At 72.3% G+C, this 48,995-nt stretch carries 44 protein-coding genes, 1 tRNA gene and 1 pseudogene (1 of these 46 cut by a window edge); 23 read left to right on the forward strand and 23 right to left on the reverse strand.

What is annotated here, in order from left to right:
• Together ACFYUZ_RS31420 and ACFYUZ_RS31425 are read right to left on the reverse strand one after the other, a co-directional pair.
• Window positions 1-557: the start of a penicillin-binding transpeptidase domain-containing protein gene (locus tag ACFYUZ_RS31420; protein ID WP_389314936.1), read on the reverse strand. 1,081 nt of this gene lie to the left of the window's left edge; 557 of the gene's 1,638 nt are visible here — the first part of the coding sequence; its start codon is at window positions 555-557; its stop codon lies off the left edge, out of view.
• Window positions 558-666: 109 nt separating this feature from the next.
• Window positions 667-2,421 (reverse strand): dolichyl-phosphate-mannose--protein mannosyltransferase, encoded by a 1,755-nt coding sequence (locus tag ACFYUZ_RS31425; protein ID WP_389314938.1) that lies wholly within the window; start codon window positions 2,419-2,421, stop codon window positions 667-669.
• A 52-nt stretch (window positions 2,422-2,473) separates the two neighbouring features.
• Here ACFYUZ_RS31425 and rsmI point away from each other — a divergent pair, with 52 nt between their 5' ends.
• The 6 genes from rsmI (at window position 2,474) to ACFYUZ_RS31455 (ending at window position 8,049) form a co-directional block, all read left to right on the forward strand.
• A complete protein-coding gene (gene rsmI / locus ACFYUZ_RS31430) occupies window positions 2,474-3,361 on the forward strand; it encodes a 16S rRNA (cytidine(1402)-2'-O)-methyltransferase (protein ID WP_185094944.1) in 888 nt (295 codons plus the stop codon).
• A 138-nt stretch (window positions 3,362-3,499) separates the two neighbouring features.
• Window positions 3,500-3,919, forward strand: a complete 420-nt coding sequence (locus ACFYUZ_RS31435; protein WP_030690263.1) for a hypothetical protein — start codon at window positions 3,500-3,502, stop codon at window positions 3,917-3,919.
• Window positions 3,920-3,959: 40 nt separating this feature from the next.
• Window positions 3,960-4,829 carry a TatD family hydrolase gene (locus tag ACFYUZ_RS31440; RefSeq protein ID WP_389314940.1) on the forward strand — a complete coding sequence of 290 codons (870 nt, stop codon included), beginning with the start codon at window positions 3,960-3,962 and terminating at the stop codon, window positions 4,827-4,829.
• A gap of 72 nt (window positions 4,830-4,901) precedes the next feature.
• Window positions 4,902-6,209, forward strand: a complete 1,308-nt coding sequence (locus ACFYUZ_RS31445) for a ubiquitin-like domain-containing protein (protein WP_389314942.1) — start codon at window positions 4,902-4,904, stop codon at window positions 6,207-6,209.
• 59 nt (window positions 6,210-6,268) lie between these two features.
• A complete protein-coding gene (gene rsmA / locus ACFYUZ_RS31450; RefSeq protein WP_389314944.1) occupies window positions 6,269-7,153 on the forward strand; it encodes a 16S rRNA (adenine(1518)-N(6)/adenine(1519)-N(6))-dimethyltransferase RsmA in 885 nt (294 codons plus the stop codon).
• On the forward strand, window positions 7,150-8,049 hold the full coding sequence (locus ACFYUZ_RS31455) for a 4-(cytidine 5'-diphospho)-2-C-methyl-D-erythritol kinase (protein WP_389314946.1): 900 nt from the start codon (window positions 7,150-7,152) through the stop codon (window positions 8,047-8,049). The genes rsmA and ACFYUZ_RS31455 overlap by 4 nt, the downstream gene beginning before the upstream one ends.
• Here the strand turns inward: ACFYUZ_RS31455 and ACFYUZ_RS31460 are convergent.
• Window positions 8,046-9,020, reverse strand: coding sequence for an SMP-30/gluconolactonase/LRE family protein (locus tag ACFYUZ_RS31460; protein WP_389314948.1), 975 nt, complete (start codon window positions 9,018-9,020; stop codon window positions 8,046-8,048). The two genes, ACFYUZ_RS31455 and ACFYUZ_RS31460, sit on opposite strands and share 4 nt — an antisense overlap.
• A 264-nt stretch (window positions 9,021-9,284) precedes the next feature.
• On the opposite strand from ACFYUZ_RS31460, the gene ACFYUZ_RS31465 reads away from it, so the two are divergent.
• On the forward strand, window positions 9,285-10,580 hold the full coding sequence (locus ACFYUZ_RS31465; protein ID WP_389314950.1) for an acyltransferase: 1,296 nt from the start codon (window positions 9,285-9,287) through the stop codon (window positions 10,578-10,580).
• A gap of 10 nt (window positions 10,581-10,590) precedes the next feature.
• Here the strand turns inward: ACFYUZ_RS31465 and ACFYUZ_RS31470 are convergent, their stop codons facing one another.
• The gene (locus tag ACFYUZ_RS31470) at window positions 10,591-10,983 is read right to left on the reverse strand and encodes a hypothetical protein (protein WP_389314952.1); all 393 of its coding nucleotides are present in this window, start codon (window positions 10,981-10,983) and stop codon (window positions 10,591-10,593) included.
• Window positions 10,980-11,267 (reverse strand): hypothetical protein, encoded by a 288-nt coding sequence (locus ACFYUZ_RS31475; protein ID WP_389314954.1) that lies wholly within the window; start codon window positions 11,265-11,267, stop codon window positions 10,980-10,982. Before ACFYUZ_RS31475 ends, ACFYUZ_RS31470 begins: the two co-directional genes overlap by 4 nt.
• 93 nt (window positions 11,268-11,360) lie before the next feature.
• On the opposite strand from ACFYUZ_RS31475, the gene ACFYUZ_RS31480 reads away from it, so the two are divergent.
• The 8 genes from ACFYUZ_RS31480 to ACFYUZ_RS31515 all read left to right on the forward strand — a co-directional run bounded on the left by ACFYUZ_RS31480 (window position 11,361) and on the right by ACFYUZ_RS31515 (window position 22,168).
• Window positions 11,361-13,166, forward strand: a complete 1,806-nt coding sequence (locus tag ACFYUZ_RS31480) for an ABC-F family ATP-binding cassette domain-containing protein (RefSeq protein ID WP_389314955.1) — start codon at window positions 11,361-11,363, stop codon at window positions 13,164-13,166.
• Window positions 13,167-13,304: 138 nt separating this feature from the next.
• A complete protein-coding gene (locus tag ACFYUZ_RS31485; RefSeq protein WP_389314957.1) occupies window positions 13,305-15,161 on the forward strand; it encodes a PQQ-binding-like beta-propeller repeat protein in 1,857 nt (618 codons plus the stop codon).
• 13 nt (window positions 15,162-15,174) lie between these two features.
• Complete coding sequence (locus tag ACFYUZ_RS31490; protein ID WP_389314959.1) at window positions 15,175-17,025, forward strand: PQQ-binding-like beta-propeller repeat protein; 1,851 nt, start codon at window positions 15,175-15,177, stop codon at window positions 17,023-17,025.
• A gap of 142 nt (window positions 17,026-17,167) precedes the next feature.
• Entirely contained in the window at window positions 17,168-17,851 is a 684-nt protein-coding gene (locus ACFYUZ_RS31495) for a LuxR C-terminal-related transcriptional regulator (RefSeq protein ID WP_389315188.1), read from the forward strand.
• A gap of 133 nt (window positions 17,852-17,984) precedes the next feature.
• The gene (galT, locus tag ACFYUZ_RS31500; protein WP_389314961.1) at window positions 17,985-19,028 is read left to right on the forward strand and encodes a galactose-1-phosphate uridylyltransferase; all 1,044 of its coding nucleotides are present in this window, start codon (window positions 17,985-17,987) and stop codon (window positions 19,026-19,028) included.
• Window positions 19,025-20,020, forward strand: a complete 996-nt coding sequence (gene galE, locus ACFYUZ_RS31505; protein WP_389314963.1) for a UDP-glucose 4-epimerase GalE — start codon at window positions 19,025-19,027, stop codon at window positions 20,018-20,020. Before galT ends, galE begins: the two co-directional genes overlap by 4 nt.
• Window positions 20,017-21,156, forward strand: a complete 1,140-nt coding sequence (gene galK, locus ACFYUZ_RS31510) for a galactokinase (RefSeq protein ID WP_389314965.1) — start codon at window positions 20,017-20,019, stop codon at window positions 21,154-21,156. The genes galE and galK overlap by 4 nt, the downstream gene beginning before the upstream one ends.
• A 229-nt stretch (window positions 21,157-21,385) precedes the next feature.
• A complete protein-coding gene (locus ACFYUZ_RS31515) occupies window positions 21,386-22,168 on the forward strand; it encodes a LuxR C-terminal-related transcriptional regulator (protein WP_389314967.1) in 783 nt (260 codons plus the stop codon).
• On the opposite strand, the gene ACFYUZ_RS31520 is transcribed toward ACFYUZ_RS31515, so the two are convergent.
• Complete coding sequence (locus tag ACFYUZ_RS31520; protein WP_389314969.1) at window positions 22,127-22,624, reverse strand: MarR family winged helix-turn-helix transcriptional regulator; 498 nt, start codon at window positions 22,622-22,624, stop codon at window positions 22,127-22,129. The genes ACFYUZ_RS31515 and ACFYUZ_RS31520 overlap by 42 nt on opposite strands.
• A gap of 163 nt (window positions 22,625-22,787) precedes the next feature.
• On the opposite strand from ACFYUZ_RS31520, the gene ACFYUZ_RS31525 reads away from it, so the two are divergent.
• Window positions 22,788-23,621 (forward strand): trans-aconitate 2-methyltransferase, encoded by an 834-nt coding sequence (locus ACFYUZ_RS31525; RefSeq protein WP_389314970.1) that lies wholly within the window; start codon window positions 22,788-22,790, stop codon window positions 23,619-23,621.
• A 237-nt stretch (window positions 23,622-23,858) separates the two neighbouring features.
• On the opposite strand, the pseudogene ACFYUZ_RS31530 reads toward ACFYUZ_RS31525, so the two are convergent.
• From ACFYUZ_RS31530 to ACFYUZ_RS31545, 4 genes and pseudogenes are all read right to left on the reverse strand, one after another.
• Window positions 23,859-25,388 (reverse strand): annotated as a pseudogene (locus tag ACFYUZ_RS31530) (FG-GAP repeat domain-containing protein); the annotation flags it as partial.
• A gap of 205 nt (window positions 25,389-25,593) precedes the next feature.
• On the reverse strand, window positions 25,594-27,324 hold the full coding sequence (locus ACFYUZ_RS31535) for an FG-GAP repeat domain-containing protein (RefSeq protein WP_389314972.1): 1,731 nt from the start codon (window positions 27,322-27,324) through the stop codon (window positions 25,594-25,596).
• A 202-nt stretch (window positions 27,325-27,526) separates the two neighbouring features.
• Window positions 27,527-28,216, reverse strand: coding sequence for a TetR/AcrR family transcriptional regulator (locus ACFYUZ_RS31540; protein WP_225801455.1), 690 nt, complete (start codon window positions 28,214-28,216; stop codon window positions 27,527-27,529).
• Window positions 28,216-29,199 (reverse strand): acyl-CoA desaturase, encoded by a 984-nt coding sequence (locus tag ACFYUZ_RS31545; RefSeq protein ID WP_389314974.1) that lies wholly within the window; start codon window positions 29,197-29,199, stop codon window positions 28,216-28,218. The genes ACFYUZ_RS31540 and ACFYUZ_RS31545 overlap by 1 nt, the downstream gene beginning before the upstream one ends.
• A gap of 238 nt (window positions 29,200-29,437) precedes the next feature.
• On the opposite strand from ACFYUZ_RS31545, the gene ppc reads away from it, so the two are divergent.
• Entirely contained in the window at window positions 29,438-32,167 is a 2,730-nt protein-coding gene (gene ppc, locus ACFYUZ_RS31550; RefSeq protein ID WP_389314976.1) for a phosphoenolpyruvate carboxylase, read from the forward strand.
• A gap of 69 nt (window positions 32,168-32,236) precedes the next feature.
• Here ppc and ACFYUZ_RS31555 read toward each other — a convergent pair whose 3' ends face one another.
• The 8 genes from ACFYUZ_RS31555 to ACFYUZ_RS31590 all read right to left on the reverse strand — a co-directional run bounded on the left by ACFYUZ_RS31555 (window position 32,237) and on the right by ACFYUZ_RS31590 (window position 38,964).
• Window positions 32,237-33,052 (reverse strand): LPXTG cell wall anchor domain-containing protein, encoded by an 816-nt coding sequence (locus tag ACFYUZ_RS31555; RefSeq protein ID WP_389314978.1) that lies wholly within the window; start codon window positions 33,050-33,052, stop codon window positions 32,237-32,239.
• Between the two features lie 218 nt (window positions 33,053-33,270).
• Window positions 33,271-33,714 carry a hypothetical protein gene (locus ACFYUZ_RS31560; protein ID WP_389314980.1) on the reverse strand — a complete coding sequence of 148 codons (444 nt, stop codon included), beginning with the start codon at window positions 33,712-33,714 and terminating at the stop codon, window positions 33,271-33,273.
• A 39-nt stretch (window positions 33,715-33,753) separates the two neighbouring features.
• The gene (gene pth, locus ACFYUZ_RS31565) at window positions 33,754-34,350 is read right to left on the reverse strand and encodes an aminoacyl-tRNA hydrolase (protein ID WP_389314982.1); all 597 of its coding nucleotides are present in this window, start codon (window positions 34,348-34,350) and stop codon (window positions 33,754-33,756) included.
• Between the two features lie 91 nt (window positions 34,351-34,441).
• Complete coding sequence (locus tag ACFYUZ_RS31570; protein WP_389314983.1) at window positions 34,442-35,029, reverse strand: 50S ribosomal protein L25/general stress protein Ctc; 588 nt, start codon at window positions 35,027-35,029, stop codon at window positions 34,442-34,444.
• Window positions 35,030-35,350: 321 nt separating this feature from the next.
• Window positions 35,351-36,325, reverse strand: a complete 975-nt coding sequence (locus tag ACFYUZ_RS31575) for a ribose-phosphate diphosphokinase (RefSeq protein WP_015034148.1) — start codon at window positions 36,323-36,325, stop codon at window positions 35,351-35,353.
• 121 nt (window positions 36,326-36,446) lie between these two features.
• Window positions 36,447-37,892 (reverse strand): bifunctional UDP-N-acetylglucosamine diphosphorylase/glucosamine-1-phosphate N-acetyltransferase GlmU, encoded by a 1,446-nt coding sequence (gene glmU, locus ACFYUZ_RS31580; protein WP_389314985.1) that lies wholly within the window; start codon window positions 37,890-37,892, stop codon window positions 36,447-36,449.
• Between the two features lie 113 nt (window positions 37,893-38,005).
• Window positions 38,006-38,077 (reverse strand) — tRNA-Gln (locus ACFYUZ_RS31585).
• Between the two features lie 29 nt (window positions 38,078-38,106).
• Complete coding sequence (locus ACFYUZ_RS31590) at window positions 38,107-38,964, reverse strand: hypothetical protein (protein WP_389314987.1); 858 nt, start codon at window positions 38,962-38,964, stop codon at window positions 38,107-38,109.
• Window positions 38,965-39,079: 115 nt separating this feature from the next.
• Between ACFYUZ_RS31590 and ACFYUZ_RS31595 the strand changes: the two genes are divergently transcribed.
• On the forward strand, window positions 39,080-40,378 hold the full coding sequence (locus tag ACFYUZ_RS31595) for a sensor histidine kinase (RefSeq protein ID WP_389314989.1): 1,299 nt from the start codon (window positions 39,080-39,082) through the stop codon (window positions 40,376-40,378).
• On the opposite strand, the gene ACFYUZ_RS31600 is transcribed toward ACFYUZ_RS31595, so the two are convergent.
• Window positions 40,375-40,866: an SUKH-3 domain-containing protein gene (locus ACFYUZ_RS31600; protein ID WP_389314991.1), complete on the reverse strand. Its 492-nt coding sequence runs from the start codon at window positions 40,864-40,866 to the stop codon at window positions 40,375-40,377. The genes ACFYUZ_RS31595 and ACFYUZ_RS31600 overlap by 4 nt on opposite strands.
• 9 nt (window positions 40,867-40,875) lie before the next feature.
• Window positions 40,876-41,388 carry a YwqJ-related putative deaminase gene (locus ACFYUZ_RS31605; RefSeq protein WP_389314993.1) on the reverse strand — a complete coding sequence of 171 codons (513 nt, stop codon included), beginning with the start codon at window positions 41,386-41,388 and terminating at the stop codon, window positions 40,876-40,878.
• A gap of 278 nt (window positions 41,389-41,666) precedes the next feature.
• Between ACFYUZ_RS31605 and ACFYUZ_RS31610 the strand changes: the two genes are divergently transcribed.
• The 4 genes from ACFYUZ_RS31610 (at window position 41,667) to ACFYUZ_RS31625 (ending at window position 46,755) form a co-directional block, all read left to right on the forward strand.
• On the forward strand, window positions 41,667-42,665 hold the full coding sequence (locus tag ACFYUZ_RS31610; protein ID WP_389314995.1) for an SMI1/KNR4 family protein: 999 nt from the start codon (window positions 41,667-41,669) through the stop codon (window positions 42,663-42,665).
• Window positions 42,666-42,672: 7 nt separating this feature from the next.
• Complete coding sequence (locus ACFYUZ_RS31615) at window positions 42,673-45,312, forward strand: SUKH-4 family immunity protein (RefSeq protein WP_389314997.1); 2,640 nt, start codon at window positions 42,673-42,675, stop codon at window positions 45,310-45,312.
• 131 nt (window positions 45,313-45,443) lie between these two features.
• Window positions 45,444-46,364 (forward strand): cellulose-binding protein, encoded by a 921-nt coding sequence (locus tag ACFYUZ_RS31620; protein WP_389314999.1) that lies wholly within the window; start codon window positions 45,444-45,446, stop codon window positions 46,362-46,364.
• Between the two features lie 10 nt (window positions 46,365-46,374).
• Window positions 46,375-46,755: a VOC family protein gene (locus ACFYUZ_RS31625; RefSeq protein WP_389315001.1), complete on the forward strand. Its 381-nt coding sequence runs from the start codon at window positions 46,375-46,377 to the stop codon at window positions 46,753-46,755.
• Between the two features lie 31 nt (window positions 46,756-46,786).
• Here the strand turns inward: ACFYUZ_RS31625 and ACFYUZ_RS31630 are convergent, their stop codons facing one another.
• From ACFYUZ_RS31630 to ACFYUZ_RS31640, 3 genes are all read right to left on the reverse strand, one after another.
• Complete coding sequence (locus ACFYUZ_RS31630) at window positions 46,787-47,161, reverse strand: hypothetical protein (protein WP_389315002.1); 375 nt, start codon at window positions 47,159-47,161, stop codon at window positions 46,787-46,789.
• 26 nt (window positions 47,162-47,187) lie between these two features.
• Window positions 47,188-47,583, reverse strand: a complete 396-nt coding sequence (locus ACFYUZ_RS31635; protein ID WP_389315004.1) for a copper chaperone PCu(A)C — start codon at window positions 47,581-47,583, stop codon at window positions 47,188-47,190.
• Between the two features lie 79 nt (window positions 47,584-47,662).
• Window positions 47,663-48,187: an ATP-binding protein gene (locus ACFYUZ_RS31640; protein ID WP_389315005.1), complete on the reverse strand. Its 525-nt coding sequence runs from the start codon at window positions 48,185-48,187 to the stop codon at window positions 47,663-47,665.
• A 103-nt stretch (window positions 48,188-48,290) separates the two neighbouring features.
• On the opposite strand from ACFYUZ_RS31640, the gene ACFYUZ_RS31645 reads away from it, so the two are divergent.
• Window positions 48,291-48,995, forward strand: a 705-nt coding sequence (locus ACFYUZ_RS31645; RefSeq protein WP_389315007.1) for a helix-turn-helix domain-containing protein, incomplete at its 3' end; no start/stop codon positions are given.

Genomic DNA, 48,995 nt, shown 5'->3' on the forward strand with positions numbered 1-48,995 from the left:
TCCACGCCCTCGCGGTCGACGGCCTTCACCTCGGCGGTCTTCGCGACGCCCGTCCGCAGGGTGCCGGCGGCGGTCAGCTTCGGGTGGAGGACGGCCGGCCGCCACTGCACGAGCGGGCGGCCGGTGGTCAGTCCGCGGACCACGGTCAGTTCGGAGGCGTACGACCAGTCCTCGGAGACGTCCTCGTACGTGACCGTCGCCCTCACGGTGAACGGCACCCTCGTCCCGACGGCCGCCCCCGGCGTGATGACCGCCTTCGAGACCTTCGCGTCCTCCCGGTAGGCGGCGATCGCGGGCCCGGCCGTGACCGGGTCGTTCGTCAGCTGGGCCGCCCGTTCCGGCTCCCCGGCGGCCCAGGCCGCCAGGAAGTCCTTCGCGGCCGTCGTGACCTCGTCGGCGGTGAGGGGCCCCGTCCTCGGCGCGTCACCGGCCTTGGCGTCCACGGAGGTCTCGCCGCCCGTGATCCCGTTCCAGAGGTTGTAGCCCCCGTACCCGACGCCGCTCGCCACGACGGCGAACACGCCCCCGACGATCGCGACCTTGGCCCCACTGCGCATGGCTGCGCCTCCCCTCCCCAGGTGGACCGACGAGTCAAACAGCCGCGACATCCGGATGTCGAGCAACTTTCGCCACATCCGTCAGAACCGCCCCACGGGGGAGGGGACGCTACACCCAGGTGTCCAGCCACATCCGGGCCCGCCAGCCGTCCATCGGAATGGGGGTGCCGGTGTAGATGGGCCAGAAGTAGATGAAATTCCAGACGATGAGCAGGACGAGACATCCCGCCGCCACCGCGCCGAATGTCCGGCGCCTTTCCGATGAACCGCGGGGGCCGATGAGCGCGCCCAGCATCATGGTCACCGCCAGGCACAGGAAAGGCACGAAGACGACCGCGTAGAAAAGGAAGATGGTGCGTTCCTGGTAAAGGAACCAGGGGAGCCAGCCGGCCGCGATGCCGCAGGCGATCGCGCCCGCGCGCCAGTCGCGGCGGAAGGCCCAGCGCCACAGGACGTACAGGATCGCGAAGCACGCCGCCCACCACAGGAGCGGGGTGCCCAGAGCCAGGACCTCCTGGGCGCACTTCTCGGTCGCGGTCGCCGGACAGCCGTTCGTGCCGGGGGCCGGGGACTCGTAGAAGTACGAGACGGGGCGGCCGAGGACGATCCAGGACCAGGGGTTCGACTGGTAGGTGTGCGGCGACGTGAGGCCGACGTGGAAGGTGTACACCTCGGACTCGTAGTGCCAGAGGCTGCGCAGCCAGTCCGGGAGCCAGCCCCACGTGCCGCCGCCGACCAGCTTGTCGTGGTCCTCGGCCCAGTGGCGGAAGTACCCCTTGTCGGTGACCAGCCAGCCGGTCCAGGTCGCCAGGTACGTCGCGATCGCCACCGGCACCACCGACACGAACGCCGGCAGCAGGTCCTTCTTGACCACCGCGAGGTACGGACGGACGGCGCCGGCCGTGCGGCGGCCGCCGACGTCCCACAGGACGGTCAGCAGACCGAAGCCGACCATGACGTACAGGCCGTTCCACTTGGTCGCCGCCGCGAGGCCGAGGGACACGCCCGCCGCGAGCCGCCACGGCCGCCAGCCCAGGCGCAGCGACTCCGCGATCTCCGCGTCCGGCCGCAGCACCCCCTCCTCGTCCTCCGGCAGCGCCGCGGCGAGCCGCGCCCGCGCCCGGTCCCGGTCCAGGACGAGGCAGCCGAAGGCGGCGAGCACGAAGAACATCAGTACCTGGTCGAGGAGCGCGGTGCGGCTCATCACGAAGTGCAGTCCGTCGACGGCGAGCAGCAGGCCCGCCAGGCAGCCGAGGAACGTCGAGCGGAAGAGGCGCCGGCCGATCCGGCACAGCATCAGCACCGACAGGGTGCCGAGCAGCGCCACCATGAAGCGCCAGCCGAAGGGCTCGAAGCCGAAGAGCTTCTCGCCGACGCCGATCACCCATTTGCCCATCGGCGGGTGGACGACGTACCCGGGGTCCGTCGGGACCAGGACCGACCCCGGGTCCTTCAGGATCGTCTTGTCGATGTCCTTCGGCCAGGCCCCCTCGTACCCCTGGTTGATCAGGGCCCAGGAGTCCTTGGCGTAGTACGTCTCGTCGAATATCACCGCGTGCGGCCTGCCCAGGTTCCAGAACCGCAGCAGGCCCGCCACCGCCGTGACCAGCAGCGGACCGCCCCAGGCCAGCAGCCGCCACAGCCGGTCGGCGCCGCCGGGGCCGATGCCGAGCAGCGACCACGTCCGGGCGGACGGCCGGGTGTACGGGGGGACGAGCCGCTCGCGCAGTCCGATGGGCGCGGCGTCCGGAGCCGGCGGCGCGTAGCCGAAGCGCCGCAGCCTCCGCTGCCAGGAAGAGGGCTCTGCCACGGGCGCCGCCATGGGGTGCTGGCCCTCCAGGGCCTCGGGTGCGGTACTGGTCACCGCGCCATCGTAGGGAACGCGCCTGTGCGAGTCGCCTGTCCGGGCTGGGAGGATGTTCCGTGTGACAGGAACGCTGGTACTCGCAGGGACCCCCATCGGTGACATCGCGGACGCCCCGCCCCGCCTCGCCACCGAACTGGAGAGCGCGGACATCGTGGCCGCCGAGGACACCCGGAGGCTGCGCGGCCTCACCCGGGCGCTCGGCATCCACACCACGGGCCGGGTCGTCTCGTACTTCGAGGGCAACGAGTCCGCCCGTACGCCCGAGCTGGTCGAGGCACTGGTCGGCGGCGCGCGGGTGCTGCTCGTGACCGACGCGGGCATGCCGTCCGTCTCGGACCCCGGCTACCGGCTCGTCGCCGCCGCCGTCGAGCAGGACATCAAGGTGACGGCCGTCCCCGGCCCGTCCGCCGTGCTCACCGCGCTCGCCCTCTCCGGCCTCCCCGTGGACCGCTTCTGCTTCGAGGGCTTCCTGCCGAGGAAGGCCGGCGAGCGCCTGGGCCGGCTGCGCGAGGTCGCGGACGAGCGGCGGACCCTCGTCTACTTCGAGGCCCCGCACCGGCTCGACGACACCCTCGCCGCGATGGCCGAGGTCTTCGGCGCCGAGCGGCGGGCCGCCGTCTGCCGCGAGCTGACCAAGACGTACGAGGAGGTCAAGCGCGGCCCGCTGGCCGAGCTCGCCGCCTGGGCCGCCGAGGGCGTACGGGGCGAGATCACCGTCGTCGTCGAGGGCGCCCCGGAGACGGGCCCCGCCGAGCTCGACGCGGAGGAGCTGGTGCGCAGGGTGCGGGTGCGCGAGGAGGCGGGCGAGCGCCGCAAGGAGGCGATCGCCGCCGTGGCGGCCGAGGCGGGACTTCCCAAGCGAGAGGTGTTCGATGCCGTGGTCGCGGCAAAGAATGCGGACGCGTCGGGCCCCGGAAAGGGTAAAGGACTAACCTGAAAGGCAAAGCCGAAACCGGCGCCGGGACTCTTCCTAGGGCGCTTGGCAAGGGAAGGGCCAAAAACCTTCCATGGTTCGTCCCCCGCTGATGCGCTCCGGCCCGAAAAGGCGTCCACTGATCAGTGGAGAGGAGCTGGCATGAGCGAGATCACCGGCACCGGCATATCCGTCGCCCATGAGGCGTACGCCTTCGCCTGCATGCGCTGCGGATACGGCTGGGAGCAGGCGTACGACATCGAGCACCACGTCGACGCCGCCGGCCAGGAATTCGTCGTCTACAAGGCCGACGGAGAGCGGGTACCGTCCCCGCTGTCCAGCCCCACCTGCATGAACTGCGGCGGCCACGTCGTCCGCATCATGCGCGCGGGGCAGGTGTCGTCGGTGCTCGACCTGGTCGCCGCGACCGAGAAGCACCAACACGGGGCGCGGGCGACGAAGCCCGTCTCGCCGGCCGGCCCCATCGGGCAGGAGCTGACCGAGGACACCCCCGAGAAGCCGCCGGTACCGCACCACTGGCACCTGTCGGACCTCTTCCACCCCTTCCGGCGTCACCAGTAGGCCACGCGGAGGCACTCATGGTCCTCGTACGATCGGGGCCATGAGTGCCAAGGACGCCCCGCCGCCGCTGCCCGAGCCCCTCCTCGTGGAGGTCGCGGACTCGCACACCCACATGGACCTCCAGTCCGGGACCGTCGAGGAGGCCCTGACCAAGGCCGCCGCCGTCGGCGTGACGACGGTCGTCCAGGTCGGCTGCGACGTGAAGGGCTCGCAGTGGGCCGCCGAGACGGCCGCCGCCCACGAGAACGTGCACGCGGCCGTCGCGCTGCACCCCAACGAGGCTCCCCGGATCGTGCTCGGCGACCCCGACGGCTGGTCCCGCCAGGGGGCCCGCCAGGGCGGCGGCGACGCGGCCCTCGACGACGCCCTGAACGAGATCGACCGGCTCGCCGCCCTGCCGCACGTCCGCGGGGTCGGCGAGACCGGCCTCGACTTCTTCCGCACGGGGCCCGAGGGCATCGCCGCGCAGGAGCGTTCCTTCCGCGCCCACATCGAGATCGCCAAGCGGCACGGCAAGGCCCTCGTCATCCACGACCGGGAGGCCCACGCCGACGTGCTGCGCGTCCTGGACGAGGAGGGGGCCCCCGAGCGGACCGTCTTCCACTGCTACTCCGGCGACGCCGCCATGGCCGAGATCTGCGCCGCCAAGGGCTACTACATGTCCTTCGCCGGCAACGTCACCTTCAAGAACGCCCAGTACCTGCGGGACGCGCTCGCGGTCGCCCCGCTGGAGCTGGTCCTCGTCGAGACCGACGCCCCCTTCCTCACCCCCGCGCCCTTCCGGGGCCGCCCGAACGCCCCGTACCTGATCCCGGTCACCGTCCGGGCCATGGCGGAGGTCCGCGGCATCGGGGAGAACGAGCTGGCCGGGGCGATCGCCGAGAACACGGCCCGCGCCTTCGATTACTGATGCATAACAGTTACGTGCGGTAGTCGGGTCGTCGTGGAGCGTGACCGGGACCGGGGCTAGGGTCCCGGCCTCGTGAGCACTTCCCAGGGCAGTCACCGAGCCGGACGGCGGGCGGCGGGCGCCGCCCTGCCCCTGCACGAGCAGCCGACGATGGCGGCGCCCCTCGTCGTCCCCGCCCCCACGCCCGGCACCGCGCCCGCCCCCGGCACCGTCCCCGGGCAGGGCTCCCGGGCCGGGGCCCGCCGCGCCGCCCGCCGCCGAAAGGCCCCCGGGGGTGCCGGGACCGCCGCGGAAGGGCTGCGGAAACTCGTCCCGCAGGCCCTCGTCGTCGCCTTCCTGGCCGGCGGCACCAGCGCCTTCGTCGCCGACGACAAGGCCGTCGAGCTCACCGTCGACGGCGTCCCGCGCACCCTCCACACCTTCGCCGACGACGTCGCCGAGCTCCTCGCCGACCAGGGCGTGGCCGTCGGCGAGCACGACATCGTCGCCCCCGGCCCCACCGAGGCCCTGGCCGACGGCGACGACATCGTCGTCCGGTACGGGCGGCCGGTCTCCCTCACCGTCGACGGACACCGCCGCCAGGTGTGGACGACCGCCGGGACCGTCGAGGGGGCGCTGCGCCAGCTCGGGGTCCGCGCGGAGGGCGCCCACCTCTCGGTCTCCCGCGGCGCCGCGATCTCCCGCCAGGGCCTCGCCCTCGACGTCCGCACCGAGCGGGCCGTCACCTTCCTCGCCGACGGGCGCGAGCGGACCGTCCGCACGAACGCCGCCACCGTCCGGGAGGCCCTCGCCGAGGCCGGGATCACGCTCTCCGGGCAGGACACCACCTCCGTGCCGGCCGGCTCCTTCCCCCGCGACGGCCAGACCGTGAACGTGCTGCGCATCACCGGCTCCCGGCAGGTGCGGGAGGAGTCCGTCCCGTACGCCGTCGAGCAGGTCCGCGACCCCGCGCTCTTCGCCGGCACCGAGGTCGTCGAACGGCAGGGCGTCCCGGGCGTCCGCCGCGTCACGTACAGCCTGCGCACGGTCAACGGCGTCAGGCAGCGGCCCCGCAGGACCGGCGAGGAGATCGTCCGCGAACCCGTCAGCCGCAAGGTGCGGATCGGCACCCGGCCGCTGCCCACCTCCGTCGCCGGCGCCGACGGCCTCGACTGGGGCGCGCTCGCCGCCTGCGAGTCCGGCGGCCGCCCGAACGCGGTCGACCCCTCGGGGACGTACGGCGGGCTCTACCAGTTCGACCCCGGCACCTGGCACGCCCTCGGCGGCACCGGCACCGCCCAGAACGCGCCCGCCGCCGAGCAGACCTTCCGCGCGAAGAAGCTGTACGTGCAGCGGGGCGCGAGCCCCTGGCCCCACTGCGGACGCCGGCTGCACCGATGAGGCCGGGCCGTGCCGGTGAGCCGTAGGTGGGCCGCACCGGGGCCCCGTAGGCTGTACCGGTGAGCACCACCACCGGCCCCGAAAGCCCCGACGCCCTCCTCGGCCCCGCCGACATCCGTGAGCTGGCCGCCGTCCTCGGCGTGCGCCCCACGAAGCAGAAGGGCCAGAACTTCGTCATCGACGCCAACACCGTCCGGCGGATCGTCCGCACGGCCGAGGTGCGGCCCGAGGACGTGGTGGTGGAGGTGGGCCCCGGGCTCGGCTCCCTCACCCTGGCCCTCCTGGAGGCCGCCGACCGCGTGACGGCCGTCGAGATCGACGACATCCTCGCCGCCGCGCTCCCGTCGACGATCGCCGCCCGCATGCCGCAGAAGAAGGACCGCTTCGCGCTCGTCCACTCCGACGCGATGCACGTCGAGGAGCTCCCGGGACCGGCGCCCACCGCGCTCGTCGCGAACCTGCCGTACAACGTGGCCGTGCCCGTCCTGCTCCACATGCTGGAGCGGTTCCCGACCATCGAGCGGACCCTCGTCATGGTCCAGGCCGAGGTCGCCGACCGGCTCGCCGCCAAGCCCGGCAACAAGGTCTACGGGGTCCCCTCCGTCAAGGCCAACTGGTACGCGGAGGTCAAGCGCGCCGGGGCCATCGGCCGCAACGTCTTCTGGCCCGCGCCGAACGTCGACTCCGGCCTCGTCTCCCTCGTCCGCCGCGCCGAGCCCCTTCCGACCTCCGCGAGCCGCCAGGAGGTCTTCGCGGTCGTCGACGCGGCCTTCGCGCAGCGCCGCAAGACCCTGCGCGCGGCCCTCGCGACCTGGGCGGGCTCGCCCGCGGCGGCGGAGGAGGCCCTCGTGAAGGCCGGGATCTCGCCGCAGGCGCGGGGCGAGTCGCTGACGGTGGAGGAGTTCGCGCGGATCGCGGAGAACAAGCCGGAGGCGAAGGCATGAGCGGCGTGACCGTACGGGTCCCCGCCAAGGTCAACGTGCAGCTCGCCGTCGGCGCGGCCCGCCCCGACGGCTTCCACGACCTGGCGAACGTCTTCCTCGCCGTCTCCCTGTACGACGAGGTGACCGCCACCCCCGCCGACGGGCTGACCGTCACCTGCGAGGGTCCGGACGCCGACAAGGTGCCGCTGGACCGCACCAACCTGGCCGCCCGCGCCGCCGAGCTGCTCGCCGCCCGGCACGGCATCGCCCCCGACGTGCACCTGCACATCCGGAAGGACATCCCGGTCGCCGGCGGCATGGCCGGCGGCAGCGCGGACGGCGCGGGCGCGCTGCTCGCCTGCGACGCGCTCTGGGGCCTCGACACGCCCCGTGACGTGCTCCTGGAGATCTGCGCCGAACTGGGCTCGGACGTGCCGTTCAGCCTCGTCGGCGGGGCGGCGCTCGGCACCGGGCGCGGCGAGAGGCTGACGGCGCTGCCGGTCGGCGGCACCTTCCACTGGGTGTTCGCCGTCGCCGACGGCGGGCTCTCGACCCCGGTGGTGTTCGGCGAGTTCGACCGCCTCGCGGAGGGCGCGGACATCCCCGAGCCGGCCGCGTCGCCGGCCCTCCTGGAGGCCCTGGCGACCGGCGACACCGCCGCTCTGGCCGCCACCCTCGCCAACGACCTCCAGGCCCCGGCGCTCTCCCTGCGCCCCTCGCTCGCCGCGACCCTGACGGCCGGCACGGACGCGGGCGCCCTCGCGGCCCTGGTCTCCGGCTCGGGCCCGACGACGGCGTTCCTGGTGAAGGACGCGGAGGCGGCGACCGCGGTCGCCGCCTCCCTCACCGCCTCGGGCACCTGCCGCACGGCCCGCGTGGCGACGTCCCCGGCACCGGGCGCGACCGTCCTGGGCTAGAGCTTGTTCCTGGAGACGCGGGCCAGGAGGAGGTTCGGGTCCGGGTCCTGGGTGGTGAAGTAGGCCGCGCTGGGGACGTAGACCGACTTGGCGCGGACCGCCACCGAGGTCGGGCCGTCGAGGCCGTCCGCGGCGGTGAGGACGGTCTTGTGGCTGCCGTCGGGGCGGACGAGTTCGAGCTTGTCGGCCGTGACCCGCGCGGCCAGGACCGTGTCGCCGTGCCCGGTGAAGGCGAAGTCGTCGATCCCGACGATCCCGGTCGCCCTGGTCTGGATCGGGCCCGCGGTCCGGTCCTTCCCGAACGGGATGCGGAGCAGGGTGCTGTGGGCGGAGTTGGACACCCAGACGGCGCCGTCGTGGAGCTTCAGGCCGTTGGCGCCGTAGGGGAGCTCGTCGGTCGGCCGGAGGGCGGCTCCGGTGGCCCAGACCGCCGCCTCCACCTCCTCGTTCCCGTCCGGCACCCGCGCGCTCCACACGACGCCGCGCGCCGAGTCGGCGGCGTACAGGGTGCGGCACCTCTCGTCGAGGGCGAGGCCGTTGGGGAAGCCGTCGACGGGCACCTTCACGATCCGCTGGGGCGCGCTGCCGTCGGGGCGGATGCGCCAGATCCCGTTCTCCTCGTCGGTGCCGGTGACGTAGTTGACGTACAGGGTGCCGTCGTGGGCGCGGGCGATGCCGGTGAGGAGGGCCCCCGGCGGGTCGGTCACCGTGGGGAGGGTCGCGACGTCCGTCGGCCCGGACCCGTTCCTGCCGACCCGCACCACCTTGTGGGCGGAGGCGAAGGTCAGGAGGGCGGAGCCGTCGGGCTCCAGGGCGATGTTCTCCGGTGTCTCCCCGGCGGCGAAGTCGAAGTGGGCGACGACACGGGGATCGGTCACGGTCGGGTCGCCGGCCGACGCCGGGCCGGCGGCCAGCAGGGTGAGGGCCGCGACGGCGACGGCGACGGCGGCCAGACGTGGGTGTCTCGACATGGGCTTCTCCTCGTGGAGGGTGCGGGTGACCTGAGGAGAGGCTGGCGGCTCGCCGGCCGGGGAGCGCGGCAGCCGTGGCCGGGAGGTCGCCCACGTGGCCGACGCCATGGAGCCGGTTGGCAGCGCGCGGCGCCGCGCCCGTACGGGCGACGGCCGGTGCCCGGCGGCCCTTTCGACCATACGCCGCCCGGCCGTCCGTACTCAGCCGGTGGTTGAGTATCCGCGCCCTGACGGCCGGCCGGGGTGCCGCGGGACCGTACCCGTATGGGAATCAGCGCGCGTGAACTCGCCGCCGCCACGCCGGCGACGCGGGACCGGTACGTCGATCTGCTCCGGGTCGCCTCGCTCGCGGTCGTCGTCCTCGGCCACTGGCTGATGGCGGCCGTCACCGCCGACGGGCGGGTCGGGAACCTGCTCGCCGTCGTGCCGGGGCTCCAGGCGGTGACCTGGGTGTTCCAGGTGATGCCGGTCTTCTTCTTCGTCGGCGGCTTCTCGCACGCCCTCGCCCATCGCTCCCGCCCCGGGTACGCGGCCTTCCTGCGGGCCCGGCTCCAGCGGCTGCTGCGGCCGACGATGGTGTTCGTGGGGGTGTGGGGCGCGGCCGCGCTGGTGCTCCAGTCGGCCGGCGCCGACGGGGGGCTCACCGGGGTCGCGCTGCGGCTCGTCACGCAGCCGCTGTGGTTCGTCGGGATCTACCTCGCGATGGTGGCCTTCACGCCGCCGCTGCTGCGGCTGCACGAGCGGTGGGGCTGGGGGGCGTTCGGCGCGCTCGCCGGCGGTGCGGTCGCGGTCGACGTGCTGCGGTTCGCGGCGGACGTCCCCTTCGTGGAGTTCCTGAACTTCGCGTTCGTGTGGCTCGCCGTCCACCAGCTCGGCTTCCTCCGCGCCGACGGCATGATCCGCCGCCCGGCCCCGCTCGCCGCCGCGGGCCTCGTCGGCGCGACCGCGCTGGTCGCCCTCGGGCCGTATCCGCTGTCGATGGTGGGGATGCCGGGGGAGCGGGTGTCGAACATGGCCCCGCCGACCCTCGCCCTGCTCTGCCACGGGCTGTGGCTGGTGGGCGCGGTCGAGCTGCTGAGGGGCCCGGGGGCGCGGCTCGTCGCCCGTGCCGGGGTGTGGCGGACGGTGGTCGCCGCCAACGGGATCGCGATGACGGCCTTCCTGTGGCACCTGACGGCCATGCTCGCCGTGTACGGGGTGCTGCTCGGCCTGGGTGCGGAGCTCCCGGCCCCCGCCTCGGCCGCCTGGTGGGCGCAGGTCCCGCTCCGGTTCGCGGCGGCGGCCGTGCTCACGGCCCTGCTCGTCGCCGTCTTCCGCCGCTTCGAGGCCCCGGTCCCGGCCGCCCCGGCGACCGGCGCGGGCGGCCCCCTCGCGGCCCTCGGCATCACCCTCGCCCTCTTCGGCGTCCTGGGCCTGTCCCTGACGGGCTTCGGCGGGCTCCTCGACGGTCACTCGGCGACGCTGATCGCCGTCCCGGTCACGGCCCCGGCGGCCGTCGGCCTGGCCCTGGCGGGCTGGCTGCTGGTGGAGCGGGCGGGACGGAGCCGGCGGGCCGGTTGACGACAGGAGGTCAGTCGTCGAGGCGCTCATCGTCGATGTCCACGGTCACGGTCCCCGGGGGGTAGAGGTCCGCCCGGTCCGTGAGGATCAGGTCCATGGTGGGTCGATGAGGCGAGGGCAGCGCGGTGTAGAGCGCGTGACAGACGTCGGGCCCGCCGAAACCGCCGCGAACCATCCGCGCGACGGTCACGGACGCGACCGCGTCGAGCGGGACGATGTCGATGCCGGGCAGCGCCAGAGCCGCGTCGCCCGCGCCTTCGTCCTCGGTCTCGGCCTGGAGGAGGCAGAGGGCGGGCACCTGGAGGTGGCGGAACGGGGACGCGGCCGCGTTGTCGGCGACACGCTGGAGCTTGCGGTGGCCGCGCGCGAGCGCGAGTACGGCGGAGGCGTCGAGGATGATCACGCCGCCGTGTCTCCGAGAGCCTTGCGGGCGTTCGCGGCGGCGATCTCGTAGACCTTGTCCAGCGCGTTCGGGGTCGCGTCGAACTCTTCGTCGGTGAGGGTGGAGCGCATCCGCTCGCGCATGATCCGCCGGCTCTCGGCCACCTTCTCCCGCGCCTGTGCGGCGGTGAGCTGGGTCGCGGCCAGCTCGGTGACGAGTGCTCCTATCGTGGTGCCCCGCTCGCGGGCCAGCGAGGCGAGGTGGTCGCGGGTGGTGTCCGGCACCTTGATGGTGGAGTCAGCCATACGGCTACGGTACACCGCTGGTGCACCGGGGGTGTACCGGCGGTGGCGCGACGTACCCTGGGACGTCGATCGATCCCCCGTACAGGAGTCAACGTGGCCGTCAACCTGGTCAATGTCGAGGCCGTCAGCAAGGTGTACGGCACCCGTGCCCTGCTCGACGGGGTCTCGCTCGGGGTCTCCGAAGGGGACCGGATCGGGGTCGTCGGACGCAACGGCGACGGCAAGACCACCCTCATCCGGATGCTCGCCAAGCTGGAGGAGGCCGACACCGGCCGCGTCACCCACAGCGGCGGGCTCCGCCTCGGGGTGCTCACCCAGCACGACTCCCTCGACCCGAAGGCCACCATCCGGCACGAGGTCATCGGCGTCATGGCGGACCACGAGTGGGCGGGCAGCGCCAAGATCCGCGACGTGCTCACCGGGCTCTTCGGCGGGCTCGACCTGCCCGGCTTCGAGCAGGGCCTCGACACGGTCATCGGCCCGCTCTCCGGCGGTGAGCGCCGCCGCATCGCGCTCGCCAAGCTCCTCATCGAGGACCAGGACCTGATCGTCCTCGACGAGCCCACCAACCACCTCGACGTCGAGGGCATCGCCTGGCTCGCCGGCCACCTCCAGAGCCGCCGCTCGGCGCTCGTCTGCGTCACCCACGACCGCTGGTTCCTCGACCAGGTCTGCACCCGCATGTGGGACGTGCAGCGCGGTGACGTGCACGAGTACGAGGGCGGCTACTCCGACTACGTCTTCGCCCGCGCCGAGCGCGAGCGGATCGCGGCGACGGAGGAGGCCAAGCGGCAGAACCTGATGCGCAAGGAGCTGGCCTGGCTGCGGCGCGGCGCCCCCGCCCGCACCTCCAAGCCGCGCTACCGCATCGAGGCCGCGAACGAGCTGATCGCCGACGTGCCGCCGCCGCGCGACACCAGCGAGCTGATGAAGTTCGCCAACGCCCGGCTCGGCAAGACGGTCTTCGACCTGGAGGACGTGAGCATCACCGCCGGCCCCAAGGAGCTGCTCAAGCACCTCACCTGGCAGCTCGGGCCCGGCGACCGCATCGGCCTCGTCGGCGTCAACGGCGCGGGCAAGACCTCACTCCTGCGGGCGCTCGCCGAGGCGGCCGTCAGCCAGGGCGAGAAGCAGCCGGCCGCCGGAAGGATCGTCGTCGGCAAGACCGTCCGGCTCGCCTACCTCTCGCAGGACGTCACCGAACTCCCCGCCACGCTGCGCGTCCTGGAGGCCGTCCAGCAGGTCCGCGACCGGGTCGACCTCGGCAAGGGCCGCGAGATGACGGCCGGGCAGCTCTGCGAGCAGTTCGGCTTCTCCAAGGAGAAGCAGTGGACGCCGGTCGGCGACCTCTCCGGTGGCGAGCGCCGCCGCCTGCAGCTGCTGCGCCTGCTGATGGACGAGCCGAACGTCCTCTTCCTCGACGAGCCCACCAACGACCTCGACATCGAGACCCTGACGCAGCTGGAGGACCTCCTCGACGGCTGGCCGGGCTCCATGGTCGTCATCTCCCACGACCGGTTCTTCATCGAGCGCACCACGGACCGGACGTTCGCCCTGCTCGGCGACAGGACCCTGCGGATGCTGCCGCGCGGCATCGACGAGTACCTGGAGCGGCGCCGGAAGATGATCGAGGCGTCGGTCCCGACGCCCGCCGCCGCGCCCGCGCAGCAGAAGCAGGGCGTCTCCGCCGCGGACGCCCGCGCGGCCAAGAAGGAGCTGCAGAAGGTCGAGCGCCAGCTCGACAGGCTCTCCGACAAGGAGACGAAGCTGCACGCCCAGATCGCCGACAACGCCACCGATTTCGAGAAGGTGGCGAAGCTCGACGCGGAGCTCCGGGAACTCGCCGGGGAGCGGGAGGAATTGGAGATGCGCTGGCTCGAACTGGCCGAGGACGCGTAGCCGCACTTCGCGTCCGTGACGCATAACAAGGGCATCACAGGCCGGTCCTCCCTTGGGAACAAGGGGCGGACCGGTCGCTTTTGCGTCATCGCGTGAGTGGTAGAAAGAAAACCCGTTCACGTCAAGGGGGAACCGCTGATGACCCAGCCGCCCAGCAACCAGCCGCCGGGGGGCTTCGGAGCCCCTCAGGACCCGTCCCAGGGGCCGGGCCAGGGCATGCCGCCCGTCCCGCCGGTGCCGCCGCAGGCGCCGCAGACCCCGCCCGCGCCGCAGACCCCGCCCGTCCCGCCCGCGCAGCAGCCCGGTTACGGATACCCGCAGCAGCCGGGCCAGGCCCCGCAGCCCGGTCCGTACGGCCAGCCCGGTCAGGCCCCGCAGCCCGGCCCGTACGGCCAGCCCGGTCCGTACGGCCAGCCCGCGCAGGCCCCCTACGGATACCCGCAGCAGGGCCAGCCCGGCCCGTACGGCCAGCAGCAGAACCCTTACGGCGGCTACCCGACGCAGCCCGTGTACCAGGGCGCTCCCACCCCGCCCCAGGCTCCCGGGGGCGGCGGTCCGTTCAAGGGCCGGACCGGTGTCGTCGCCGCCGTGGCCGCCGCGGCCGTCCTGGTCGCCGCCGTCACGACCTGGGCCGTCGTCGGCGGGGACGACGAGAAGGACCCGGTCGCGCAGCCCACCGCCACGGCCCCCTCCTCCGACGCCCCCAAGCCCACCGAGTCGGTGGACCAGGGCGACGGCACGGGCGACGGCGGCAACGGCGACGAGGACCTCAACGCGGGCCGCCAGGCCGGCGAGGCGAAGGTCAACTGGCTGCTGAAGAACGACGTCGACCTGCCCCGCAACGGCTCCGACGTCTTCGGCCCGTGGATCGTCGGCGACACCGTCGTCAAGGCGATGTACAAGGGCGTGGACGGCTACGACCTGGGCGACGGCAAGCGCAAGTGGCACGTCGACCTGCCGTTCGAGCTGTGCGCGGTCCCGCCGGAGCCCGCCGCCGACGGCTCCATGGTCTTCGGCTACGCCGAGAGCGCCAAGGACGGCGCCAAGTGCACCCAGCTCCAGAAGGTCGACCTCAAGACGGGCAAGCCCGGCTGGAAGAAGGCCGTCCCGAAGGCCACGGGCCTCTTCGCCTTCTCCGACAACACCCTGGCCATCAGCGGCAACACGGTCACCGCCGCCGGTTCCAGCAGCGCGTACGGCTTCTCGCTCGCCGACGGCCACCAGCTCTTCAAGGGCCCCGACAGCGGCTGCAAGCCCTTCGCCTACGCGGGCGGCAGCAAGCTGATCGCCGCCATGGACTGCCCGTCGGGCAGCACCAGCAAGAAGATCCAGGCGGTCGGCCAGGTCGACCCCAACACCGGCAAGCCCAGGTTCACCTTCCAGCTGCAGGCGAACTGGGAGGTCGACAAGGTCTACTCGGTCGACCCGCTGGTCGTCTCGGCCACCCAGCGCGACGAGAAGAAGTGGTCCATCTTCGCGCTCGACGCCAACGGCAGGCTCCGCTCGCAGATCCAGGGCGGCAACGACAAGTTCGCGCCCTCCTGCGGCGGCAGCTTCGTCATCTTCGGCAAGAACCTCTCGGGCTGCACGGGTGTCGCGGCCGACGCGAACACCTTCTACATGGCCACCGACGCCGGGTACGGCAAGACGAACGAGGTCGTCGCCTTCGACCTGAAGAACGGCAAGGCCAAGTGGCGCGCCAAGGCGCCCGAGGGCCGGTCGATGACCCCGCTGCGCATGGAGGGCTCCGACGTCCTGCTGTACGTGGACCCCACGTACGACAAGGGCGGCGCCGTCGCCACCCTCGCCCCGACCGGCGGCGCGCCGAAGATCCTGCTCCAGCACCCGGCCTCGACCGCCGAGATCGAGAGCAACTTCTACGACGCCAGCTTCGCCTACGGCAGCGGCACCTTCGCGGTGGCGAGCGGACGTGTGTCGGCGTCCAACGACAAGGACGAGATGCAGGTCAAGACGATGATGGCCTTCAGCAAGTGAGGTACACGGACCGATGACGCAGCCACCCCCGCCGCCGCCGAACCAACCCCCGGACCCGCAGGGCGGCTTCGGCGCCCCGACGCCCCCGCCGCCGCAGCAGCAGCCGGGGTACGGATACCCGCAGCAGCCGCCCACCCAGGCGGACCCGGGGTACGGATACCCGCAGCAGCAGCAGCAGCCGACCCAGGCCGACCCGGGCTACGGCAACCCGCAGCAGCCGTACGGCTATCCCGCCGCGCCGCAGCAGCAGCCGGGCCCGCCCCAGCCGTACGGCGGCTACCCGCAGCAGCAGCCGGGCCAGCCCCCGTACGGCTACCCGACCCAGCCGCAGCAGGCGTACGGCGGCTACCAGCAGCCCGTCGCCGCTCCGGCTCCGGGCGGCGGCAAGAAGCTGTCGGCGCAGCTCCAGATCGTCATCGCGGCGGCCGTCGCCGTGGTCCTGATCATCGGCGCCGGCATCTGGTACGCCAACTCCGGTGGCGATGACGGGGGCAACGAGGCCAAGGGCTCGGGCGGCACCTCGCAGGGCTCTTCCGCGGGCGGCGACACCGGCGGCAAGGGTCTCGGCGGTGGCGGCAAGGAGAAGCCGCCGGCCGACACGAAGGCGAAGATGGCCTTCCAGATCGGGCAGCCGAAGGTCCAGGACGTCACCGACGTCTCCGGCTCCTGGATCACCGACAAGGCGTTCGTGAAGCCGGGCGTGAACTCGCTCGTCGGCTACGACCTGGACAAGGGCACCGTCCTGTGGACGCTGCCGCTGACCGGCCAGGTCTGCGGAGCCTCGCGGCACGTCACCGCGGACAACAAGGCGCCGATCCTGTTCGAGGCCACCAAGCGGGTCGCGCCGCGCTACTACCAGCCGTGCACCGAGGTCGGCGTGGTCGACCTGAACACCGGCAAGCTGCTGTGGTCGACCTCGGTCACCGGCGGCAGCGCCGGCGACCAGAAGGTGCGGTTCAGCGAGGTCACGCTCAGCGGGACGACCGTCGCGGCCGGCGGCACCGACGGCGGCGCCGCCTTCGACCTCGCCAACGGCAACCCGCGCTGGAAGCCGCAGGCCAACGACCAGAACTGCTACGACATGGGGTACGGCGGCGGTGAGGGCCTCGTCGCGGTCCGCAAGTGCGGGCAGTACGACAGCCCGAAGGTGCTGATCCAGAACCTCAACCCGATGACGGGCGCCCCGATCTCGCAGTACCAGATGCCGTCCGGCGCGAAGTACGCCTCGGTCGTCTCCACCAAGCCCCTGGTCGTCGCGGCCGACATCGGCGACACCGCCGGTGACGGCAGCGGCATCTCGGACTTCTTCTCGATCGACGAGAAGACCGGGAAGCTGAAGGCGAAGATCACGGCGGACGCCGACCAGTACGCGGCCCGCTGCCGCGCGACCGAGGTCGAGTCCTGCACCCAGGCGCTCGTCGGCAACGGCCGGCTGTACGTGCCGACCGAGGAGCACGAGGGCAGCACCGGCGAGTACGGCGACGAGACCAACGAGATCATCGCCTTCGACCTGGCCACCGGGCGCACGGTGCCGGAGAAGGCCGACGCGGGCGACAAGTTCACCTTCGTCCCGCTGCGGATGGACGGCGGCAACCTCATCGCCTACAAGGCGCCGCCCTACAACCAGGGCGGCCGGATCGTCTCGGTCGACGGCGGCACGATGAAGGAGACGCTGCTCCTGGAGAACCCGGCGGACAAGTCGATCCACAACGCCGAGAGCAGCTTCAGCCTGAACGGTGCCGAACTCCTCTACCGGGACGGCCGGTTCTTCATCTCGGAGACGCTGATCAGCAAGCCCCGGGAGTCGACCTCGGCCAACGACATCAAGGAGTACCTGGTCGCCTCCTTCTCCGTCGGGCACTGACGACCCGCCAGACGGCCGTGGGCCCCTCCGGTGATCCGGAGGGGCCCACGCGCATGTCGGCGGCCGGGGCGGGGGAGCGTGTAGCTTGCCGGGTCAGGCCGCCGGGGCGTCCGGCCGGCCAGGAGGAGGGGGGATGACCGGGATGGGCGTACGCCTCGTGGTGGTGGACGACCACCGCCTGCTCGCGGAGGCGCTCGCCTCGGCGCTGAAGCTGCGCGGGCACCGGGTGCTCGCGGCGGCCGCGCCGGTGGCGGGGGCCGCGGAGCTGGTGGTGGGCCGGGCGCCGGAGGTCTGCCTCCTGGGCACGGCGACGCCGGACGCGCCGGGGACCTTCGACCCGGTCGTACGGATCAAGCGGGAGCGGCCGCAGGTGGCCGTCGTGGTGCTCGGCCCGGTGCCGTCGCCGCGCGGGATCGCGGCGGCGTTCGCGGCCGGGGCCTCGGGGTACGTCCGCCACGACGAGCGCATCGAGGGCGTCGAACGCGCCCTGGTGAAGGCGCGGGCGGGGGAGGCGGCGGTGGCGCCGCAGCTGCTCCAGGGGGCCTTCGCGGAGCTGCTGCACCCCTCGGCGCAGCCGGACGACGAGGCGCAGCGGCTGCTCCGGCTGCTCACGCAGCGGGAGGTGGAGGTTCTGGTGCGGGTCGCGGAGGGCGAGGACACCCGGCTGATCGCGGCGGGGATGGGGATCGCGCCGAGCACGGCGCGGACGCACGTGCAGCGGGTCCTGATGAAGCTGGGGGTCGGCTCGCGGCTGGAGGCGGCGGCGCTCGCGGCGCGCACGGGGCTGCTCGACCGGGCGGTGCCGGCGCCCCGCGGTTCCTCCTGAGGGTTTCTCCCGTACCCCCTTCGGGGTGACATCGGCGGGTCCCGGTGCGCGGGGCCCGCTTCGCCATTGACGGCGATGTTTGAATGTGATTCTTTGTGCGTGGTTATGTTTGGTCCCGTCGGAGGGCACCCCCGTGAAGAAGACCGTCACCACGCTCGCCGACGGGCGCGAGCTGATCTACTACGACACGCGCGACGACACCGTCCGCACCGCCGTCGACCCCCGCCCCCTCACCCCCGTCCTCTCCCGCTCCGAGATCCGCCACGACGAGCTGACCGGCGACCCCGTCGCCATCGCCTCGCACCGGCAGGCCCGCACCTACCACCCGCCGGCCGACGCCTGCCCGCTCTGCCCCGCCAGGGACGGCCGCGAGAGCGAGATCCCCGAGGAGGGCTACGAGGTGGCGGTCTTCGAGAACCGCTTCCCCTCCCTCTCCGGCGGCGTCGGCCGCTGCGAGGTCGTCTGCTTCACCGACGACCACACGGACTCCTTCGCCGACCTCACCGAGGAGCGCGCCCGGCTCGTCCTCGACGCCTGGACCGACCGCACCGCCGAACTCTCCGCCCTGCCCGGCGTCGAGCAGGTCTACTGCTTCGAGAACCGCGGCGCGGAGATCGGCGTCACCCTGCCCCACGCGCACGGCCAGATCTACGCCTTCCCGTACGTCACCCCCCGGACGGCCGCCATGCGCCGCCGCGCGGACGAGCACCGCGCGGCGACCGGACGGAACCTCTTCGACGACCTCGTCGCCCGGGAGAGGGCCGACGGCGAGCGGGTGGTCCTGGAGACCGGGCACTGGATCGCCTTCGTGCCGTACGCCGCCCACTGGCCGTACGAGGTCCACCTCCACCCCAGGAACCGGGTGCCCGACCTGCTCGCCCTCGACGAGGGGGCCCGCACAGAGTTCGCACAGGTCTACCTGGAACTCTTGAGGCGCTTCGACCGGATCTTCGGCCCGGACGAGCCGCCGACGCCCTACATCGCCGCCTGGCACCAGGCGCCGTTCACGGACGAGCGGCGCGAGGACCTCGGACTGCACCTGGAGCTCTTCACCGTCCGACGGGCCCCCGGCAAGCTGAAGTTCCTCGCGGGCACCGAGTCCGGCATGGGTGCCTTCATGAACGACGTGCGGCCGGAGGACGCGGCCCGACGACTCCGAGAGGTGGCGAGCAAGTGACCACGGCAGTGAAGAAGTACCTGGTGACCGGAGGTGCCGGGTACGTGGGCAGCGTGGTCGCCGCCCACCTCCTGGAGCGGGGCCACCGGGTCGCCGTCCTCGACGACCTCTCCACCGGCTTCGCCGAAGCCGTCCCCGAGGGCGCCGAGTTCATCGAGGGCCGCGTCCAGGACGCCGCCGCGTGGCTGGACGGCTCCTACGACGGCGTCCTGCACTTCGCCGCCTTCTCCCAGGTCGGCGAGTCCGTCGCCAGGCCCGAGAAGTACTGGGAGAACAACGTCGGCGGCACCATGGCCCTGCTCGCCGCCATGCGGTCGGCCGGCGTCCGCAAGCTGGTCTTCTCCTCCACCGCCGCCACCTACGGCGAGCCGGAGGCCGTGCCGATCACCGAGACCGCGCCCACCGCGCCCACCAGCCCGTACGGGGCGAGCAAGCTGGCCGTCGACCACATGATCGGCGGGGAGTGCGCCGCCCACGGCCTGGCCGCCGTCTCGCTGCGGTACTTCAACGTCGCCGGGGCGCACGGCCCCCTCGGCGAGCGCCACGAGCCCGAGTCCCACCTGATCCCGCTCGTCCTCCAGGTCGCCCTCGGCCGGCGCGAGGCGATCTCCGTGTACGGCGGGGACTACCCCACCCCGGACGGCACCTGCGTCCGCGACTACATCCACGTCGCCGACCTCGCCGAGGCCCACCTGCTCGCCCTCGACGCGATGGCGGCGGACACCGTCCCGGCCGGCGAGCACCTGATCTGCAACCTGGGCAACGGCAACGGCTTCTCCGTCCGCGAGGTCGTCGAGACCGTCCGCAAGGTCACCGGCCACCCGGTCCCGGAGATCACCGCCCCGCGCCGCCCCGGCGACCCCGCCGTCCTCGTCGCCTCCGCCGAGGCCGCCCGCGAGCGGCTCGGCTGGACGCCGTCCCGCCCGGACCTCGCGGACGTCGTCGCCGACGCCTGGGCCTTCGCACGCCACCGCGAGGAGGAGGGCGCATGAGCCTCGCCGCCGGCTTCGAGGCGCTGTACGGCGCCGCGCCCGACGGCCTCTGGGCCGCCCCCGGGCGGGTCAACCTCATCGGGGAGTACACCGACTTCAACGACGGCTTCGTGCTGCCGCTCGCGCTGCCGCACACCACCGTCGCCGCCGTCTCCCGCCGCGACGACGGCGTCCTGCGCCTGCACTCCGCCGACGTCGACGGCGGGATCGTCCACCTGGACGTCGCGGGCCTGGAGCCGCTCTCCGGCGGAGGCTGGGCGGCCTACCCGGCCGGCGTCGTCTGGGCGCTGCGGGAGGCCGGGCACCCGGTCGCCGGGGCCGACGTCCACCTCACCTCGACCGTGCCGACCGGCGCCGGCCTGTCCTCCTCGGCGGCCCTGGAGGTCGTCACCGCCCTCGCCCTGAACGACCTGTTCGGGCTGGGGCTCTCCCGCCCCGAGCTCGCCCGGCTCGCCCAGCGCGCCGAGAACGCCTTCGTCGGCGTGCCCTGCGGGGTCATGGACCAGATGGCCTCCGCCTGCGCGGAGGAGGGGCACGCCCTCCACCTGGACACCCGTGACCTCTCGTACCGCCAGGTCCCCTTCGACCTGGCGCGGGAGGGGCTCCGGCTGCTCGTCGTCGACACCCGCGTGAAGCACGCGCTCGGAGACGGCGCGTACGCCGAGCGGCGCGCCGGGTGCGAAGCGGGTGCGCGGGCGCTCGGCGTGCGCACCCTGCGCGAAGTGGACGCCGCACATCTATCCGAAACGCTCGCACGGCTGAACGACGAGACGGTCCGGCGGTACGTGCGGCACGTCGTCTCCGACAACGCGCGCGTGGAGCGGACCATCGCGCTGCTCGACGCCGGCGACACCCGGGCGGTCGGGCCGGTCCTCACCGAGGGCCACGCCTCCCTCCGGGACGACCTGCGGGTCTCCTGCCCGGAGCTGGACCTCGTCGTCGAGGCGGCGAACGCGGCCGGGGCGCTCGGCGCCCGGATGACCGGCGGCGGCTTCGGCGGCTCCGCCGTCGTCCTCGTGGAGGCCGGACGGTCGGAGGAGGTGTCCGCCGCCGTCGGGAAGGCCTTCGCCGAGGCCGGGCACGCGGCCCCGGGGATCTTCCCGGCCGTCCCCTCGGCGGGCGCGCGGCGCCTCTGAACCACCGCACACACCCGGACTGCTTCGGACAGTTCCGCGAATCGGCCCCCACCGCGGCGCCCCGCCCCTACTCTGAGGGGCAGCGCCGGTGGGGGCCGGTGCTGTTCAGGGGGCGAGACCCGTCGGGTACGGCGCCAGGAGCCGGGGTAACAGTCAACGCACGGCGGCGGCCGTGTCCTTGACGGACCCGCCTCCGGCGCCGTACCCGCGTCGGTCCGTTCCTCGACACTTGGGAGTGTCCGTGGCACGCATCCGCGTCCTGGTGGTGGACGACCACCGCGTCTTCGCCGAATCGCTGGCCGCCGCCCTCGCGGCGGAGCCCGACGTCGACGTCGCCGCAGCCGGCAGCGGCCCGGCGGCCCTGCGCTGCCTGGAGCGCGGCGCGGCGGAGGGCCGCCGGTTCGACGTGCTGCTCGTCGACGCCGAGCTGGGCGCGGGCCCCGCCGGGGCGGCCGCGCCCCGCCCGGCGCCCGCCGACGCCGAGGGCGTCGTGGACGGGATCTCGCTGGTCACGGGCGTGCGACGGGCGCAGCCCGCGCTCCGCACGGTCGTCCTCGCGGAGAAGGACGACCCGCGCCGGGCCGCGCTGGCGCTCCAGGCGGGGGCCTCCGGCTGGGTCGCGAAGGACTGCTCGCTGCAGCGGCTGCTCGCGGTGGTCCGGGGCGTGCTGCGGGACGAGACGCACCTGCCGCCCGCGCTGCTCACGGGGGTCCTGCGGGAGCTGACGGAGGCGCGCAGGCACCGGACGGACAGCGAGCGGCTCGTGGAGTCGCTGACCCCGCGCGAGCGGGAGGTGCTGCGCTGCATGGTGGCGGGCCTGGGCCGCAAGGCGGTCGCCGAGCGTCTCTTCCTCTCCCCGCACACCGTCCGGACGCACATGCAGAACGTGCTCGGGAAGCTGGGCGTGCACTCGACGCTCGCGGCGGTCGCGCTGGCCCGCCGGGCGGGCGTGGGCCCCGCGGAGCCGGTGCTACCCGGGGATGTTGTCGAACGGGGCGGTCAGCCGGCGTAGCAGCGCGGCCAGGTCGCCGCGCTGGGAGCGGGAGAGCTGGGCCAGGATGGCGCGCTCCTGGGCGAGGAGGCCGGCGAGCGCCTCGTCGGCGCGGTCGCGGCCCTCGGGGGTGAGCCGGACCAGGACCCCGCGCCGGTCGCTGGGGTCGGGAAGCCGCTCGACGAGACCCTTCTTGGTGAGCCGGTCGATGCGGTTGGTCATCGTGCCGGAGGTGACCAGGGTCTGGGTGAGGAGCTGGCCGGGGGAGAGCTGGTAGGGCGCTCCGGCGCGGCGCAGGGAGGTGAGGACGTCGAACTCCCAGGGCTCCAGCTGGTGCTCGGAGAAGGCGAGCCTGCGGGCCCGGTCGAGGTGGCGGGCGAGCCGTGAGACACGGCTGAGCACCTCGAGCGGTTCCACGTCGAGGTCGGGGCGCTCGCGGCGCCATGCTGCGACCAGTCGGTCGACCTCGTCCTCCATGACGATCAGTGTAGAGGGTCTGTTGACATAAAGTCTCTTGTGTTCGAGTTTCTCGATGTCGAGTATCTTGGTTTCAAGATATATTTTCCTGGACTATGGGGAAGGGACCCCGCCGGAACTCCGTTCCGCTTCGGCAACTCGTGCCAGCAAGGGGGCTTCGAACATGCATTCCGTGGACACCGCCGCACCGACCTGGGATCCACAGCAGTACCTCCGACACTCCGGCCACCGCACCCGCCCGTTCCTCGATCTCCTCGCCCGAATACCCCAGCTGCCCGCCCAGCAGCGACCCGCCCGCATCGCCGACCTCGGCTGCGGACCCGGCAACGTGACGGTCCTCCTCGCCGACCGGTGGACCGACGCCCACATCACCGGGTTCGACCTCTCGCCGGAGATGCTGGAGCGCGCCGAGAAGGACTGGGCGGGCACCACCCGGGGCGGAGGCTGGCTCGACTTCCGGCGCGCCGACGCCGCCCACTGGACCCCCGACGAGCCCTACGACCTCATCGTCTCCAACGCCGCCCTCCAGTGGGTCCCCAACCACCCCGAGTCCTTCGCCGCCTGGATCGACGGCCTCCGCCCCGGCGGCACCCTGGCCTTCCAGGTCCCCGGCAACTTCACCTCGCCCAGCCACGCCCTGCTCGGCGAGCTCTGCGAGACCCCCGAGTGGCGGGACCGCCTCGGCGACCAGGGCCGCCGCTACGTCCACATCCTCGACACCGCCGACTACCTCACCCGCCTCACCGACCTCGGCTGCGAGGCGGACGTCTGGGAGACCACGTACTGCCAGCTGCTCCAGGGGGAGGACCCCGTCCTGGACTGGGTCAAGGGCACCGCGCTGCGGCCCGTCCTCACCACCCTGGGCGACGACCGGGAGGCGATCGACGCCTTCCTCGCCCAGTACCGCCTGCTCCTGCGCGAGGCCTACCCGCCCGGCCCGCACGGCACGGTCTTCCCCTTCCGCCGGATCTTCGCCGTCGCCCGCAAGAAACTCTGAAGGGGGTGGAGACGCGGGCGCCCCGCACCGGAACTCCGGTGCGGGGCGCCCGCGCGCTGCCGGTCGTCAGGACACGCTGTTGTAGGCGCCGTAGCCGTAGCCGATCTTGACGCGCGGGGCGAACTTGCCCGGCGCGGTGTTCAGGAAGCGGTAGAGGTCGCCGCCCGCGGTGATGCAGAGCAGGTCGGCCTTGCCGTCGGCGTTGAGGTCGCCGGGAGCGACGATCCTGGAGTACGCGTTGAAGCCGGCGCCGATCTTCACGCGGGTCTTGAGCGGCGTGGTCGCGACGCCGGTGCCGGCGTACAGGTAGAGGTCGCCGCCCGGGGTGCGGGCCACGAGGTCGGCGCGGCCGTCACCGGTGAAGTCGCCCGCGCCGACGAGCCTGTCGTACGCGCTCCAGCCGCCGCTGATCCTGATGCGGGTGGCGAGGGCGGTGCCCGCGCCGTTGCCCTTGTACAGGTAGAGGACGCCGTAGGCGTCGCGGGCCAGCAGGTCGCCCTTGCCGTCGCCGGACAGGTCGCCGGGGCCGACGATCGTGTTGTAAATGCTCCAGCCGCCGCCGATGTTGGCGCCGTCGATGTAGAGACGGCCCTGGAAGATCTCCGCGACGTCCGACGAACCGTCCTGGTTCATCGAGGACAGGTGCGCGAAGTTGGCGCCGCTCCAGCCGCCGGCCTGGCCGTACTGGATGCGGCCGTTCAGCCCGCCGCCGGTCGTGGCGGCGTACCAGTACATCGTGCCGGCCGTGGTGCGCGCGAAGACGCCCTCCTTCTCGCCGGAGACCGGGTTGTTGCCCGCCCCGCCGAACTGCGGGACGCCGGCCCAGCCACCCGTCTCACTGATCTGCCGACGGGCCGCGAGGGTGCCGTCGCCCTTGCCGGTGTGGTACCAGAGCGTGCCCTTCAGGTCGCGGCCGATCAGCTCCCCGTTGCCGTCGCCGTCGTCGTCGCCGGCGGCCATGATCTGGTTGTACACGCCCCAGCCGGGGCCGAGGGACGTGCGGACCGCGAACGGATTGGCCTTGTCGCCCGTCCCGGCGTAGAACCACAGGGTCCCGGCCGTGTCGCGGCCGACCATGTCCGCCCAGCCGTCGCCGTTGTTGTCGCCGATGCCGAGCAGCTGGTCGTAGATGTTGAAGCCGTGGCCGATCTTCACGCGCGACGCGAACGGCGCGGTGCGGCTGCCGGTGCCGTAGAACAGGTACAGGTTGCCGTCGACGTCGCGGGCGACCACGTCCGCCCGGCCGTCGTCGTTCACGTCGCCGGGCGCGAAGAGCTTGTTGTAGATGCTCCAGCCGTTGCCCTGCCAGACGTACGTCGCGCCGGTCGGCGTGGCGTCCGCGTACAGCCGGAGGGTGCCCTGCGGCGACAGCGTCAGCAGCTCGGGGCCGCTGGCGTTCCCGTCCTGGTTGCCGATCGGGACGATGTCCTTCGGGGGCGTCGTGACGGCCGTGAACTCGCCGCCCTGGCCGGAGGTCGTGGCCGTGTAGACCTTGCCGTCCGCGTCGCGGAAGATGAAGTCGCTGCTGCCGTCGCCGTCGAAGTCCGACAGCTGCGGAGAGGCGCCGACGCCGGAGGCCGCCGTGGCGCCCTGGCGGAGCGCGACGCTCCCCGGACGCGTCGGGGACGGCGGGGTGAAGCCGGCCGCCGGCTTCTCGGCCACCGGGCGCGGCGCGGGCTGACCGGCCGAGGCCGGGGTCGCGAGCAGGAGGCCCGCGGAGATTACGAGAGCGGTGCAGGCCGCGAGGCGGGCACGTGTGCAGCGCACAGAACGCAAGAGATCCCCCCCAGGGATCAGGTGTCATCGGACCGGGAACAGGGGACCGCGGCACCACCCCACGGCAGAAGGCGCGTGAGGAGGGCGAATCCCTCCGGATGCTCGGGAGCATACCGTCCCGAAGTGACACCGTTCCTTCGCACCGACGCCCCGCACCGGGGTTCCGGTGCGGGGCGTCCCGTGGTGCGCGCTCCGACTAGTACAGACCGTTGTAGGTCTGGTAGCCGTAACCGATCTTGACGCGCGGGCCGAAGAAGTTCTTCGCCGCGCCGCCGTCGAAGCGGTACAGGTCGCCGCCGGGCGTGGCCGCGACGAAGTCGCCCTTGCCGTCACCCGTCAGGTCGCCCGTGCCGACCAGCTTGCTGTAGGCGTTGAAGCCCTCGCCCAGCTTGATCCGGGCCTTGAAGGGCGTGGTCCGCGAACCCGTTCCCGGGAACAGGTAGAGCGTGCCGGTCGTGGTGCGGGCCAGCAGGTCGTTCCGGCCGTCGTTGGTGTAGTCACCGGCGCCGAAGAACCAGTTGTACGTCTGCCACCCGCCGCTCACCAGGGTCCGGGCGTGGAACGCGGTGCCGGTGAGCGTCGTCGGGTACAGGTACAGGTTGCCGGACCGGTCCCGGGCCAGCAGGTCGCCCGTGGCGTCACCGTTCAGGTCACCGGGGCCGGCGAGCAGGTTGAAGGCGTTCCAGCCGCCACCGAAGTCCTTGCCCTCGACGTACAGGTGCCCGTTCCAGATCACGGCGACGTCCGACTCGCCGTTCCGGTCGAAGGAGGAGACGTTGGTGAGGTTCACCCCGCCCCAGCCGGTGCCGAGCAGCTGACGCGCGCTGAGCCGCCCGTCGTTGAGCGCGTAGTACCAGTACAGCGAGCCCGCCTTGTCGATCCCGAGCATCTCCTCCTTGCCGTGGGCGGGCATGTTGCCCGCGCCGCCGAACTGGGAGACCCCGGCCCAGGCGCCGGGCTCGCTGATCGTCTCGCGCGTGTCGTAGCTGCCGCCGCCGTCGCCTCCGTACGCCCGCAGCGTGCCGTTCTTCCAGCGTGCCCAGACCTCGGTGTCGCCGTCGCCGTCCTGGTCGTCCACCGGAAGGATCTGGTTGTAGATGTCCCAGCCGAAGCCGATGTGCGTCGGATCCTTGAAGGGCTTGAGCGGGTCGCCGGTGCTGCCGTGGAAGCTCACGTCCCCGGCGGGCGTGCGGGTGATGACGTCGCCCCTGCCGTCGCCGTCGTTGTCCCCGACGCCGACGATCTGGTCGTAGACCTGCCAGCCGGAGCCGACCTTGACCCGGCCCAGGAACGGCGTCGTCGTGTCACCGGTGCCCAGGAAGACGAACAGGTCACCGGAGTAGGTGCGGGCCATCAGGTCCGCACGGCGGTCGCCGTCCACGTCACCCGGCGAGAAGACCTTGTTGTAGATGTGGAAGTCGATCCCCGACGACCAGCGGCGCTGCGCGACGCCCGTGGTGGAGGCGTCGCCGAACATCTCCAGCCTTCCGGCCGCCGACAGCGTCAGGATCTCCGGCCTGCCGCCGTTCAGGTCCTGGTCGCCCAGCGGAATGATGTCCTTGGCGAATTCGCCCGAACCGCCGGCCCGGACGAACTCCGTCATCTCGGTCTGCGTGACGAACGCCAGCGTGCCGTCGCCCTCACGGACGACCAGGTCGCTCAGACCGTCGCCGTCGACGTCCGAGCGGGGCCCGGCGCCGGCCGGGGCGTCGCCCTCGGCGTCCGCCGCACGGGCGCCGGCCTTCGTCGCGGCCGGCGGCGTGCTCGGCATCAGCGGCCGCGAGGCCGCGGGACGGTCCTTGTCGCCTCCCGGACGCGGGGCCGGAGAGGCGGCCGACGCGGGAGTCGCGAGCAGCATGCCCGCGGAGACGGCGAGAGCCGTGCACGCCGCGAGGCGGCGCCCACGGTTGAAACGCGAAGAGAACAAAGGGATCCCCCCCAGGGATCGGGTGCGTCAGGAAACCCGGCAGGGGCCCGCGCGGGCGCCGGACGGCGTCAGGGCGCGCGAAGACGTGCGCGGAGACGACCTCGTCCGAACGGCGGAACCCCCCGGTTGTTGAACGCGAGTCTACCTGCGGGGGAAATCCATGCCAGAGCTTTACCCTCCGGAACCTCTCCGGAGCCTCCGCTCAGCTCTTCCGGTGCCCTATCAGCCGCGGCTTCTGTTCCAGACCGTCGAGCCCGTGCCACGCCAGGTTCACCAGGTGCGCCGCGACCTCCGCCTTCTTCGGCTTGCGGACGTCCAGCCACCACTGCCCCGTCAGCGCCACGCTGCCCACCAGCGCCTGCGCGTACAGCGGCGCCAGCTTCGGGTCGAAACCCCGCGCCTTGAACTCCAGACCCAGGATGTCCTCCACCTGCGTGGCGATGTCACTGATCAGCGACGCGAACGTGCCCGTCGACTGCGCCACCGGCGAATCCCGTACGAGGATCCGGAAACCGTCCGTGTAGTTCTCGATGTAGTCGAGCAGCGCGAACGCCGCCTGCTCCAGCAGCTCCCGCGGATGCCCCGCCGTCAGCGCCCCCGTCACCCCGTCCAGGAGCTGCCGCATCTCCCGGTCGACCACGACCGCGTACAGCCCCTCCTTGCCCCCGAAGTGCTCGTACACCACCGGCTTGGAGACCCCGGCCTTCGCCGCGATCTCCTCCACCGACGTGCCCTCGAAGCCCTTCTCCGCGAAGAGGGTGCGACCGATGTCGAGCAACTGCTCCCGGCGCTCCGCGCCCGTCATCCGCACCCGGCGCCCACGCCGGGGCTTCTGCTCTCCGCCGCTGCCGCCCGTACCGCCGGTCCTGCCCTCGATCGCCACGTCTTCCATCATGCCGCGTCTGCGGGCGCGCTCTGGCGGCGGGCTTCGATGCGGGACTTCGCCGGCCAGCGCACATCGGTCGCCCAGCCCAGCTGCTCGAACCAGCGGATCAGCCGCGCACTGGAGTCGAGCTGCCCGCGCAGCACCCCGTGCCGGGCCGACGTCGGGTCCGCGTGGTGCAGGTTGTGCCAGGACTCGCCGCAGGACAGCACCGCCAGCCACCACACGTTGCCCGAACGGTCACGCGACTTGAACGGCCGCTTGCCCACCGCGTGACAGATCGAGTTGATCGACCAGGTCACGTGGTGCAGCAGCGCCACCCGCACCAGCGAACCCCAGAAGAACGCCGTGAACGCGCCCCACCACGACATCGTCACCAGACCGCCCACCAGCGGCGGGATCGCCAGCGACACGACCGTCCACAGCACGAACTGGCGCGAGATCGCCCGGATCGCCGGATCCTTGATCAGATCGGGCGCGTACTTGTGCTGCGGAGTCTGCTCCTCGTCGAACATCCAGCCGATGTGCGCCCACCACAGGCCCTTCATCAGCGCCGGGACCGTCTCGCCGAACCGCCACGGCGAATGCGGGTCGCCCTCCGCGTCCGAGAACTTGTGGTGCTTGCGGTGGTCCGCCACCCAGCGCACCAGCGGCCCCTCCACGGCCAGCGAACCCATGATCGCGAGCGCGATCCGCAGCGGCCGCTTCGCCTTGAAGGAACCGTGCGTGAAGTACCGGTGGAAACCGATCGTGATCCCGTGGCAGCCGATGTAGTACATCGCCACCATCAGCCCCAGATCCAGCCAGCTCACCCCCCAGCCCCAGGCCAGCGGCACCGCCGCGAGCAGCGCCAGGAACGGCACCGTGATGAACAGCAGCAGGGTGATCTGCTCGATCGAACGCTTGCTGTCCCCGCCCAGCGTGGCGGAGGGCAGCGCCTCGTCGACGGCCGGCGCCTCGGACGCCGATGTCATCTCGGGGCTCATGGTCATGGGTGTCCCTGGGGGTGAGGGGAAGGGGAAACGCGTCGAAGGACGGATCCGTGGCTACGCCTCCGTAACCTACGGCGTCGTAAGTATGGCAGCGCCGTGGCGCGCGGCAAGAGGGCACAAACAGGGGCCTGCCCGCCGCCCACCATGTGGACACCTATCCTGGGGGCGTCGGACAGCGCGGTCCGCAAGCCTCCAGAACCCCTCCAGACGTGCCCAAACACTGCAAGGAGCCGCACCTGTGAGCAGTGCCGACCAGACCCCCACCGCCAGCACCGAGCTGCGCGCCGACATCCGCCGACTGGGCGACCTCCTCGGCGAGACCCTCGTACGCCAGGAGGGACACGAACTCCTCGACCTCGTCGAGAAGGTCCGCCGCCTCACCCGCGAGGACGGCGAGGCCGCCGCCGAGCTGCTCCGGGGCGTCGAACTCGAGACGGCCGCCAAGCTGGTGCGCGCCTTCTCCACCTACTTCCACCTCGCGAACGTCACCGAGCAGGTCCACCGCGGCCGCGAGCTGCGCGAGAAGCGCGCCGCCGAGGGCGGCCTCCTCGCCCGCACCGTCGACATGCTCAAGGACGGCGACCCCGAGCACGTCCGCGAGACGGTCAAGAACCTCAGCGTCCGGCCCGTCTTCACCGCGCACCCCACCGAAGCCGCCCGCCGCTCGGTCCTCAACAAGCTCCGCCGGATCGCCGCCCTCCTGGAGACCCCCGTCGCCCAGGCCGACCGGCGCCGCACCGACCTCCGCCTCGCCGAGAACATCGACCTCATCTGGCAGACCGACGAGCTCCGGGTCGTCCGCCCCGAGCCCGCCGACGAGGCCCGCAACGCCATCTACTACCTCGACGAGCTGCACGCCGACGCCGTCGGCGACGTCCTGGAGGACCTCGCCGCCGAACTGGAGCGCGTCGGCGTCGAACTGCCCTCCGGCACCCGCCCCCTCACCTTCGGCACCTGGATCGGCGGCGACCGCGACGGCAACCCCAACGTCACCCCCCAGGTCACCTGGGACGTCCTGATCCTCCAGCACGAGCACGGCATCACCGACGCCCTCGAACTCATCGACTTCCTCCGCGGACTCCTCTCCAACTCCATCCGCTACACCGGAGCCACCCAGGAACTCCTGGACTCCCTCCAGCGCGACCTGGACCTCCTCCCGGAGATCAGCCCCCGCTACAAGCGCCTCAACGCCGAGGAGCCCTACCGGCTCAAGGCCACCTGCATCCGGCAGAAGCTCGTCAACACCCGCGAGCGCCTCGCCCACGGCACCCCCCACCAGGACGGCCGCGACTACCTCGGCACCGCCGACCTCATCCGCGACCTCACCCTGATCCAGACCTCGCTGCGCGAGCACCGCGGCGCCCTCTTCGCCGACGGCCGCATGGACCGGGTCATCCGCACCCTCTCCGCCTTCGGCCTCCAGCTCGCCACCATGGACGTCCGCGAGCACGCCGAAGCCCACCACCACGCCCTCGGCCAGCTCTTCGACCGCCTCGGCGAGGAGTCCTGGCGGTACGCGGACATGCCCCGCGACTACCGGCAGAAGCTCCTCGCCAAGGAGCTGCGCTCCCGCCGCCCGCTCGCCCCGACCCCGGCCCCGCTGGACGCCGCCGGCGAGAAGACCCTCGGCGTCTTCCACACCATCAAGGAGTCCTTCGAGCGCTTCGGCCCGGAGGTCATCGAGTCGTACATCATCTCGATGTGCCAGGGCGCCGACGACGTCTTCGCCGCCGCCGTCCTCGCCCGCGAGGCCGGCCTGATCGACCTCCACGCCGGCTGGGCCAAGATCGGCATCGTGCCGCTCCTGGAGACCACCGACGAACTCAAGGCCGCCGACGTCATCCTCGACGACATGCTCGCCGACCCCTCCTACCGGCGCCTCGTCTCCCTCCGCGGCGACGTCCAGGAGGTCATGCTCGGCTACTCCGACTCCTCCAAGTTCGGCGGCATCACCACCAGCCAGTGGGAGATCCACCGCGCCCAGCGCCGCCTGCGCGACGTCGCCCACCGCTACGGCGTCCGCCTCCGCCTCTTCCACGGCCGCGGCGGCACCGTCGGCCGCGGCGGCGGCCCCTCGCACGACGCGATCCTCGCCCAGCCCTGGGGCACCCTGGAGGGCGAGATCAAGGTGACCGAGCAGGGCGAGGTCATCTCCGACAAGTACCTCATCCCGTCCCTCGCCCGCGAGAACCTCGAACTGACCGTCGCCGCCACCCTGCAGGCCTCCGCCCTGCACACCGCGCCGCGCCAGTCCGACGACGCCCTCGCCCGCTGGGACGCGGCCATGGACGTCGTCTCCGACGCCGCCCACGCCGCCTACCGCCGCCTCGTCGAGGACCCCGACCTGCCGACGTACTTCCTCGCGTCGACACCGGTGGACCAGCTCGCCGACCTGCACCTGGGCTCCCGGCCCTCCCGCCGCCCCGGCTCCGGCGTCTCGCTCGACGGGCTGCGGGCCATCCCGTGGGTCTTCGGCTGGACCCAGTCCCGGCAGATCGTCCCCGGCTGGTTCGGCGTCGGCTCCGGCCTCAAGGCCCTGCGCGAGGCCGGCCTCGACGCCGTCCTCGCCGAGATGCACGAGCGGTGGGGCTTCTTCCGCAACTTCCTCTCCAACGTGGAGATGACGCTCGCCAAGACGGACCTGCGGATCGCCCGCCACTACGTCGACACCCTCGTCCCCGAGAACCTCAAGCACGTCTTCGACACCATCGAGGCCGAGCACGCCCTGACCGTCGCCGAGGTCCTCAAGATCACCGGCGGCGAGCGGCTCCTCGACTCCAACCCGGTCCTCCAGCAGACCTTCGCCATCCGCGACGCCTACCTGGACCCGATCTCCTACCTCCAGGTCGCCCTCCTCGCCCGCCAGCGCGCGGACGCCGAGCGCGGCCAGGACCCGGACCCGCTGCTCGCACGGGCCCTGCTCCTCACCGTCAACGGCGTGGCGGCGGGCCTCCGCAACACCGGCTGACGGCCCTTCCGCACGCATGACGGTGCCCCCGTGGAATCCTCCACGGGGGCACCGTCACGACGGAGTGCGTCAGTCCTGCTGGGCCTTGCGACGGCGGGTCACCAGGACCGCGCCGGCGGCCGCGAGGGCCAGGGCGGCGGCGGCGAGGATGCCGACCGGGGCGCTGGAGCCCGTCTCGGCGAGGTTGCCCTCGCCCGAGCCGCCGGTGGCCGAACCACCGGTGGAGCCGCCCGCGGCGGTGGTCTCACCGGTCGCGGAGCCGCCGGTCGCGGTGGTCTCACCGGTCGTGGAACCGCCGGTCGCGGTGGTCTCGCCCGTGGTGGAGCCGCCCGTGGCGGAGGCCTCACCGGTCGTGGAGCCACCGGTCGCGGAGGTCTCGCCGGTGGTGGTCTCGCCCGTGGTGGAGCCGCCCGCGGTCTGCTCACCGGTGGTCGAACCGCCGGTGGTCTGCTCGCCGGTCGTGGAACCGCCGGTCGTCTGCTCACCGGTGGTGGAGCCGCCCGTGGTCTGCTCGCCGGTCGTGGAACCACCGGTGGTGGTGCCGGACTCGGCCGCGCAGGTGTGGGACAGGTTGAAGAAGCCCTGCTTCACCTCGCCGTCGACCAGAGCGACCGCGGAGGTCAGCTTGGCACCGGCCTCCGAGGCCACGTAGGCGTGGTCGTCCTTCGGCGGGCCGAAGGACGTGATGACCTGCTCGCCGCCCGGCTCGAACGTCACCGTCAGCTTGACGAAGTCGACACCGCCGCCGGGGATGACGAAGTGCCAACCGTCCTTGTCGGCCGGGATGGTGTCCGGGCACTCCCCCTGCTGGAAGCCGGCCGCCGTGATCGGCGTCTTCTGGTGCAGCTTGAGCTCGTACGTCGGGCCCTCGGACGCCGAAGCCATCGGCGCGAGGATCAGAGAACCTGCTACGGCGGCGACGAGCGCGCCAGAGGATATGAGGGTACGTCGCATGTGCAGTCGTCCATCTGTGGGATGAGGATGCCGTGGGAGGTGGCTGAGGCAGCCTATCCGTCGCCCCGAACGGCCCTTAAGCCAGCGGTGCATAACAATTGCCCCTGGAATCAGGCCCCGTGGGGCCCCCATGGGATCCCCCAGGGAGATCAGAGCGCGAAGAACGCCGCCACCAGCACCGCCCCGCCGGCCCCCGCCAACGACCACGCCGTCCGCGACAGGCGCATCCCCCCGCCCACCAGCGGCGCCGCCAGCAGCAGCGCCCCGCCCAGCGGGAGCCACGCGTGCAGCCCCCCGCCCCAGCCCGTCCGCACGCCCTCGTCCGTGCCCGGCTTCACCACCACCGGGATCGTCACGCCCTTCTCCGCCGCGACCGAACGCGCGATCGACAGCGTCCGGCGCGTCGACGACGGGTCCTCCGGCACGTAACGGCCGCTGCACGTGTCGTCGGTGCAGTCGGTCACCGTCAACGTCCCGTGCTCACGGCCCTTCGCGAGCAGGACGTGCTGGGCGGAGTTCCACGAGGCCCAGGCGCCCGCGACGACGAGGAGCAGGGCGACCAGGGCCATGGCTGCGGTACGGACGTGCGTCATGACCCGCGATCGTACAGTCGTACGTTCCGGACGCCGACCCTACGAGTTGTACGCCGACTGCGCCCGCTCCAGGCCCTCCGCCACCAGGCACTCCACCGAGTCGGCCGCCCGGTCCACGAACCACTCCAGGTCCTTGCGCTCCGTCGACGAGAAGTCCTTCAGGACGAAGTCCGCGACCTGCATCCGGCCCGGCGGACGCCCGATCCCGCACCGCACCCGGTGGTAGTCCGCGCCCATCGCCTTCGTCATCGACTTCAGACCGTTGTGCCCGTTGTCGCCGCCGCCCAGCTTCAGCCGCAGCACCCCGTAGTCGATGTCCAGCTCGTCGTGGATCGCCACCACGTGCGCCGTCGGCACCTTGTAGAAGTCGCGCAGCGCCGTCACCGGACCGCCCGAGAGGTTCATGTACGACATCGGCTTCGCGAGGATCACCCGGCGGTTCTCGGGCCCCGGAGGCCCCATCCGGCCCTCCACGATCTGCGCCTGGGCCTTCTGCGCCCGCTTGAACGAGCCGCGGATCCGGTCCGCGAGCAGGTCCACGACCATGAAACCGATGTTGTGGCGGTTGGCCGCGTACTCGGGCCCCGGGTTGCCGAGGCCGACGATCAGCCAGGGGGCGTTCGCGTCGTCCGTCATGTGCGTCAGGTCTCCTCGTGTCCGTACAAGAGAAACGGGGCGACGGGCCCGTACGGCCCGTCACCCCGTCACGTCAGGCAGAGCCTACGGCTCAGGCCTCGGCGCCCTCGGCGGCCTCGGTCTCGGCGGCCGGCTCCTCGGCCTGCGCGGCCAGGACCTGCAGGACGACGGCGTCGGCGTCGGTCACCAGGGTCGCGCCCTTCGGGAGGGTGATGTCCTTGGCCAGGACGGAGGCACCGGCCTCCAGGCCCTCCACGGAGACCGTGACGGCCTCGGGGAGGTGGGTGGCCTCGGCCTCGACGGACAGGGTGCCGAGCACGTGCTCCAGCAGGTTGCCGCCGGGGGCCAGCTCACCCTCGGCCTGGACCGGGATCTCGACCGTGACCTTCTCGCCGCGCTTGACGAGCAGCAGGTCGACGTGGATCAGGAAGCCCTTGATGGCGTCACGCTGGACGGCCTTCGGGATCGCCAGCTCGTTCTTGCCGTCGATGTCCAGGGAGAGCAGGACGTTCGGCGTACGGAGCGCGAGACCGAGCTCGTGGGCCGGAAGGGTGATGTGGGCCGGCTCCGAGCCGTGGCCGTAGACGACCGCGGGAACCTGCGAGTCACGGCGGATGGCGCGGGCGGCGCCCTTGCCGAACTCGGTGCGGACGGAAGCGGCGAGCTTGACCTCGGACATGGTGCACTCCTCGTAGAAGGTGACGAAAAAGGTGGTCACCCGGCCACGACTGGCGATGGCCTGCTACGAAGAGCGCGTCGATAACGGACCGCCGTGACCCTCTACGGGCACGGCCTCCCTCGCCGAGCAACTACGGCAGTCTACCCGCCGCCCCGGGACCGCCCAAATGGATCAGCCCGCCCCGCCCCTCCCGCCCGGCCAGGCCCGCCGCCCACCTGCCCGGAAACGCCCCCGCGGTCCGCGCCGCCTCCACGGACACGAGAAAGGGCCGCTTCCCCCCCAAGCGGGGGAAACGGCCCTCCTCACTCAGCTACGCGGCGCTCAGTGCTCCTCGAAGAGGCTCGTCACCGAACCGTCCTCGAACACCTCGCGCACCGCACGCGCGATCGTCGGCGCGATCGACAGCACCGTGATCTTGTCCAGCTCCAGCGCACCCGGCACCGGCAGCGTGTCCGTGAACACGAACTCGCTGACCTTCGAGTTCTTCAGCCGGTCCGCCGCCGGACCCGACAGGATGCCGTGCGTGGCCGTCACGATCACGTCCTCCGCACCGTGCGCGAACAGCGCGTCCGCCGCGGCGCAGATCGTGCCACCCGTGTCGACCATGTCGTCCACCAGGACACAGACGCGGCCCTTCACGTCACCGACGACCTCGTGCACCGTCACCTGGTTGGCGACGTCCTTGTCACGACGCTTGTGCACGATCGCCAGCGGCGCGTCCAGACGGTCGCACCAGCGGTCGGCGACCCGCACGCGACCCGCGTCCGGAGAGACGATCGTCAGCTTCGAACGGTCGACCTTCGCACCCACGTAGTCCGCGAGCACCGGGAGCGCCGACAGGTGGTCCACCGGACCGTCGAAGAAGCCCTGGATCTGGTCCGTGTGCAGGTCCACGGTCAGGATGCGGTCCGCACCCGCCGTCTTCAGCAGATCCGCCACCAGACGCGCCGAGATCGGCTCGCGGCCACGGTGCTTCTTGTCCTGACGGGCATAGCCGTACGACGGGATGATCACGGTGATGCTCCGGGCGGAGGCCCGCTTCAGAGCATCGATCATGATCAGCTGCTCCATGATCCACTTGTTGATCGGAGCCGTGTGGCTCTGGATCAGGAAGCAGTCCGCGCCGCGCGCCGACTCCTGGAAGCGGACGTAGATCTCACCGTTGGCGAAGTCGAACGCCTTGGTCGGAACGAGACCGACGCCCAGCTGGTGCGCGACCTCCTCGGCCAGCTCGGGGTGGGCGCGGCCGGAGAAGAGCATCAGCTTCTTCTCGCCGGTCGTCTTGATCCCGGTCACAGCACTGTCTCCTCAGACGTGTTCTCTGGCCGCGACCCCGCGCCTGTCGAGCGCATGTGCGTGCCAGCCGAATTTGTGTGCACGTATCACGGTACGCCGAGTTCGACGTACCTGTTTCCGGTCAGCTTTCGCCGGCGGACTCCTCAGCGGCGGCCTGAGCGGCCTGCGCGGCAGCGCTGCCGGGCCGCTTCCGGGCCACCCAACCCTCGATATTCCGCTGCTGGCCCCGGGCCACGGCGAGCGAACCGGCCGGCACGTCCTTCGTGATCACGGACCCCGCGGCGGTGTAGGCCCCGTCCCCGATGGTGATGGGAGCCACAAACATGTTGTCCGAACCCGTACGGCAGTGAGAGCCGATCGTGGTGTGGTGCTTCGCCTCGCCGTCGTAGTTCACGAACACGCTCGCCGCACCGATGTTCGAGTACTCGCCGATCGTCGCGTCACCCACGTACGACAGGTGCGGGACCTTCGTGCCCTCACCGATCGTCGCGTTCTTCATCTCGACGTACGTACCCGCCTTGGACTTCTTCCCCAGGTTCGTCCCCGGACGGAGGTACGCGAACGGACCCACCGAAGCGCCCTCGCCCACGGAGGCGGAGAAGGCGACCGTGTTGTCCACCCGGGCACCCTTGCCCACGGTCACGTCCGTCAGACGCGTGTTCGGCCCCACCACGGCGTCCTCCGCGATGTGCGTCGCACCGTGCAACTGCGTACCCGGCAGGAGCACCGCGTCGGCCTCGAAGGTCACCGTGACGTCCACCAACACGGACCCGGGGTCCACGACCGTGACGCCGGCCATCATCGCCCGCTCCAGCAGCCGCCGGTTCAGCAGGGCACGGGCCTCGGCGAGCTGCACCCGGTTGTTGATCCCGAGGATCTCCCGGTGGTCGCCGGCGACGGAGGCACCGACCCGGTGACCCGCCTCACGCAGGATCGACAGCACGTCCGTGAGGTACTCCTCACCCTGGCTGTTGTCCGTCCGCACCTGACCCAGCGCCTCGGCCAGCAGCTTCCCGTCGAACGCGAACACACCGGAGTTGATCTCCCGGATGGCGAGCTGCTCGGCGGAGGCGTCCTTGTGCTCGACGATCTCCGTCACGGCCCCGTCGGCGTCCCGCACGATCCGCCCGTACCCGGTCGAGTCCGGAACCTCGGCCGACAGCACGGTCACGGCGTTGCCGTCCGCGACGTGCGTCCCGGCCAGCGCCTTCAGCGTCTCCCCGGACAGCAGCGGAGTGTCGCCACAGACGACCACCACGGTCCCCTCGGGCGCGGCACCCAGCTCCTCCAGAGCCATCCGCACCGCGTGCCCCGTCCCGTTCTGCTCCTCCTGGACGGCGGTGCGGGTCCCGGCGTAGTGCTCCTCCAGATGCCCCCTCACCTGCTCACGGGCGTGCCCGACGACCACGACGAGGTGCTCGGGCTCCAGCTCCCGGGCGGCGGACACGACGTGCCCGACGAGCGAACGCCCGGCGATCTCGTGCAGGACCTTGGGGGTCTTCGACTTCATGCGGGTGCCCTCACCCGCTGCGAGGACGACGACGGCTGCCGGGCGGTTGGCGCTCACGGGAATGCCCTTCGGCTTTGGGTGGTGGACGCACGAAGGATACCGGGGGACAAGGAGGCGGACATGAGTGCGGGTCCTGACCCGTGAGGGTAGGACCCGAACTGAGCATATTGCTCCCCTGCCAGGACTCGAACCTGGAATAAATCATCCAAAGTGACCCGTGTTGCCAATTACACCACAGGGGATTGCATATGCGGCCGAAACGGACAAGTCGCTAGTCCCTCGGCTTGGCGGCCTCCACTATGCCGTACCAAGACCCTTCGATGCGACGGTACAGGCGGGAGCCCGCGGCCACCCGGATGATCAGACACCCTCGGTATTCGGACCCGGTGTTTTTGCGTACGGTCTTCGGGTTGTGCTTCTTGAGTGTGGTCTTCTGCAGGCGATCGACGGAAACTCCGGCGAGGCCCGCCCAGTACGCCTCTGCGCCGGCCACGTCGGCGGACTCGTGGATCATCACCCGGAAGCTCAGCTGTTCGCGAGGGATTTGAAGGAGATCGAGCCAGGCCAGGTAGACGGTGATGACGCTGGGATCGCTGTTGATAAAGGCAACGGTTTCGTCGCGGCGGTAGGGCTTGCTCTTGGAGCCCTCTGCCCAGTACAAGGCGACGCCTGCAAGGAACAACTCCCGCTGGCTGAGGGCCCCGACCGCGGCTTGCGCCTCACGAATGGCCGCCGTCCGTGCGGCCTCGCGGAGGGGGCCCTCGTGGGCCCATCGCTTCAGGGCTGCCTCCCTGCCCTGCTCCGCAGGAGTCCGGTGGTCGACCTTCGGCAGGTCCCTCACCCACAGCGAGATCGAGCTCTTCGAGCAGCCCAGCTCGACCTGGATCTGGTCGTAGGTCCAGCCCTGGAGGCGTAGCTCGCGGGCGCGGTCGCGGAGGTCGTCCTTGGCGTTGGGGCGCTTGGTCCAGGCCGGCGGTGGCTCGCCCTTCACCAGGCGGTGGAGGAGGTCGTTGTTGTAGATCTTCAGGCGGTCGCGGATCTGGCGGAGGCTGAGGCCTTCTCGGCGCAGGGCGACGGCCTGTTCCCGTAGGTCGTCGAAGTCCGCGTACCGGTTCGTCTCGGCTGTCATACGAACACCATCGTCCGGAATGCGGACGTCCGGGTCGAAGATTCGGGCGATTCAACTGTTCGAGGGACTGGTGTGCGCCGGGTTGACGTGGGGTCCCACCCGTAGGGTGGTGGGTATGACCACAACGGGGGCAGACCGGGACGCCGTGGGCGTCGGGACTTGGTGGTGGTGGGGGAGACGGCGGAGCGCCGTGCTCGACGGGGTGCTCGCGCTCGTGTCCGCGCTGGAGTGTGCCGTCGAGGGCGTCGGGTTCGCCGACAAGGCTTCGCTGCCGGTGCCGCTGGGGGTGGTGTTCGGGCTGCTCGTGGGGTCCGTGCTGCTCGTCCGGCGCCGCTGGCCCATCGCCGTGGTGCTCGTGTCGATCGCCGTCGCGCCCGCCGAGATGGGCTACCTGATGGGGATCGTCGGGCTGTACTCGCTCGCCGCCTCCGAGGTGCCCCGGCGGATCACGGCGGTGCTCGCGGGGATGTCGACGCTCGCGGTGTTCGTCGTGACCGTGGTGCGGATGCGGCAGGACGTCGCCCAGGACATCGATCCCAGTGGCTGGTACGTGCCGAGCGTCTCGCTCTTCATGACGCTCGGGCTCAACGCGCCGCCCGTTCTCTTCGGTCTCTACATAGGGGCGCGGCGTCGGCTGATGGAGAGCCTGCGGGAGCGGGCCGACAGCTTGGAGCAGGAGCTGTCGCTGCTGGCGGACCGGGCGGAGCAGCGGGCGCAGTGGGCGCGGCAGGAGGAGCGGACGCGGATCGCGCGGGAGATGCACGACGTGGTGGCGCACCGGGTGTCGTTGATGGTGGTGCACGCGGCGGCGTTGCAGGCGGTGGCGTTGAAGGATCCGCAGAAGGCGGTGAAGAACGCGGCGCTGGTGGGGGACATGGGCCGGCAGGCGTTGACGGAGCTGCGGGAGATGTTGGGGGTGCTGCGGGAGGAGGCGGTTCCGGCCGCTCCGGCGGCGGTGCCGCTGGCGGCCGTGGGGCGGGCCGCTGCCGCTGCCGCGGAGGCGGCGGCCGAGGACGGGCCGTGTCTGGAGGCCCTGGAGGGGTTGTGCGAGCAGTCGCGGCTGGCGGGGGCGGCCGTGGAGCTGGTGGTGACGGGGGAGGCGCGTCCGTATGCCCCGGAGGTGGAGCGGACGGCGTACCGGGTGGTGCAGGAGGCGTTGACGAACGTCCACAAGCACGCGGCGGGTGCGAAGGTCGTGGTGCGTCTGGCGCATCGGGGCGCGGAGGTCGCGATGCAGGTGGAGAACGGGCCGTCGGACGCGGCGGTGGCGGATGTGGGGCTGCCGAGCGGGGGGAACGGGCTCGTGGGGATGCGTGAGCGGGTGGTGCGGCTGGGGGGTGTGTTCGTGTCGGGTCCGACGGAGGCGGGGGGTTTCAAGGTGTCGGCGGTGCTGCCGGCCCTGCCGGTCGGCTAGCCCGCCGTGAGGCGGGTCGGCTGGGCTCCCGTGACGAGGGCCGACAGGGCGGCGTCGATGTCCTTGCCGAGGTACCAGTCGCCCGCGTGGTCGAGGCTGTAGACGCGGCCTTCGACGTCCATGGCGAGGACGGCCTGGTGTTCGCCTTCTTCGCCGAGGGGGGCGAGTTCGGTGTCCAGGGCGCGGCCGAGGTCGGCGAGGGTGCGGGAGAGGTGGAGTCCGGCGAGGGGGTCGAAGCGGACGGCGGCGGGCGCTATCTGCCGGCCGTGGCCGGGTGCGGTGATCCGCAGGCCGCCGAATTCGGCCCAGGCCTCGACGGCGGCGGGGAAGACGCTGTGCCGGTGGCCGGCGGGGGAGATGTGGGCGCGGAGGGTGTCGGCCCATTCTTCGGCGAGCTTGATGTCCCAGCGGCCGGGTTGCCAGCCGGCTTCGCGGAGGGCGGCGTCGACGTTGACCGGGAAGCGGGTGGTGCTGAGGTGGTCGGGCATGGGGTGCGGTCAGCCGTTCTCGACAGGCGTGGTGGGGTCGACGGCGCGGACGCCGAAGTGGGCGAGCATCGCCGTACAGGAGCGGCAGGGGGCTGCGTAGCTGCCGTGGAGCGGGTCGCCGTCCTCGCGGATGCGGCGGGCGGTGAGTTTGGCCTGCTTGAGGGAGCGGCGGGCCTCGCTGTGGGTGAGTGGTTTGCGCTGGGCGCGTTTGGAGCGGTTGTTCTCGGCGGCGGTGAGGTGCCGGGAGAGCAGGATGGCCTCGGGGCAGCGGCCGGTGAAGCGTTCCCGTTGGCTGCTGGTGAGGGTGTCCAGGAAGTCCTGGACGAGGGCGTGCAGGACGGGGGGCTGGTCGCCGCGGCCCGCGGTGCACGTGAGGGTCTCGCCGCGGACGGAGAGGGCGGCTCCCACGGTGGGGAGGATTCCGTCGCGGCGGTGGCGCAGTGAGGGTGCGCGCGTGGTTTCGGCGCTGCTGCTCCAGTTGAGGCGTGGGTCACCCTGTGTGGGCGTTGTTGCTGCGTACATGGCGCTGGTCTTCCCCTCCTGCAATCCCCCGAGTTGCGTGGACAGCCTGCCAAATAGGGAGCCATATGGGGAAGCTGGGGCGGCGAAACGCGTCTTCGGTGTGTCGGAATCATGGTGCACCTGTCATGGCGTCGTGACAGTTGGTCACTCTCGGTCGCGGAGGGATCGGGTCCGGTTCGGCCTCTTGTGGCAGCGCATAGGCTGTGCGGCATCAGTCGGCCGCAGCCGTCGACTGTCGGTAGCAAGCAGTCAGCGACGCCATGCAGGGGGCAACCGCCATGACGACAGGTCGGCTCGGGCAGGACACCGCGCCACCGAACGCGGCCTACGCCGGGCAGGTCGTGCATTTCCCGGATCCGGTCCGTGCGTCCCGTCACCCCAGAGGGGTACGGGTGGACGAGCGCGGCTATCCGGACTTCTCGCCGTACGCGCGCGCGGCGGCGGAGATCGCGGACCCGCCGGAGGGCTTCGGTGTCGACGAGCTGCGTCTGACGGACTACGTGTCGGCGAACGCGGCGCTGGCGGCGACCGGTCATGAGCTGTGGGACACGATTCCGTCGGTGGCGACCCCGCACGGCTGGACGTGGCACCACGTGGCGCGTTCGCGGCGGATGGAGCTGGTGCCGGTCGAGGTGAAGGCGCTGCTGCGGCACCACGGCGGGGTGGCGACGGCCGCCGTGGACCAGTCGAAGCGGGGGACGCGTCCGCTGCAGGAGACCCGGCCGGTGCACTTCGGGCTGCCGAAGGGCCGTCTGTCGGTGTCGGAGCAGCAGCTCCAGGGCGTCGAGGAGGATCTCGGCTATCGGCTGCCGGGGGCGTACCGCTCGTTCCTGAAGGCGGCGGGCGGTTGTGCCCCGGTGGGGGCGGCGCTCGACGCGGAGCTGGGTGTGCTGGTGGACCAGCCGTTCTTCACGGTGCGGGAGGAGGCGGGGGTCAATGACCTGGTCTACGTCAACAAGTGTCTCCGTGACCATCTGACGAAGGACTACCTGGGCGTCGCTTTCGTCCAGGGCGGTCTGATCGCGCTGAAGGTGCGGGGCGCGGCGGTCGGTTCGGTGTGGTTCTGCGCGTACGACGACGCGCGGGACTCCGGCGAGGTGGCGGCCGGGTGGACGGTGAACGAGCGGGTGGAGCGGCTGCTGCTGCCCTGCGGTGCGGACTTCGACGCGTTCCTCGGGCGTCTGGCGGGCAATCCGCCGGAGCTGGAGACGGTGGCGAACCTGATGGTGGACGGTGGCTTCGCGCGTGCCGTGCCCGTGGTCCCGGTGGGGGAGTGAGCTGGCTGTGGTGACGTTCGCGCAGGCGCAGGAGCGCGCCGAGGAATGGGTCAACGGTGATCTGCCGGGCTATCAGCACCGTGAGGTGCGGGTGCGGGAGTTCGAGCTGGGGTTCGTGGTGTGGGCGGAGGACCGCGAGGGCGGTCCGACGTCGGACGGCGGGCGTCAGCGGCTGGTGATCGCGCGGGACAGCGGTGAGGCGACGCTGTGGCCGGGGCTGCCGGTGGGTGAGGTGATCCGGCGGTACGAGGAGGAGTACGGGGCGACGGACGAGGTTCCGGCGCAGGCGGCGGTGCCGGCGGCGCGGATCGATCTGAACCAGACGTCCTTCTTGTTGAGTCCGCCGGAGTGGTTGCAGGACGCGGCGGACAAGATCGGGTTGCCGAGGGAGGAGTCGCACGCCTCGCAGGAGAGCGTGAGCGCGTCGGCGCCGTTGGACGATTCGTCGGACGCGGTGGGGGTGGCGGGGCCTTCGGCCTCGGTGGCTTCTTCTGCTTCTTCTGCTTCCTCGGCTTCTTCCGCTTCCTCCGTCTCGACGGACTCGTCGGCGTCGGCGTCGGTGACGGGGGCGGAGGACGCTTCGGAGGCCGCGACGGCTCCGGCTCCGGCCGTGGAGCCCGCACCGGCCCCGGTCTCGGCCCCGGCTTCGCCCTCGGCCCCGGCTTCGGAGGACGACGCGTACGAGCCGACGGCGATGGACGGTGTCCCGGCGTCGAGCCCGGCCGTGTCGGGCCCCGCGGCGCCGCCCGCCCCGCCGGTCGCGCCCGCGGCTCCGCCCGTCCCCGCGCCGTCCAGCCCGTGGGTGGACGCGAACGCGAGTTCCGGTGGTGCGGACGGGGCGGTGCCGCTGCCCGCGACGGTCTTCGCGCCGCCGCTGTCGGGGACGGACGACGAGGACGCCCCGCCGCCGTCGGTGGGCGCGGACGCGCCGACCGCCCTGATGAAGGGCGGCAGCGCGCTGCCGCCGACCGCGATCGCCCCCCGTCTGGACCCGGCGGCACCGGCCCCGGGCACGGTTCCGCCCGCCCCGCCGTCGCCGCCCGCGCAGGCCGGTCCGGGCGCGCCGCTTCCGCCGCCCGCGCCCTCGGCGCCGGGTGCCGGGGACATCGCGGGCGCCGCGACCAGCAAGGCCACCCCGCCGCCGAGGGCCGGGCGCGGTCCGACGCCGCCTCCGCCGCCGGGTGTTCCGGGTGTGCCGGGGGCCTCGTCGGGCGGCAACGCGTACATCCCCACGCAGCTGGTGTCGCAGCTCGGGCCCGACGGGCCCCAGCCGCCCGGTCCGCCCGCGCAGCCGGGTCCGCCCGGTCCTCCGCCTCCGCCCGCTCCGGCGCCGCCGGTCGGCGGGCACACGCCGCCGCAGCCGGTGCACCACGCGGCGACGATGCTGGCGCATCCGAACCAGGGCGGTCCGGGCGCGCCTCCGCCGCCCCCGCCGCCGCCGGGTGTGCCGGGCGGTACGCCCGCGGGCGGGATCGCGCACGCGGCGACGATGCTGGCGCACCCCGGTCCGGGTGGTCTGGGCGGTCCGGGGGCTCCTCCGCCCCCGCCCGCTCCGGCGCCGCCGGTCGGCGGGCACACGCCGCCGCCCGGTCCCGTGCCTCCCGGTCCGGTGCCTCCCGGTCCGGTGCCAGGGGCGCCCGTGCCTCCGGCGTACGGCTATCCGCATCCGGCGGGTCAGCCGACGGTCGGCCCCGGCTACCAGGCGGTGCTGCGCTATCGGGCGCCGGACGGTTCGGAGGCGCAGATCATCCGGCGTTCGGCGCCGGGCACCCCGCATCCGGAGTGGCAGATCCTGCACGAGCTGCGCGCGCTGAACGTGCCGCCGCAGCAGGTGCTGGAGCTCCACACGGAGCTGGAGTCCTGCGAGCTGCCGGGTGGTTACTGCGCGCGGATGATCCGGGAGACGTGGCCGCAGGCGCGGATCACGAGCATCGCCCCGTACGGCCGTGATCATGCGGGCCGGCAGCAGGGCATGCGTCAACTGCTGACCCATCAGGGCGAGTTGCATCAGGTCGCGGACGGTCCGGCGCGTCCGGCCCCGGTGCGGGCGCCGCTGCCGCAGGTGCAGCCGGCGCCGCCGATCCCCCCGGAGGGGATCGCGCAGGAGTTGGCGGGCGCGTTCGGCCCGGGCGTGCTCCGGTTCGACCAGCGGGCGGTGTCCCGGCAGGGCGTGCCGGAGATCGTGGCGCGCACGCTGGTGTGGGCGGGGCTTCCGGCGGACTTCGGTCCGTTCTTCTGGGCGCAGCCGGCGGTGCCGGTGGTGCCGACGCTGGCGGAGCTGGCGGCGCAGCGGCAGGTGCAGGCGGCGCCGGACGCGAGCTCGTACCTGGTGCTCGGTTCGGACTTCGGCCGGGCGATCTGCGTCCAGTACGGGACCGCGCACATCGTGGCGGTGCCGGTGGAGGCCGGTCCGGGCGGGCAGTCGGTGCCGCCGCAGTTCGTGAACACGGGGCTGCCGGAGTTCACGCGGTCGATGGCGCTGCTCGGCCGGATGTGGCGGCTGCGGTTCGGGCTGAACCCGGAGCAGGCGGGTCGCTGGACGGTCGATTTCCAGGCGCAGCTGGCGATGCTGGACCCGGCGGCGCTGTCGTCGCCGGAGAACTGGTGGTCGGTGCTCCTCGAGCAGATGTGGGACGGTCTGCTGTAGCGAGGGGGAGTCGGAATGTGATGAAAGGCGCTCGGCGTGTGGCCACGTTGGGCGCCTTTTGTCCGTTCTGATGCCGCATTCTTTATGGGTCGGGCTTTACGGGTCGGGACCAGGGAGAAGGGGCGTCCGGGATGAGTTTCGCCGTGGGGCGGGGGCGCGGGTACCGCCCCGAGCAGGTCGACCGTCACGTCGCCGCACTCGAACGGGAGCGCGACGCCGGCTGGGAGCGGGCGGCGCGGCTCACGGTCCTCGCGAAGGAGATGGAGACGGAGGCCGCCGGGCTCCGCCTGGCCGTCAAGCAGCTGGCCCCGCAGCGGTACGAGTCCCTCGGCGAGACCGCGCAGAAGATCCTGGAGCTGGCCGAGCACGAGGACGAGCGGCTCGTAAGGGCCGCCGAGTCGGAGGCGCAGGCCCTCGCGGAGGCCGCCGAGCGGGCGGCCCGGGAGGCGACGGAGGCCGCCGAGGCGTATGCGCGGGAGGTCAGGACCGCGGCGGACGCGGAGGCCCTGGCGACCCTGGAGGAGGCCCGTGCGCGGGCCGAGGAGATGGTGGCGATCGCCCGCCGGGACGCCGAGGGCGCCCGGGAGGCCGCGCGGGAGGCCTTCGAGGAGACCGAGCGCCGGGCGGAGGCGCTGCTCGCGGAGCAGCGGGAGGAGCAGCGGACCGTACGGACCGAGGCGGAGCGCACGGCCGAGGCGGAGGCGGCGGCCCTGGACGCCCGCCACGAGGAACAGGTCGCGGCGGCGCAGGCCGGGCTCGCGGAGACGCAGCGGGCCCTGGCCGAGACGGAGGAGCAGGCCCGGCACGGCCAGGAGGACGCCGAGGCCCGCGCGGCGGAGCTGCTCGCCGAGGCCAGGGTGAAGGCGGAGCGGATCGAGCGCGAGACGGAGCGGGTGCTGCGGGAGCACGAGGAGGCCCGGGACGAGATCCACTCCCACATGGAGCACATCCGCACCTCGCTGGCGGCGCTGACGGGCCGCCCGACCGCGCCGGAACGGGCCGAGGAGAAGCCCGACTCGGCGGAGGACGGCGGCTCCGAGGACGCCGACTAGGCTCCGTCCCATGCTGATGAGACTGGTGGCGGTCACGCTGGACTGCGCCGACCCCATGGCCCTGGCCGCCTTCTACCACCGGGCCACCGGGCTCCCGCTCGCGGACCGGTCCGACGACGAGTTCGCGGGACTGCGCGGTGCGGACGGCCTCTTCCTCGGCTTCCAGCGCGTCGACGGCTACCGTCCTCCGTCCTGGCCGGGCCAGGAGGTCCCGCAGCAGCTGCACCTCGACTTCGACGTCGACGACCTGGACGAGGCCGCGGCCCGCCTCGTGGAGTGGGGCGCGACCGTCCCGGACGTCCAGCCCCGCCCGGACCTGTGGCGGGTGGTCCTGGACCCGGCGGGCCACCCCTTCTGCCTGACGATCCCGCGCGGGGCCGCGGCCTCGTGACGGGCGGCGCGCCCGGCCGCCCTCCGGGGCGCTACTTGACGGCGATGTCGGCGAAGGCGAGGGCGATGGCCTCGGGGTCGTCGTCCTCGTCCTCGTGGAAGCTGGTGGACGCCCACGCCTTGGTGAGGTGGAGGCGACGGGCCTCGGGGGAGGCCGGGTCGCCGACGATGAGGACGACGTCCTGCTCGGTGGTGAGGTCTTCGACCGCCTGCACCCAGCGGCCGGCGGCGGCGTTGCGCTCGTCGTTGCGGACGATGATCAGGCTGCCCCGGCGGGGCTCGTCGGAGCCCTTGTCGGAGGCGACGAAGGCGTCGACGTCGAACTCGTCGCCGTCGACGAGCAGGTTGATGACGTCGTCGAGTTCCTCGGTCCGCGCGTCGCCGAGGTCGAGGTGGTAGGTGCCCATGCGGATGCTCCAGGGGGTGGGGAGGGTCAGTAGAGCTCGGGGGAGGTGCGGACGGGCATGCGCATCTTGAAGACCTTGCCGGTCGACAGGAAGAAGATCACCCGGGCGTTGTCGCCGGGGGTGATCAGGTGGGTCGGCTTCTCGAACATGAGGTGGTACTTGCCGGGCGTCAGCTTGAACTCGCCCTTGGCCGGGATGGTGACCTTGTCGACCTTCACCATCTTCGAGGACTCCGAGTCCACGACGGTCTGGTAGATCGTGATGTTCTTGTAGTCGGGGCTCTTGACCTTGGTGACGTCGATGGGCTCCTCGGAGGAGTTCTTGAGCGTGGTGTAGCCGGCGGCGGGCAGCGCGTTGGGCAGCCACCGCACCCAGGTGGTCTCCGGAACCGTGGTGACATACGTCGAGACGGGCGTCTTCATCGGCGCGCCTTTCGGTCGTGAACGTCAGCGGCCCAGCTCCTGGGCCGCTGTGATCAACGACCGTCGAACCCCCGGGGCGTCAAAATCGGCCGATACTCGCCACATCGTCCGAAACCATGTCCTCTGTCAGGAAAACGTCCGCCCACACCGTCTTCCCCGGCGCCCGCAGCCTCGGACACCACCCCCACCGGTCGGCGAGCGCTTCGACGAGCAGCAACCCCCTTCCACCCTCCCGGAGTTCAGGCTCCTGAAGGCGGCCGGGCCGGGGCGGTACGCGCTCCGCCCGGGTGTCGCTCACCTCGATCCGCGCCGTGGGGCGGGGCCCGCCCGCGACCCGCAGGAGCAGCTGGAAGTCCCGCCCCGGCACGTGCCCGTGCCGCACCGCGTTCGCCGCCAGCTCGGCCGCGACCAGCACGACGGTCTCGTGCGCCTCGGTCCCGTACGGGACGCCCCACTCGTCGAGCCGGACGGCGACGAGGCGGCGCGCGAGCCGGGCGCCCCGGGCGGTCGACGTGAACCTGAGGGTGAAGATCCGGCCGCCCAAGTAAGGAGAGACACCTGAGAGTTGGCTGGTGCCGGTGGGGCTGTCGTTGTTGCTCGTCATGCCTCCCACGCTCCTCTTGGTGGCGTAGCGTGACCAGGGGTGACGCGCTGACGCGATCTGCTTGTACGTGCCGTGTCGGTGCCGGTACGAGAGGTGGGGTGCGTTGGCGGAGGAAGAGCCCGAGGCCGAGGTGGGCCAGGCGGCGGACAGGTCGGGCCTGGGGGCGGTGGCGGCGTTCGGGCAGAGCCTGAAGACGCTGCGGGTGAGGGCGGGGATGGAACGGGAGGAGTTCGGCAAGCGGCTGGGCTACTCGGCGTCGACCATCGCCTCGTTCGAGCAGGGGCGGAGGATCCCGCCGCCGAAGGCGATCGACCGCGCGGACGAACTGCTCGACGCGGGCGGGCTGCTGAAGGTCTGGAAGGACCAGCTGGAGCGGGCGCAGTACCCGGCGTTCTTCCAGGGGATGGCGCAGCTGGAGAAGCAGGCCATAGAGCTGCTGATGTACGACACGATGGTGGTCAACGGCCTGCTCCAGACCGAGGAGTACATGAGGGCACTCCTGGACATGCGGCGCCCGCCGCTGGACGAGGAGACGATCGAGCAGCGGGTGACGGCCCGACTCGTACGCCAGGACATCTTCGACCGGCGCCCTGCTCCCCTGCTGAGCTTCGTCATGGACGAGTCGGTGATACGGCACCGGTACGGCGGCAAAGAGGTGCTTCGAGGCCAGCTGGAGCATCTGCTCCTGATCGGCCAGCGACGGAACGTCGAGCTCCAGGTCATGCCGACCGAGTGCGAGGACAATGCGGGCGTGAACGGGCCGTTCACGGTCGTCACGCGCAAGGACGGAAAGAAGTTCCTCTACGTC

The organism is Streptomyces sp. NPDC004266 (assembly GCF_042874095.1).
Taxonomy (GTDB): Bacteria; Actinomycetota; Actinomycetes; order Streptomycetales; family Streptomycetaceae; genus Streptomyces.

What these genes read in the sequence shown, in the direction of transcription:
- ACFYUZ_RS31490 (WP_389314959.1), top strand. Translation starts at nt 15,175, where the DNA reads ATGACGCAGCCACCCCCGCCGCCGCCGAACCAACCCCCGGACCCGCAG.
- ACFYUZ_RS31455 (WP_389314946.1), top strand. Translation starts at nt 7,150, where the DNA reads ATGAGCGGCGTGACCGTACGGGTCCCCGCCAAGGTCAACGTGCAGCTC.
- ACFYUZ_RS31440 (WP_389314940.1), top strand. Translation starts at nt 3,960, where the DNA reads ATGAGTGCCAAGGACGCCCCGCCGCCGCTGCCCGAGCCCCTCCTCGTG.
- ACFYUZ_RS31525 (WP_389314970.1), top strand. Translation starts at nt 22,788, where the DNA reads ATGCATTCCGTGGACACCGCCGCACCGACCTGGGATCCACAGCAGTAC.
- ACFYUZ_RS31485 (WP_389314957.1), top strand. Translation starts at nt 13,305, where the DNA reads ATGACCCAGCCGCCCAGCAACCAGCCGCCGGGGGGCTTCGGAGCCCCT.
- ACFYUZ_RS31540 (WP_225801455.1), bottom strand. Translation starts at nt 28,216, where the DNA reads ATGGAAGACGTGGCGATCGAGGGCAGGACCGGCGGTACGGGCGGCAGC.
- ACFYUZ_RS31600 (WP_389314991.1), bottom strand. Translation starts at nt 40,866, where the DNA reads ATGCCCGACCACCTCAGCACCACCCGCTTCCCGGTCAACGTCGACGCC.
- ACFYUZ_RS31635 (WP_389315004.1), bottom strand. Translation starts at nt 47,583, where the DNA reads ATGAAGACGCCCGTCTCGACGTATGTCACCACGGTTCCGGAGACCACC.
- ACFYUZ_RS31630 (WP_389315002.1), bottom strand. Translation starts at nt 47,161, where the DNA reads ATGGGCACCTACCACCTCGACCTCGGCGACGCGCGGACCGAGGAACTC.
- ACFYUZ_RS31625 (WP_389315001.1), top strand. Translation starts at nt 46,375, where the DNA reads ATGCTGATGAGACTGGTGGCGGTCACGCTGGACTGCGCCGACCCCATG.
- ACFYUZ_RS31560 (WP_389314980.1), bottom strand. Translation starts at nt 33,714, where the DNA reads ATGACGCACGTCCGTACCGCAGCCATGGCCCTGGTCGCCCTGCTCCTC.
- ACFYUZ_RS31460 (WP_389314948.1), bottom strand. Translation starts at nt 9,020, where the DNA reads ATGTCGAGACACCCACGTCTGGCCGCCGTCGCCGTCGCCGTCGCGGCC.
- ACFYUZ_RS31435 (WP_030690263.1), top strand. Translation starts at nt 3,500, where the DNA reads ATGAGCGAGATCACCGGCACCGGCATATCCGTCGCCCATGAGGCGTAC.
- ACFYUZ_RS31595 (WP_389314989.1), top strand. Translation starts at nt 39,080, where the DNA reads ATGACCACAACGGGGGCAGACCGGGACGCCGTGGGCGTCGGGACTTGG.
- ACFYUZ_RS31495 (WP_389315188.1), top strand. Translation starts at nt 17,168, where the DNA reads ATGGGCGTACGCCTCGTGGTGGTGGACGACCACCGCCTGCTCGCGGAG.
- rsmI (WP_185094944.1), top strand. Translation starts at nt 2,474, where the DNA reads ATGTTCCGTGTGACAGGAACGCTGGTACTCGCAGGGACCCCCATCGGT.
- ACFYUZ_RS31545 (WP_389314974.1), bottom strand. Translation starts at nt 29,199, where the DNA reads ATGACCATGAGCCCCGAGATGACATCGGCGTCCGAGGCGCCGGCCGTC.
- ACFYUZ_RS31610 (WP_389314995.1), top strand. Translation starts at nt 41,667, where the DNA reads ATGACGACAGGTCGGCTCGGGCAGGACACCGCGCCACCGAACGCGGCC.
- galK (WP_389314965.1), top strand. Translation starts at nt 20,017, where the DNA reads ATGAGCCTCGCCGCCGGCTTCGAGGCGCTGTACGGCGCCGCGCCCGAC.
- ACFYUZ_RS31640 (WP_389315005.1), bottom strand. Translation starts at nt 48,187, where the DNA reads ATGACGAGCAACAACGACAGCCCCACCGGCACCAGCCAACTCTCAGGT.
- ACFYUZ_RS31570 (WP_389314983.1), bottom strand. Translation starts at nt 35,029, where the DNA reads ATGTCCGAGGTCAAGCTCGCCGCTTCCGTCCGCACCGAGTTCGGCAAG.
- ACFYUZ_RS31475 (WP_389314954.1), bottom strand. Translation starts at nt 11,267, where the DNA reads ATGGCTGACTCCACCATCAAGGTGCCGGACACCACCCGCGACCACCTC.
- ACFYUZ_RS31620 (WP_389314999.1), top strand. Translation starts at nt 45,444, where the DNA reads ATGAGTTTCGCCGTGGGGCGGGGGCGCGGGTACCGCCCCGAGCAGGTC.
- ACFYUZ_RS31590 (WP_389314987.1), bottom strand. Translation starts at nt 38,964, where the DNA reads ATGACAGCCGAGACGAACCGGTACGCGGACTTCGACGACCTACGGGAA.
- ACFYUZ_RS31465 (WP_389314950.1), top strand. Translation starts at nt 9,285, where the DNA reads ATGGGAATCAGCGCGCGTGAACTCGCCGCCGCCACGCCGGCGACGCGG.
- pth (WP_389314982.1), bottom strand. Translation starts at nt 34,350, where the DNA reads ATGACGGACGACGCGAACGCCCCCTGGCTGATCGTCGGCCTCGGCAAC.
- ACFYUZ_RS31555 (WP_389314978.1), bottom strand. Translation starts at nt 33,052, where the DNA reads ATGGCTTCGGCGTCCGAGGGCCCGACGTACGAGCTCAAGCTGCACCAG.
- ACFYUZ_RS31520 (WP_389314969.1), bottom strand. Translation starts at nt 22,624, where the DNA reads ATGGAGGACGAGGTCGACCGACTGGTCGCAGCATGGCGCCGCGAGCGC.
- ACFYUZ_RS31605 (WP_389314993.1), bottom strand. Translation starts at nt 41,388, where the DNA reads ATGTACGCAGCAACAACGCCCACACAGGGTGACCCACGCCTCAACTGG.